General features: G+C 28.7%; 59 protein-coding genes and 2 tRNA genes (2 of these 61 running past the window's edge). 33 read left to right on the plus strand and 28 right to left on the minus strand.

Going from position 1 to position 57,671, the window contains the following annotated elements:
- The 3 genes from CHB63_RS03830 to glyA form a co-directional block, all read right to left on the minus strand.
- Positions 1-681: the 5' portion of a peroxiredoxin gene (locus CHB63_RS03830; RefSeq protein WP_089377087.1), read on the minus strand. It extends 30 nt beyond the left edge of the window; only the first 681 of its 711 coding nucleotides appear in the window; it begins with the start codon at positions 679-681; its stop codon lies beyond the left edge, outside the window.
- A 177-nt stretch (positions 682-858) separates the two neighbouring features.
- A complete protein-coding gene (locus CHB63_RS03835) occupies positions 859-1,263 on the minus strand; it encodes a DUF2059 domain-containing protein (RefSeq protein WP_089377088.1) in 405 nt (134 codons plus the stop codon).
- 18 nt (positions 1,264-1,281) lie between these two features.
- Entirely contained in the window at positions 1,282-2,556 is a 1,275-nt protein-coding gene (gene glyA, locus CHB63_RS03840; RefSeq protein WP_089377089.1) for a serine hydroxymethyltransferase, read from the minus strand.
- A gap of 121 nt (positions 2,557-2,677) precedes the next feature.
- On the opposite strand from glyA, the gene fahA reads away from it, so the two are divergent.
- Complete coding sequence (gene fahA / locus CHB63_RS03845; protein ID WP_089377090.1) at positions 2,678-3,967, plus strand: fumarylacetoacetase; 1,290 nt, start codon at positions 2,678-2,680, stop codon at positions 3,965-3,967.
- Here fahA and ytxJ read toward each other — a convergent pair.
- Positions 3,948-4,340: a bacillithiol system redox-active protein YtxJ gene (gene ytxJ, locus CHB63_RS03850; RefSeq protein WP_089377091.1), complete on the minus strand. Its 393-nt coding sequence runs from the start codon at positions 4,338-4,340 to the stop codon at positions 3,948-3,950. The two genes, fahA and ytxJ, sit on opposite strands and share 20 nt — an antisense overlap.
- Before the next feature lie 155 nt (positions 4,341-4,495).
- On the opposite strand from ytxJ, the gene clpB reads away from it, so the two are divergent.
- The 12 genes from clpB (at position 4,496) to CHB63_RS03915 (ending at position 16,424) form a co-directional block, all read left to right on the plus strand.
- Positions 4,496-7,087 (plus strand): ATP-dependent chaperone ClpB, encoded by a 2,592-nt coding sequence (gene clpB / locus CHB63_RS03855; protein WP_089377092.1) that lies wholly within the window; start codon positions 4,496-4,498, stop codon positions 7,085-7,087.
- A 191-nt stretch (positions 7,088-7,278) separates the two neighbouring features.
- Positions 7,279-7,779: a SixA phosphatase family protein gene (locus CHB63_RS03860; protein WP_089377093.1), complete on the plus strand. Its 501-nt coding sequence runs from the start codon at positions 7,279-7,281 to the stop codon at positions 7,777-7,779.
- A 127-nt stretch (positions 7,780-7,906) separates the two neighbouring features.
- Positions 7,907-8,353, plus strand: coding sequence for a hypothetical protein (locus CHB63_RS03865; RefSeq protein WP_089377094.1), 447 nt, complete (start codon positions 7,907-7,909; stop codon positions 8,351-8,353).
- 225 nt (positions 8,354-8,578) lie between these two features.
- The gene (locus CHB63_RS03870) at positions 8,579-8,980 is read left to right on the plus strand and encodes a hypothetical protein (protein WP_089377095.1); all 402 of its coding nucleotides are present in this window, start codon (positions 8,579-8,581) and stop codon (positions 8,978-8,980) included.
- Positions 8,981-9,358: 378 nt separating this feature from the next.
- Positions 9,359-10,669, plus strand: a complete 1,311-nt coding sequence (locus CHB63_RS17105) for a hypothetical protein (RefSeq protein ID WP_176420160.1) — start codon at positions 9,359-9,361, stop codon at positions 10,667-10,669.
- Positions 10,670-10,953: 284 nt separating this feature from the next.
- Positions 10,954-11,661, plus strand: coding sequence for a DUF6799 domain-containing protein (locus CHB63_RS03885; protein ID WP_089377097.1), 708 nt, complete (start codon positions 10,954-10,956; stop codon positions 11,659-11,661).
- A 165-nt stretch (positions 11,662-11,826) separates the two neighbouring features.
- Positions 11,827-12,687: a hypothetical protein gene (locus CHB63_RS03890; RefSeq protein ID WP_089377098.1), complete on the plus strand. Its 861-nt coding sequence runs from the start codon at positions 11,827-11,829 to the stop codon at positions 12,685-12,687.
- A 106-nt stretch (positions 12,688-12,793) separates the two neighbouring features.
- A complete protein-coding gene (gene smpB, locus CHB63_RS03895) occupies positions 12,794-13,252 on the plus strand; it encodes an SsrA-binding protein SmpB (RefSeq protein WP_089377099.1) in 459 nt (152 codons plus the stop codon).
- 5 nt (positions 13,253-13,257) lie between these two features.
- Positions 13,258-14,166 (plus strand): geranylgeranylglycerol-phosphate geranylgeranyltransferase, encoded by a 909-nt coding sequence (locus CHB63_RS03900; protein WP_089377100.1) that lies wholly within the window; start codon positions 13,258-13,260, stop codon positions 14,164-14,166.
- 1 nt (position 14,167) lies between these two features.
- The gene (locus tag CHB63_RS03905; protein ID WP_089377101.1) at positions 14,168-14,749 is read left to right on the plus strand and encodes a Maf family nucleotide pyrophosphatase; all 582 of its coding nucleotides are present in this window, start codon (positions 14,168-14,170) and stop codon (positions 14,747-14,749) included.
- A 51-nt stretch (positions 14,750-14,800) separates the two neighbouring features.
- Positions 14,801-15,754 (plus strand): transketolase family protein, encoded by a 954-nt coding sequence (locus tag CHB63_RS03910; RefSeq protein ID WP_089377102.1) that lies wholly within the window; start codon positions 14,801-14,803, stop codon positions 15,752-15,754.
- Positions 15,755-15,806: 52 nt separating this feature from the next.
- Positions 15,807-16,424, plus strand: a complete 618-nt coding sequence (locus tag CHB63_RS03915; RefSeq protein WP_089377103.1) for an outer membrane beta-barrel protein — start codon at positions 15,807-15,809, stop codon at positions 16,422-16,424.
- 71 nt (positions 16,425-16,495) lie between these two features.
- Here the strand turns inward: CHB63_RS03915 and CHB63_RS03920 are convergent, their stop codons facing one another.
- Positions 16,496-17,215 (minus strand): FKBP-type peptidyl-prolyl cis-trans isomerase, encoded by a 720-nt coding sequence (locus tag CHB63_RS03920; RefSeq protein ID WP_089377104.1) that lies wholly within the window; start codon positions 17,213-17,215, stop codon positions 16,496-16,498.
- 88 nt (positions 17,216-17,303) lie between these two features.
- Between CHB63_RS03920 and CHB63_RS03925 the strand changes: the two genes are divergently transcribed.
- The 3 genes from CHB63_RS03925 to CHB63_RS03935 are packed head-to-tail and all read left to right on the plus strand — an operon-like array spanning position 17,304 to position 18,755.
- On the plus strand, positions 17,304-17,669 hold the full coding sequence (locus tag CHB63_RS03925; protein ID WP_089377105.1) for an RNA-binding S4 domain-containing protein: 366 nt from the start codon (positions 17,304-17,306) through the stop codon (positions 17,667-17,669).
- Positions 17,650-18,252, plus strand: coding sequence for a class I SAM-dependent methyltransferase (locus CHB63_RS03930; RefSeq protein ID WP_089377106.1), 603 nt, complete (start codon positions 17,650-17,652; stop codon positions 18,250-18,252). The genes CHB63_RS03925 and CHB63_RS03930 overlap by 20 nt, the downstream gene beginning before the upstream one ends.
- A gap of 5 nt (positions 18,253-18,257) precedes the next feature.
- The gene (locus CHB63_RS03935; RefSeq protein ID WP_089377107.1) at positions 18,258-18,755 is read left to right on the plus strand and encodes a phosphoribosyltransferase domain-containing protein; all 498 of its coding nucleotides are present in this window, start codon (positions 18,258-18,260) and stop codon (positions 18,753-18,755) included.
- On the opposite strand, the gene CHB63_RS03940 is transcribed toward CHB63_RS03935, so the two are convergent.
- Complete coding sequence (locus CHB63_RS03940; RefSeq protein WP_089377108.1) at positions 18,747-19,256, minus strand: shikimate kinase; 510 nt, start codon at positions 19,254-19,256, stop codon at positions 18,747-18,749. The two genes, CHB63_RS03935 and CHB63_RS03940, sit on opposite strands and share 9 nt — an antisense overlap.
- A gap of 119 nt (positions 19,257-19,375) precedes the next feature.
- Between CHB63_RS03940 and CHB63_RS03945 the strand changes: the two genes are divergently transcribed.
- The 4 genes from CHB63_RS03945 to CHB63_RS03960 all read left to right on the plus strand — a co-directional run bounded on the left by CHB63_RS03945 (position 19,376) and on the right by CHB63_RS03960 (position 21,371).
- A tRNA-Lys gene (locus CHB63_RS03945) sits at positions 19,376-19,448 on the plus strand.
- A 48-nt stretch (positions 19,449-19,496) separates the two neighbouring features.
- A tRNA-Leu gene (locus CHB63_RS03950) sits at positions 19,497-19,581 on the plus strand.
- Between the two features lie 95 nt (positions 19,582-19,676).
- Entirely contained in the window at positions 19,677-20,375 is a 699-nt protein-coding gene (locus CHB63_RS03955) for a glycoside hydrolase family 78 protein (protein ID WP_089377109.1), read from the plus strand.
- A 162-nt stretch (positions 20,376-20,537) separates the two neighbouring features.
- Entirely contained in the window at positions 20,538-21,371 is an 834-nt protein-coding gene (locus tag CHB63_RS03960) for a carboxypeptidase-like regulatory domain-containing protein (RefSeq protein WP_089377110.1), read from the plus strand.
- Positions 21,372-21,417: 46 nt separating this feature from the next.
- Here CHB63_RS03960 and CHB63_RS03965 read toward each other — a convergent pair whose 3' ends face one another.
- The 3 genes from CHB63_RS03965 to CHB63_RS03975 form a co-directional block, all read right to left on the minus strand.
- Positions 21,418-22,620: an Nramp family divalent metal transporter gene (locus tag CHB63_RS03965; protein WP_089377111.1), complete on the minus strand. Its 1,203-nt coding sequence runs from the start codon at positions 22,618-22,620 to the stop codon at positions 21,418-21,420.
- Between the two features lie 146 nt (positions 22,621-22,766).
- Positions 22,767-23,885, minus strand: coding sequence for a DEAD/DEAH box helicase (locus CHB63_RS03970; RefSeq protein WP_089377112.1), 1,119 nt, complete (start codon positions 23,883-23,885; stop codon positions 22,767-22,769).
- A gap of 118 nt (positions 23,886-24,003) precedes the next feature.
- Positions 24,004-24,444, minus strand: coding sequence for a cold-shock protein (locus CHB63_RS03975; protein ID WP_089377113.1), 441 nt, complete (start codon positions 24,442-24,444; stop codon positions 24,004-24,006).
- Positions 24,445-24,962: 518 nt separating this feature from the next.
- Between CHB63_RS03975 and CHB63_RS03980 the strand changes: the two genes are divergently transcribed.
- A complete protein-coding gene (locus CHB63_RS03980) occupies positions 24,963-25,397 on the plus strand; it encodes a hypothetical protein (RefSeq protein ID WP_089377114.1) in 435 nt (144 codons plus the stop codon).
- A gap of 98 nt (positions 25,398-25,495) precedes the next feature.
- Complete coding sequence (locus CHB63_RS03985; protein ID WP_089377115.1) at positions 25,496-26,728, plus strand: glycosyltransferase; 1,233 nt, start codon at positions 25,496-25,498, stop codon at positions 26,726-26,728.
- Here CHB63_RS03985 and CHB63_RS03990 read toward each other — a convergent pair.
- From CHB63_RS03990 to CHB63_RS04005, 4 genes are all read right to left on the minus strand, one after another.
- Positions 26,725-27,126 carry an acyl-CoA thioesterase gene (locus tag CHB63_RS03990; RefSeq protein ID WP_089377116.1) on the minus strand — a complete coding sequence of 134 codons (402 nt, stop codon included), beginning with the start codon at positions 27,124-27,126 and terminating at the stop codon, positions 26,725-26,727. The genes CHB63_RS03985 and CHB63_RS03990 overlap by 4 nt on opposite strands.
- A gap of 560 nt (positions 27,127-27,686) precedes the next feature.
- Positions 27,687-28,181 carry a CAP domain-containing protein gene (locus CHB63_RS03995; protein ID WP_089377117.1) on the minus strand — a complete coding sequence of 165 codons (495 nt, stop codon included), beginning with the start codon at positions 28,179-28,181 and terminating at the stop codon, positions 27,687-27,689.
- Between the two features lie 71 nt (positions 28,182-28,252).
- Positions 28,253-28,480 (minus strand): hypothetical protein, encoded by a 228-nt coding sequence (locus CHB63_RS04000; protein WP_089377118.1) that lies wholly within the window; start codon positions 28,478-28,480, stop codon positions 28,253-28,255.
- 268 nt (positions 28,481-28,748) lie between these two features.
- The gene (locus tag CHB63_RS04005) at positions 28,749-29,195 is read right to left on the minus strand and encodes a MarR family winged helix-turn-helix transcriptional regulator (RefSeq protein WP_245856762.1); all 447 of its coding nucleotides are present in this window, start codon (positions 29,193-29,195) and stop codon (positions 28,749-28,751) included.
- Between the two features lie 429 nt (positions 29,196-29,624).
- Here CHB63_RS04005 and CHB63_RS04010 point away from each other — a divergent pair, with 429 nt between their 5' ends.
- Positions 29,625-30,020, plus strand: a complete 396-nt coding sequence (locus tag CHB63_RS04010) for a NifB/NifX family molybdenum-iron cluster-binding protein (RefSeq protein WP_176420234.1) — start codon at positions 29,625-29,627, stop codon at positions 30,018-30,020.
- Here the strand turns inward: CHB63_RS04010 and CHB63_RS04015 are convergent.
- The 4 genes from CHB63_RS04015 to CHB63_RS04030 form a co-directional block, all read right to left on the minus strand.
- Positions 30,017-30,532, minus strand: a complete 516-nt coding sequence (locus tag CHB63_RS04015; RefSeq protein ID WP_089377120.1) for a hypothetical protein — start codon at positions 30,530-30,532, stop codon at positions 30,017-30,019. The genes CHB63_RS04010 and CHB63_RS04015 overlap by 4 nt on opposite strands.
- Positions 30,533-30,623: 91 nt before the next feature.
- Positions 30,624-31,163, minus strand: a complete 540-nt coding sequence (locus CHB63_RS04020) for a DUF2202 domain-containing protein (protein ID WP_089377121.1) — start codon at positions 31,161-31,163, stop codon at positions 30,624-30,626.
- A gap of 232 nt (positions 31,164-31,395) precedes the next feature.
- Positions 31,396-33,165: a translational GTPase TypA gene (gene typA / locus CHB63_RS04025; protein WP_089377122.1), complete on the minus strand. Its 1,770-nt coding sequence runs from the start codon at positions 33,163-33,165 to the stop codon at positions 31,396-31,398.
- Positions 33,166-33,314: 149 nt separating this feature from the next.
- Positions 33,315-34,481: a proline dehydrogenase family protein gene (locus CHB63_RS04030; RefSeq protein WP_089377123.1), complete on the minus strand. Its 1,167-nt coding sequence runs from the start codon at positions 34,479-34,481 to the stop codon at positions 33,315-33,317.
- Between the two features lie 95 nt (positions 34,482-34,576).
- Here CHB63_RS04030 and aroB point away from each other — a divergent pair, with 95 nt between their 5' ends.
- Positions 34,577-35,644 (plus strand): 3-dehydroquinate synthase, encoded by a 1,068-nt coding sequence (gene aroB / locus CHB63_RS04035; RefSeq protein ID WP_089377579.1) that lies wholly within the window; start codon positions 34,577-34,579, stop codon positions 35,642-35,644.
- Between the two features lie 122 nt (positions 35,645-35,766).
- Here aroB and bshA read toward each other — a convergent pair whose 3' ends face one another.
- The 4 genes from bshA to dnaB all read right to left on the minus strand — a co-directional run bounded on the left by bshA (position 35,767) and on the right by dnaB (position 41,063).
- A complete protein-coding gene (gene bshA, locus CHB63_RS04040) occupies positions 35,767-36,900 on the minus strand; it encodes an N-acetyl-alpha-D-glucosaminyl L-malate synthase BshA (protein ID WP_089377124.1) in 1,134 nt (377 codons plus the stop codon).
- 214 nt (positions 36,901-37,114) lie between these two features.
- Positions 37,115-37,960 (minus strand): transketolase, encoded by an 846-nt coding sequence (locus CHB63_RS04045; RefSeq protein WP_089377125.1) that lies wholly within the window; start codon positions 37,958-37,960, stop codon positions 37,115-37,117.
- A 288-nt stretch (positions 37,961-38,248) separates the two neighbouring features.
- Positions 38,249-39,511, minus strand: a complete 1,263-nt coding sequence (locus CHB63_RS04050; protein WP_089377580.1) for an asparagine synthetase B — start codon at positions 39,509-39,511, stop codon at positions 38,249-38,251.
- A 34-nt stretch (positions 39,512-39,545) separates the two neighbouring features.
- Positions 39,546-41,063, minus strand: a complete 1,518-nt coding sequence (dnaB, locus tag CHB63_RS04055) for a replicative DNA helicase (protein WP_089377126.1) — start codon at positions 41,061-41,063, stop codon at positions 39,546-39,548.
- Positions 41,064-41,312: 249 nt separating this feature from the next.
- Here dnaB and CHB63_RS04060 point away from each other — a divergent pair, with 249 nt between their 5' ends.
- The 9 genes from CHB63_RS04060 to CHB63_RS17400 all read left to right on the plus strand — a co-directional run bounded on the left by CHB63_RS04060 (position 41,313) and on the right by CHB63_RS17400 (position 51,798).
- Entirely contained in the window at positions 41,313-42,386 is a 1,074-nt protein-coding gene (locus tag CHB63_RS04060; protein WP_089377127.1) for a DUF3810 domain-containing protein, read from the plus strand.
- Between the two features lie 24 nt (positions 42,387-42,410).
- Positions 42,411-43,214, plus strand: a complete 804-nt coding sequence (locus tag CHB63_RS04065; RefSeq protein ID WP_089377128.1) for a TrmH family RNA methyltransferase — start codon at positions 42,411-42,413, stop codon at positions 43,212-43,214.
- A gap of 57 nt (positions 43,215-43,271) precedes the next feature.
- Positions 43,272-44,504, plus strand: coding sequence for a M48 family metallopeptidase (locus CHB63_RS04070; RefSeq protein WP_089377129.1), 1,233 nt, complete (start codon positions 43,272-43,274; stop codon positions 44,502-44,504).
- A gap of 44 nt (positions 44,505-44,548) precedes the next feature.
- Complete coding sequence (locus CHB63_RS04075) at positions 44,549-46,768, plus strand: RelA/SpoT family protein (RefSeq protein WP_089377130.1); 2,220 nt, start codon at positions 44,549-44,551, stop codon at positions 46,766-46,768.
- A gap of 103 nt (positions 46,769-46,871) precedes the next feature.
- Entirely contained in the window at positions 46,872-47,315 is a 444-nt protein-coding gene (locus tag CHB63_RS04080; protein WP_089377131.1) for a Fur family transcriptional regulator, read from the plus strand.
- 19 nt (positions 47,316-47,334) lie between these two features.
- Positions 47,335-48,606 (plus strand): adenylosuccinate synthase, encoded by a 1,272-nt coding sequence (locus CHB63_RS04085; RefSeq protein WP_089377132.1) that lies wholly within the window; start codon positions 47,335-47,337, stop codon positions 48,604-48,606.
- 99 nt (positions 48,607-48,705) lie between these two features.
- Positions 48,706-50,343 carry an OstA-like protein gene (locus tag CHB63_RS04090; protein WP_089377133.1) on the plus strand — a complete coding sequence of 546 codons (1,638 nt, stop codon included), beginning with the start codon at positions 48,706-48,708 and terminating at the stop codon, positions 50,341-50,343.
- Positions 50,340-51,527, plus strand: a complete 1,188-nt coding sequence (locus CHB63_RS04095) for an aspartate aminotransferase family protein (RefSeq protein ID WP_089377134.1) — start codon at positions 50,340-50,342, stop codon at positions 51,525-51,527. Before CHB63_RS04090 ends, CHB63_RS04095 begins: the two co-directional genes overlap by 4 nt.
- Positions 51,528-51,675: 148 nt before the next feature.
- Positions 51,676-51,798, plus strand: coding sequence for a hypothetical protein (locus CHB63_RS17400; protein ID WP_262494202.1), 123 nt, complete (start codon positions 51,676-51,678; stop codon positions 51,796-51,798).
- A 263-nt stretch (positions 51,799-52,061) separates the two neighbouring features.
- On the opposite strand, the gene CHB63_RS04100 is transcribed toward CHB63_RS17400, so the two are convergent.
- The 7 genes from CHB63_RS04100 to CHB63_RS04130 all read right to left on the minus strand — a co-directional run.
- Positions 52,062-53,462 carry an outer membrane beta-barrel protein gene (locus tag CHB63_RS04100; RefSeq protein WP_089377135.1) on the minus strand — a complete coding sequence of 467 codons (1,401 nt, stop codon included), beginning with the start codon at positions 53,460-53,462 and terminating at the stop codon, positions 52,062-52,064.
- 5 nt (positions 53,463-53,467) lie between these two features.
- On the minus strand, positions 53,468-54,022 hold the full coding sequence (locus tag CHB63_RS04105; protein ID WP_217898396.1) for an RNA polymerase sigma factor: 555 nt from the start codon (positions 54,020-54,022) through the stop codon (positions 53,468-53,470).
- A gap of 51 nt (positions 54,023-54,073) precedes the next feature.
- Complete coding sequence (locus tag CHB63_RS04110; protein WP_089377136.1) at positions 54,074-54,607, minus strand: hypothetical protein; 534 nt, start codon at positions 54,605-54,607, stop codon at positions 54,074-54,076.
- A 5-nt stretch (positions 54,608-54,612) separates the two neighbouring features.
- Positions 54,613-55,053 carry a hypothetical protein gene (locus CHB63_RS04115; protein WP_089377137.1) on the minus strand — a complete coding sequence of 147 codons (441 nt, stop codon included), beginning with the start codon at positions 55,051-55,053 and terminating at the stop codon, positions 54,613-54,615.
- Positions 55,054-55,170: 117 nt separating this feature from the next.
- The gene (locus tag CHB63_RS04120) at positions 55,171-55,728 is read right to left on the minus strand and encodes a TlpA family protein disulfide reductase (protein WP_089377138.1); all 558 of its coding nucleotides are present in this window, start codon (positions 55,726-55,728) and stop codon (positions 55,171-55,173) included.
- Between the two features lie 116 nt (positions 55,729-55,844).
- Positions 55,845-56,717, minus strand: a complete 873-nt coding sequence (gene sucD / locus CHB63_RS04125; protein ID WP_089377139.1) for a succinate--CoA ligase subunit alpha — start codon at positions 56,715-56,717, stop codon at positions 55,845-55,847.
- Positions 56,718-56,794: 77 nt separating this feature from the next.
- Positions 56,795-57,671: the 3' portion of a UDP-3-O-(3-hydroxymyristoyl)glucosamine N-acyltransferase gene (locus CHB63_RS04130; protein ID WP_089377140.1), read on the minus strand. Its footprint extends 44 nt past the window's final position; the window shows 877 of its 921 coding nt (coding positions 45-921); its start codon lies beyond the right edge, outside the window — the gene reads right to left on this strand; it ends in the stop codon at positions 56,795-56,797.

Genomic DNA, 57,671 nt, shown 5'->3' on the forward strand with positions numbered 1-57,671 from the left:
GTCTTTATCTAATTTTCTAGTACAGAAATACCAATCTTTACATTCCATATCTTCTTTCCCAGCCATTCTATTTTCCGCAGCACCACAAGAACCTGCAGGACCAATTATTACGTCATCTCCAGGATTCCAATCAGCAGGTGTAGCTACTCCAAAAGCATCTGCAGCTTGTAATGCTACAACAACTCTATATAATTCATCAAAATTTCTACCTAAACTTAGCGGATAATAAATAATTGCTCTAATTATTCCTTTAGGATCAACAAAAAATACAGCACGAACTGCCTTAGTTGAGTCTTCATTTGGTTGAATCATTCCATATTTTTTAGCCACTTCCATGGTAATATCTTCAATTAAAGGAAATTTAACTTCTACATTTTTCATTCCTCTGTATTCAATTTTATCTTTAATTGAGCGTAACCAAGCTATGTGACTATATAAACCATCAATAGACAAACCAACTAATTTACAATTGGCTTTTAAAAATTTTTCTTCCATGGTTGCAAACGTCATAAATTCAGAGGTGCAAACTGGTGTGAAATCGGCTGGATGGCTAAATAAAATAACCCAATCACCTTTATAGTCCTTTGGAAAATGAATATTTCCTTGTGTAGTTACTGCTTTAAATTCGGGTGCTTTATCCCCTATTCTAGGCATAGATGTAATTTCTTGTTCTGTTTCCATTATTGCTATTTTATAAAATTATTAATTCACTTAAATTTAATCAATCGATTTGATTAACATATAAAGTTATAAAATTGTACTCCAAAAGATTGTAACTAAAATCACTTATTTTAGTTAAAACTAGGTTAAAAAAAATCCTGCAAATTGCAGGATTTTTATAAAAATAAAAACTATATCTTATTGATATTTTTGAAGAATCCCTTGAAGTTTCATTCCCCAAGATTGACCCGCAACCATACCTTTTTGGCTTAAACTACCAGTTTTAGCTGCTAATTTTATTCCAATGGGTGTTTCATAGAATGCTAATATTTCTTTTATTTCAACGTGTGAAAATTCTTCCATATAAATTACTGCAATAGCAGCATATAATTCAGGAAATGTAGCTTTAATATCAGCAACTAAAGCTTCTTTTTTATCTTCAGCAACCATTGAAGAAAACTGATCTAATACTGGTGTAAAAGCTGATTCTGAAACAATTCTAACTAATTTTTGTGTATCTGAAGTATAGGCGTCAACTTCTTCCTGAGCATTAATTGTAATTGAAAAACATACAAAAGCTACTAATAACAATACTTTTTTCATACTTATTTTATTTATTGATTAAAACTGAAATAATGGCTTATTTGACATCATTTCATTTACTTTTTTGGAGATATTTTCCAACACTTCTAAATTTTCATGATTTAAAATAACTTCATCAACTAAATCAACAATAGCTTTCATGTCTTTTTCTTTTAAACCACGTGTTGTAATCGCTGCAGTACCAATTCTAATACCAGAAGTTACAAATGGTGATTTATCATCAAAAGGAACCATATTTTTATTCACCGTAATATCAGATTTAACTAACGCATTTTCAGCATCTTTACCACTAATATTTTTATTTCTTAAGTCAATTAACATACAGTGATTATCTGTACCTCCAGAAATAATTTTATATCCTTTATCCACAAAAGCATCGGCCATTGCAGAAGCGTTTTTCTTAACTTGTATTTGATAATGTAAAAATTCATCTGTTAATGCTTCACCAAAAGCAATAGCTTTAGCTGCAATTACGTGTTCTAAAGGTCCACCTTGATTACCAGGAAAAACAGAAGAATTTATTAAAGTTGACATCATTTTTAAATTTCCATTTTTTAGTTTTTGACCAAACGGATTTTCAAAATCTTTCCCAATCATAATAATTCCACCACGAGGGCCACGCAAAGTTTTATGTGTAGTTGTAGTAACAAAATGACAATGTGGAATTGGATCGTTTAAAATACCTTTTGCAATTAAACCAGCTGGGTGAGAAATATCGGCCATTAATAAAGCTCCAACTTCATCAGCAATTGTTCTAAATTTTTCAAAATCTATATCTCTTGAATATGCAGAAGCACCAGCTATAATTAATTTTGGTTGTTCTTTTTTAGCTGTTTCTAATATTTTGTCATAATTTAAAACTCCTGTTTCTTCTTCTACTCCATAAAAAGAAGTTTTATATAATTTACCTGAAAAATTTACTGGAGATCCGTGCGTTAAATGCCCCCCATGAGATAAATCAAACCCCAATATTTTATCCCCAGGATTTAAAACTGCCTGATATACTGCCGCATTTGCTTGAGATCCTGAATGTGGTTGTACATTTACATATTCAGCTCCAAATAATTCCTTTGCTCTATCAATAGCAATTTGTTCTACAACATCTACAATTTCACAACCGCCATAATAACGTTTGTTTGGATATCCTTCAGCATATTTATTTGTTAAAACTGAACCAGTTGCTTCCATAACTTGTTCACTTACAAAGTTTTCTGAAGCAATTAATTCTAAACCATTTGTTTGTCTTTCTTTCTCTTCTTGAATTAAATCAAAGATAATTTGGTCACGTTGCATTAGTAGTTACTATTTTAAAAGTTAAATTAATCGCAAAAATAGTAATTTCATTTTTCTTTTACAGATAAACTTATATATTTGATTAGAAAATCAAAATGAAAAAAATAAAGAAATTATAGATATGGAAATAACAGCAAATAATCCGAACAGAAAATCTTGGCTACAAGTTGCACAAGGTTGTGATTTCCCAATACAAAATATTCCTTTTGGGGTTTTTATTACAAAAGATGATATTATAACTATTGGAACTAGAATTGGTGAATATGCAATTGATTTAGGGGCTTTTCATCAATTAGGTTATTTTAATGGAATACCATTAACAGATGATATTTTTATGCAAGATTCTTTAAATGATTTTATTGATGATGGAAGAATGACATGGCGATTGGTTAGAAATAGAATTGCTGAAATTTTTGATATTAACAATACTACATTAAAAGACAATAAATCACATAGGGATGTTATTATTTTTGATGTGAATGAAGTTGAAATGTTAAGCCCGGTAGATGTTGGTGATTTTACAGACTTTTTCTCAAGTAAAGCGCACGCAAAAAACATTTCCAAAATGTTTAATCTACAAAATAATTCTAAAGAACAAAATTGGCTACACATGCCTTTAGGTTATAACGAAAGAGCATCATCTGTTGTTGTTTCTGGAACTTCAATTAGAAGACCTTATGGACAAACATTGCCAGCCGATGGATTAAATCCTGTGTTTGGCCCTTCAAATAAGCTTGATATGGAAGTTGAAATGGCCTTTATAACAACTTCGGCTAATAATTTTGGAGATCGAATATTGGTAAATGAAGCTGAAGAATTCATTTTTGGAATGGTCTTACTAAATGATTGGAGTACTCGTGATGTTCAAAAATGGGAATCTAAACCATTAGGGCCATTTTTAAGTAAAAGTTTTGCTTCAACAATTTCCCCTTGGATTGTTACTTTAGATGCCTTAGAACCTTATCGATGCAAAAGCGCTAAACAAGAAAATTTACTACCTTATCTTCAATTAAATACACCTAAAAATACATTTGATATTAAATTAAATACGTTTTTGGAAACTGAAAATGGGGATTTAAATTTATTAAGTGATTCAAACTTTAATAATTTGTATTGGTCTATAGCTCAGCAATTAGCGCATCAAACTGTGAATGGCTGCAATGTGCGTTCTGGTGATTTATTTGGTAGTGGAACTATTTCTGGAAAAGAAGAAAAATCCTTTGGATCTTTATTAGAACTGTGTTGGAATGAAGAAAAACCAATTACATTAAAAGATGGAACTAAAAGAACCTATTTGGAAGATGGTGATAACGTAATTATTAGAGGTTATTGTGAAAACGAACATGGAAGAATTGGTTTTGGAAAATGTACCGGAAAAATTTTACCTGCTATTAAATATAATCTTCAATAGTTAAAGAAGAAATTATGTCATAATGAGAATTATGAGTCACAACTTCACCATTTTTAATTAAAATTGCTTGTGGAGATTGATGGTAAACATTAAATGCAGAAGCTAATTCATTTGAAATTGATCTGTATTTCAATAAATCTAAATAATAAAAGGCAACATTTTCTATTTTAGAATCTGTTGCTTTTTCAAATTGAGAAAGTACTCCCCTGCTAATTCCGCATCGCGTACTATGCTTAAAAACAACTACTAATTTAGTCTTTGACTCTTCAATAATTTCGTTCAATTGTTTTTCTTCAGTTAACAAAGCCCAATTAAAAGTATCACTACTCTTTTCACTTTCATTTGATTGAAAAAGACTATTAAATATACCCATTTCTTAACTATTTTAAAATTTGATTTAAAAATATAACACTTGCCAAATTGTCGCTAACTCCTTAAAAAACAAGACAAAATGGCTTAATTAAATTGTTTTATTTGAATTGGTCTCTAATTTGAAGCTGCAAATATAACAACAAAAAAGTATACGTTATGAACTTTAATAATTTTACAATAAAATCGCAGGAAGCTATCCAAAAAGGACAGCAAATTGCAGAAAGTTTCGGGCATCAACAAATAGAGAATTCTCATATTTTAAAAGGTATTTTTGAAGTAGATGAAAATGTAACTCCTTTTATTTTTAAAAAATTAGGGGTAAATATAGAATTGCTTAAAAGTTTAATTGATAAAACAATTGAAAGTTATTCTAAAGTAACTGGTGGTGGAGATACTACCCTGTCTAGAAATGCCTCAAAAATGTTAAATAATGCAGCAACAGAAGCAACAAATTTAAAAGATGAATATGTTTCCATTGAACATCTGTTATTAGCAATTTTAAATACAAAAGATACCACAGCTCAGATTCTAAAAGATCAGGGAGTTGATGATAAAGGCTTGCAGACTGCAATAACAGAATTGCGAAAAGGAAGTAAAGTAACTTCTCAAAGTGCTGAAGAAACCTATAATTCATTAAATAAATTTGCTAAAAATTTAAATCAGCTTGCAAAAGATGGTAAACTTGATCCTGTTATTGGTAGAGATGAAGAAATTAGAAGAATTCTTCAAATTTTATCGCGTAGAACCAAAAACAATCCAATGTTAGTTGGAGAACCAGGAACTGGTAAAACAGCAATTGCGGAAGGTTTAGCGCATAGAATTGTAAAAGGAGATATTCCAGAAAATTTAAAAGGAAAGCAAGTTTACTCATTAGATATGGGAGCTCTTATTGCAGGTGCAAAATATAAAGGTGAATTTGAAGAACGGTTAAAATCCGTTATAAAAGAAGTAACATCTGCTGAAGGTGAAATTGTCCTTTTTATTGATGAAATTCACACACTGGTTGGAGCTGGCGGCGGACAAGGAGCTATGGATGCAGCAAACATTTTAAAACCTGCATTGGCTCGTGGAGAACTAAGAGCAATTGGAGCAACCACTTTAGATGAGTATCAGAAATATTTTGAAAAAGACAAAGCTTTAGAACGAAGGTTTCAAAAAGTAATTGTAGATGAACCGGATACAGAAAGTGCAATTTCAATTTTACGTGGTATTAAAGAAAAGTATGAAAATCACCATAAAGTTCAAATAAAAGATGAAGCAATTATTGCTGCTGTTGAACTTTCGCAACGGTATATTACTAATCGTTTTTTACCAGACAAGGCAATTGATTTAATGGATGAGGCTGCTTCTAAATTACGTATGGAAATTAATTCTAAACCTGAAAATTTAGATGTTCTTGATCGTAAGATAATGCAGTTAGAGATTGAAATTGAAGCAATTAAACGTGAAAAAGATGAGAAAAAATTAGCTTCACTTAAAAAAGAAGTTGCCAATTTAAAAGAAGAAAGAAATGAAATAAATGCAAAATGGGTTAGTGAAAAAGAACTTGTAGATAATGTTCAGACTAGCAAAGAAGCTATTGAAAATTTCAAGTTAGAAGCCGAACGTGCTGAACGTGAAGGTGATTACGGAAAAGTTGCTGAAATTAGATATGGTAAAATAAAAGAAGCTCAGGAAAAACTTGATAAACTTCAAAAAGAAATGGCTGAAAATCAAGATTCAGCATTAATTAAAGAAGAAGTTACACGAGATGATATTGCCGAAGTTGTTGCAAAATGGACTGGAATTCCAGTTACAAAAATGCTTCAAAGTGATCGAGAAAAGTTATTGCATTTAGAAACTGAACTACATAATAGAGTTGTTGGACAGGAAGAAGCAATTATTGCAGTTGCAGATGCTGTTAGACGTTCCAGAGCTGGATTACAAGATTCAAAAAAACCAATTGGCTCCTTTTTATTTTTAGGTACAACTGGTGTCGGTAAAACAGAACTTGCTAAAGCATTGGCCGAATATTTGTTCGATGATGAAAACTCTATGACACGTATTGATATGAGTGAATACCAGGAACGACACGCTGTTAGCAGACTTATTGGTGCGCCTCCAGGTTATGTTGGTTATGATGAAGGTGGACAATTAACAGAAGCAGTGAGAAGAAAACCTTATTCAGTTATTTTATTAGATGAAATTGAAAAAGCGCATCCAGATACTTTTAATATATTATTACAAGTTTTAGATGAAGGAAGATTGACTGATAATAAAGGTCGGGTTGCCGATTTTAGAAATACAATAATTATTATGACCTCAAATATGGGTTCACATATAATTCAAGAACGATTTGAAAAAATGGATATGAATAAGCGTGCTCAGGTTACTGAAGACACAAAAGAGGAAGTTATCACTTTGCTTAGACAAACAATTAGACCAGAATTTTTAAATAGAATTGATGAAATAATAATGTTTACACCGCTAAATGAAGCTGAAATTAAACAAATTGTTAAATTGCAATTAAATGGCTTAACAAAAATGCTGAAAGAAAAAGACATTCAAATTGAATATACCGAAGATATGGTTGAAGCATTAGCTGAGAAAGGATTTGATCCTCAATTTGGTGCAAGACCTGTAAAAAGGGTCATTCAAAAAGAAGTGTTAAATGAGCTTTCAAAAGAAATTTTAGCAGGAAAAATAACGGCTACAAGTCATATTTTACTGGATGCTTTTGATGATAAAATAGTATTTAGAAATAAATAAAATAATAGATTGATTTTATAAGAGGCTGTCTAAAAAGTACTGAACGTCGTCATTCTGAATTTATTTCAGAATCTCATAATACTGGTTATCAATCAATATATGAACCTGAAACAAGTTCAGGTTGACGAAAATTTGGCTTTTAGGACATCCTCTTTTTATGTATATTCGTTTTATCAACAATTTATTAAATTATGAAAAAAATCCTATTCTTTTTATTTGTACTAATTTATTCTTTAAATATACAAGCGCAAGAAAATGAAGTAACTACTTATTACTTTATTCGACATGCTGAAAAAGTTAGAAAACATAAATCTGATAAGAACCCTAAATTAAAGAAAAAAGGAAATAAAAGAGCTAAAAACTGGAGTATTGTATTTGATAATATTCCATTCGATATTATTTATTCCACCAATTATAAAAGAACAATTCAAACTGCAACTCCAACTGCTGAAAGTAAAGATTTAGAAGTTCAATTTTACAATCCAAGAGAATTATACAATTCTAAATTTAAAGAAGATACAAAAGGAAAAACAGTACTAATTGTAGGACATAGTAATACAACTCCCCAATTTGTAAATAAAGTTTTAGGTTCCAAAAAATATGTAGATATTGAAGATAACAATAATTCTAACCTATATGTACTTACTATTTCAAATAACTCAATATCCGATATTCTTTTAAAGATAGATTGATAACATTGTTCCATTCACTAAAAAAATAGTATAACATTTTATAATTTACCAAAATATTGATTAATATCATTGCTTATAATTAATTTATAAAATAGCTTTAATAATTATTAACAATAAAAGTATGGTCATGAAAAAATTATTAATGTTAATATCAATATTTGCATTTTTATTAACAAGTTGCAATGGTCAAGTTAAAACAGAAAAACTAACATCTGTAAAAAAAGATACGATTAAGCCAATTAAAAAAATGAAGGTTATTAAAGAATATGATGATGAAGGGAATTTAATAAGTTTAGACTCTAGTTACTACTATTTTTATTCAAATATTAAAAAAGACACACTATTAGAAAGAGAGATCTTTAATCGATTTAAAAATGAATTTGATATTCAACTTAAATCTATAGATTCAATTTTTAAAAATGATTTTACAGTTAAATCACCATTTGATATAAATGATTTTTATACAGATGATTTTTACTTAAATCATTTCAAATTTCAAAATAAGGAAATTGAAAAAATCTTTAAAAAAATGGATTCAATTAAAAATAAATTTTATTCCAACCAAAAATTATAATCTAATTTTTTCTAAGCTAGCTCCATTAATTTAATTAATTCACTGTTATTGCGCAGGTTAAATTTATAACTTCCTATTAATGGAGTTATTTATTTTTTAATAAAATTTATTGTGTTTTAAATTTTCCCTTTTATTTTTTTTATGAAACCAAACTTTTTTATTTAAAAAAAGTCTAAATGATAGTACATTGAAAATTAGTGTATTTCATAATTTAAATTTTTTATAATGAAAAAGTTAATCGTTTTTTTAGTTTTTATGGTTCTAGGAACCGGAGGATTAATAGCTCAACAAAAAAAACAAGTTAAAAATCAAAATCATGTTCAAACACATGCCCAGGAGCAAATACAAGAGCAAAATCAGGAACAAATACAATTACAATTTCAAGATGGAGTTTTAACCGTTACTTTAGAAAATGGTACCTCAATTCAATTATTGATTGACCAAGATCAAACTATTGACCAAATTAGAGATCAGTTAAAATTAAAAGATGGTTCATGTAAAGATGATGCGACATTAGATTTGTTGGCAGATCAAACAAAACTTAAAATTCAGGCTCGCTTAAAAGATGGGTCTTGCGATGATTCTAGCAGTTTATTGCAGCAAATCTTAAATTTATTCAATTTTTAAACTGAATAAAATGAATTAACAATTAAGGAATCCAAGTTTGACTTAAATAAAGCCCTAATTAGCTTAGTTAAAACCTCAAAAAGCTTTTATCAACCTCAAAGTCAAATTTGGATTTTTTAATAAAAAAACTCTCAATAATAATAATAATAATAATAATAATAATATCTTTCTAAATTCTAATAAAATAATTACAAGTTTTATTGTAATTGATGTTACATAAATTTTATGATATTTCTCATTTACTGAATTGACTGCTATCATTTCAAATAAACAAACATTTTAGTTGCTTTACATAGTTAAATTTAAAAATTTATCAATCTGTTGAATATAATACCCCAGATGAATATAATTTTTATTAATAACTTAAAATGCAATATTATGAAATTAGAAAAATTAAGTTTAAAAATAAGCCTACTTGCGCTTATTTTTATTTTTGCTCAATGTAATGAAGATACATTTGTTGATGATGTATTAGTAGCAGATGAATCTGCAGTTGAAATGAGCTCTAAAGGAAAACCTGATTCTACAGGAGAAACATTTGGTAATAATTTATCCTTCCCAGTAATTTGGTCTGATGGAGCAACTAAACTTCTTAGAGGAGAGATGGGAACAGTAAACATAACCGGTACTTGGTGGGGTGTTTGGGGTGAAGATCCAATAGACCCGCAAGCACCACTTTACAGTTGTGGTCCTTATATTTTTGGGGAAACAGAGTATTGTTCAGAAGCTGAATACAAAGCTTATATCCAAAAAGATGAATTTAATAATTGGCAAGCTTCCAACTGGATTCCTGATGGAACAACTATTGTAGACAATATTGATTGGGGAGACAACTTAGAGTCTATAGACTGGAGTATTAGATCTCAAATACGAACAGAGGTGGTTCTCTATAAAAATGTTGATCCAACCGTTACAGAATACGCAATGCGTCATGCTGACAGCTGGGGTGTAGATGAAGTTCATGGGTTACAAACCACATTGTTAGATGAAATAGTTTATGGACCAGGTGATGTAGCGACTGTTTTTACAGATAATGCAAGATTAACTATTCAAAAATTATCTATTGAAAATATAGATGAGTTATACCAACTTAATGAACAAGGAGAAAGAATAGGTAGTAATTTAACATGGAGAAAAGGAGATGGTTGGACAGAAGCTAGCAGTTATGAAGGTGGCGATTTAGTTAATGATGACCCTTTATTTAACATGGCTGTGCATGAAGCAAGTGATGGCCCTGGTTATTACAATGCAGAAGTAAATGTAAAAGGAAAAGTAATTTTCGGTTATACGTGGAATGCCAAAAAATTGAATGATGGTGAAGGATATTATAGAGTTACTTTCAGTTTTGATGATGATAGTGGACGAGAATTAAAAACTTTCTTTGAAAGTGGTATTACTAACATATTGCTGCCTATTGAAGAAGAAGAAGAACTATCAGCAAAACGAATTGTACCAACTTCTGATGAAGGCGATGATTCAGGAGAAGGAACCAGAGGAGGAGATGCAGTAATTGATTTTGATAACAACTTAACCTACATGGATATTTTAATAATTGGAAAAACTACCGGTAGCGGTGGTGGCGGCGGAATTGGCGGCGGCGGCGGAACCGGCGGTGGTAATACTGGCGGCGGCGGCGGTGGTAATAATGGCGGAGGCACTGGCGGTGGAAGCGGAACAGGACATAATTAAAATAACTTAAAACCTTAGAATTAAGCCCGTATAACAAAATAGGAATTAAGTTATACGGGCTAATTTTTTTCTACAATTAAAACTTTCTTTTAAAAATAATGTCTAATGATATATAGACGTATTAGAACCAAGTAAAACGGAAAATAAATTAGTTGTTAAATCTGATAATTATCATGTCAATTCTTGATAACAATCATTGTTCTAAATTGAATTACATCTTAAATTTGGATGTCAAAAAAGTAATTAAACACTATTATAAATAATAAATTTTAATATAATAAATCATGAAGAAAGTAGTATTTTTTTTAATCTTTATAGTTCTAGGAACTATTGGATTAGTTGCGCAAATTAAAGATCAGGATAAAGATCAAGATAGAGTTAGAGATAGAGATCATGTTATGTTGGTTGATGGAGATCTTCTTCAAATTAGAGATCGGGATCAAATTCGATTACGTGATAAAATAACTTTAAACGATGGTACAGTTGTAAACTCAGATGGTACTTATGTAACAAAAGATCAAATTAGATTAAGATTACGTGATGGATCTTGTTTAGATAACGACGGAGTATTATACAGAGATGAATATCAATACAGATATAAAATTCAACAAGAAAACAAAGGATTGTCTGAAGCTCAGATTCAAACACGAAATCAAAATCGATATCAAATTATGATGATTGATGGAGAAGCATATCAAATTAGAAATCAAGAACAAAAACGTGTTAGAGAGCAATTAAAACTTGGTGATGGAGTAACTGTAAATCCTGATGGAACTTATCAAACTCGAGATAGAAAACAATTACGTCTTCAAGATGGTGAATGTTTAAATATGGATGGTAATATGTTTAAAAACACCTACATGCACAGAAAAATGGAAGTTAATAAAAACGCAAAAGGAATTAAAACCATGACAAAGAAAAAAGTGCAAAAAAAGGCAACTACTACTCCAAATAAGAAAAAAGTAATGAAGAAAAGTGGAAAAAACATTTAAATAATTAATTGAGAATAAATGATTTATTAAATGTTTTGAAATTGTCATTTTGAGTCAGGATTAAAAGTTAATAAATATTGCTGGAATTCGCTCAAAATGACAATTTTTAGTTCTTAAAAATCATTCCATTTTTAGTTTTATAAATTAACTCTTAAATCACTTAAAATGAAAAAATTAAATTTCACTATAGTTGTTTTGTTCATTCTTTTCTATTCTGAAGCAATTGGGCAGAATGAAGACAAATCATACATTAAAACGGGTTTAAATTATATAAGTGATGCTATTTTTATGGGTAGAAAAGATTCTATTGCAGCCCCCTATTTATATCCCACGATAACTTACCATCATAAATCTGGATTCTATGGTAACGGATCATTTTCATATCTTACAAAATCAAACCAAAGTAGAATCGATTTATTTTTACTTACTGCTGGCTTTGATTTTACAAAAAACAAACTGTCTGGAGATTTTTCAGCAACAAAATACTTTTTTAATGATGATAGTTATAACGTAATTTCAGAGGTAACTGCAGATATTTCTGCTAATTTAAGCTACGATTTTGACATTCTTAATTTATCAGTGGCTGCAAGTAATTATTTTAGTACTAACGAAAATTCTGATTTCTTTTTATCTTCAGAAATCAGTCATGATTTTCTAACAACAGACTATAAATTTCAAATTTCTCCAACAGTCGGAGTTTATTTTGGATCACAAAATTTTTATGAAGAATATTATATCACAAAACAAGTTAGAATAAATGCAGGCCAAGGGCCAGGTCAAGGCTCAGGAGGAACAACAGAAACAGTTACAGAAGTTGTTATAGAAGAAAGTGAAAATTTTAATTTAATGGCAATTGAACTAAGTTTACCAATGTGGTATACAAAAAACTCAATAACTGTTTCGTTTTTACCTGCTTTAGTTTTTCCACAAAATGCAGCAACCATTTTAAACGATGAAACTTTAACTAAAGAACAATTAGATGAAGTTTTTTATTGGATGGTCGGATTATCTTATAGATTTAAATAATATTCTTATTTATAAAAAAGTTCATGTGAAATCATGAACTTTTTTTATTTTAACTACTCTTAAAGCTGCACTAAATGAATAGAATTTATAGTACATTTGCACTAATATGCAGAAGAAAATAAATATTAAAAATAAAAAAGCTCGATTTGAATACGAGATCTTAGATAAATATGTAGCTGGAATTCAGTTAACTGGCACAGAAATTAAGTCAATTAGAGAAAGTAAAGCTCGAATTACTGAAAGTTTTTGTGAGTTTAATGAAAAAGGTGAATTGTTTGCTATTAATATGTTTATTGAAGAATATTTATATGGACATTCTTTTAATCATAGTCCAAAAAGTGAACGTAAACTATTGTTAAATAAAAATGAGCTTAAAAAGCTTGAAAAAGAAGTTCAAAACGTTGGGCTTACAATAATTCCGCTTAAATTATTTCTAACTGATAAAGGTTGGGCAAAATTAGAAATAGCACTTTGTAAAGGTAAAAAAACGTACGATAAACGTGAAGTAATAAAGGACCGCGACAACAAAATAGATTTAGCGCGTGTTAAAAAGAATTTCAACTAAATTTAATGAAATTAGAATTTTTTTTTAACCTTATTAGATGGAAAAATTTATTGCTGATTATTTATGTCTTTTTTCTATTAAAGTTTTTCTTTTTCCATTCGTTTTATGTTGAAACAACCCTTTCATCTCTTCAATTTATAATCTTATTATTTTCAGTATTGTTTATAACCGCAGCAGGTTATATTATAAATGATATTTTTGATATAAAGGCTGATGAAATAAACAAACCGAATAAAGTAATTGTTTCCAAAAATATTTCAATAGAACAGGCAAAACATTGGTATAAAATAACAAATACTATTGGAATTATCTTAGGAATTATGCTTTGTTTAAGCATTAGTAAACCTACACATTCATTCATTTTTATTGGAACAGCTCTCCTACTCTATTATTATTCAAAAATTTTAAAGGGAAAACCACTTATTGGAAATTTAATTGTTTCAATTTTAATTGCTTTTAGTGTAGTTATTTTACCTGTATTTGATATCAATTTTTCAATTAAAAACAATCCCCAAAATACTGCAATTACAGTTATAATTGTGTTGGCATTTTTTGCATTCATTTTAAATTTAATTAGAGAAATTATTAAAGATATAGAAGACATAAACGGAGATAAATCTTTAAATTTAAAAACATTACCTATAATTTCCGGAAGAAATAGAGCTCAAATTATTGCTTCGTATTTATGCTTAATACCAATTTGTTTATTGTTTTTTCTAGTTTATAATTATAGTCGTAACTATAAATTCCCAATGCTATATTTACTTTTATCTACGTTAATTCCATTATTAGTAGTTGCTATAAAATTACGAAGCGCGGAGAAAAAAAGTGAATTTCACAAATTAAGTTCATTGCTTAAAATCATCATGTTTTTAGGTATAACTATACTTTTAATAATTTCATTTAAAAAATAAAATGCTTTCAGAAAAATTTAAAAATAACCAAATTATTCTCGCTTCTGGTTCACCAAGACGACAAGAATTGTTCAAAGAACTAGGTATTGATTTTTCCATTAATGTTAAAGAAATTGATGAAATATACCCATCAACACTTGTAGAGGAGGAAATAACCAATTATTTAGCGAAGTTAAAAGCAAAAGCATTTGAAAATGAACTACAGGAAAAAGATATTGTAATAACTTCAGATACAATTGTTTGGCACGATAACAGACCATTAGAGAAACCAAAAAATAAAGGGCAAGCGATTGAAATGTTGCAAGAATTATCTGGTACCAGTCATAAGGTTATTACTTCCGTTTGTATTAAAACAACTAAATCTCAAAATGTATTTTTTGATGTTACAACCGTTTTCTTTAAAAAATTGACTTTTGATGAGATTCTTTTTTATGTTGAAAATTACCGTCCATTTGATAAAGCTGGAGGTTATGGAATACAAGAATGGATAGGTTTTATAGGGGTTACAAGGCTTGAAGGAAGCTATTTTAATGTAATGGGATTACCTGTTCATAAATTATATGAAGAATTGATGAAATTATAAGTCATAATGGTAAAATATCCTTATTTTTGAACGATTTTTAATAAAAACATAATGAAAAAATACACTTTTACAGAACAAAAAGATACCAGATCAGGGTTTGGAGCAGGATTAGCGGAATTAGGAAGAAAAAATCCAAATGTTGTTGCACTTTGTGCCGATTTAATTGGTTCATTAAAAATGGAGAAATTTATTGAAGAAAACCCGGAACGTTTTTTTCAAATTGGTATTGCTGAAGCTAATATGATTGGTATTGCTGCCGGATTAACAATTGGAGGAAAAATTCCTTTTACTGGTACATTTGCAAACTTTTCAACAGGAAGAGTTTATGACCAAATTCGTCAATCAGTTGCATATTCTGATAAAAATGTTAAAATATGCGCATCTCACGCTGGTTTAACGTTGGGTGAAGATGGAGCAACACACCAAATTTTAGAAGATATTGGTTTAATGAAAATGTTACCAGGTATGACAGTTATTAATACTTGTGACTATAACCAAACAAAAGCTGCCACTATTGCAATTGCGGACCATGAAGGACCTGTATATTTACGTTTTGGACGTCCTGTAGTTCCTGTTTTTATGCCTGAAGATCAAGAATTTATTGTTGGAAAGGCTATTCATTTAACTGAAGGAACAGATGTTACTATTGTAGCTACTGGTCATTTAGTTTGGGAAGCTTTACAAGCATCTGAACAATTAGAAGCAATGGGTATTAGTGCTGAAGTTATTAATATACACACTATTAAACCTTTGGACGATGAAGCTATTTTAAAATCTGTAGCTAAAACAGGATGTATTGTTACAGCTGAAGAGCATAATATAATTGGTGGTTTAGGAGAAAGTGTTTCTCGCTTATTAGTTCAAAACAATTTAGTACCGCAAGAATTTGTTGCTGTAAATGACAGTTTTGGTGAATCTGGTACTCCAGCGCAATTAATGGAGAAATATAATTTAAATGATAAAGCTATTGTTGCTGCAACTAAAAAAGTGATTGCTAGAAAATAATGTTTTAATATTTTCGTTTAAACTTATGTAATAACAAAAAAATATATTTTTTATGAAAAAACGGATTGTATTATTTTCAGTTGCATTTATAGCTGGTATTATGCTAATGAATGCTCAAAGCGATGTTGGTATTAAAGCAGGTTTAAGTTATAATTCAAATGGCGATTTAAAAGAATTTACATCTGAAGTTGACCAAATCTATAAAGATGAAGGAAAAGGAAAATCTGGATTTAATGTAGGTTTTTATGGTAAATTGGATTTGGGGCCTATTTTTGTGCGTCCGGAAATAGTTTATACACAAACTACTAGTGAATACGAGTTTAATTCTCTAATTGAAGATTATAAGCTTTCAAAAATTGATGTTCCCGTTTTAGTGGGTCTAAAATTAATTGGACCTTTAAATGTTTTTGCCGGACCTGCATTTCAATATATTTTAGACAATGATTTAAACGGAATTAATATTAGCGATGTTAAAAATGATTTTTCAGTTGGTGTTAATGTTGGAGCCTCTGTGGAATTTGGGAGAATTGGTATTGATGTAAGATATGAAAGAGGTTTAAGTGAAAACGAAGCTAATTGGAGCAATGCAGGTGAAACATTTACATTAGATTCTAGACCAGAACAGTTAATATTTAGCTTATCTTATAGTTTATCTAAAGATAAAAGTTAAAACAACAGTTATAATTATATAAAAAAAGCTTCTCAATTATGAGAAGCTTTTTTTATGACTTATATTTAAAATTAATTATCACTATCTAAATAATTTGGAATGCCATCACCATCTGTATCATCATTTGTAAAATCTCCATCTCCATTAGTATCTTCATCCTTCGATAATATTCCATCGTTGTCGTGATCAGAATAATTAACATCATGTAATTCAATATGAAATATTAATGGAGAATTTGCAGAAATACTTTGTTGATTAAGATTTCCATAAGCTAATCCTGAAGGAATAAATAAAATCCCCTTACCATAATTTTCATAATTAAACGATTCATCTGAATTTACGATTTTTGTTCCACCTTTAAAATTTGGAAATCCATAACTCCATCCAGCAATAACATCTGTTAATGAAAACCAAATTAAAGATGAAGAGCTAGTATCAAATACTGTACTATCCAATAACATTCCTGTATATTTTGATAAAACTGAATCTACCTTTGTTGGTGAAATGGACTCACCTTCTTGTTGAGTTAAGTAATATAATTTATATTCAATTTCATCTTTTACAACATCTTCATAACTCACTTGTCCCATTAATGGAGTTTCTCCATTTGTAATTGTCCAAATACCTCCGTCTTCTTCATTTAAATAATGAGATTGCAAATATTCGATTAACTTATTATCATCTTCAATTGCTTGCGCAGCAGCATCAAAATCGACAGTGTCATCATCTTTTTTACAAGAAAAAATTACTAAACCAATTATTAATAAACTTATTATATTTTTAATTTTCATTTTCCTTTATTTTAAGGTCCGCAAGATACTATTTTAATATCTTTGATGAAATATAAAAAGTAAATTTTAACTTTATTATAATAATAAAATGAGAATTGATAAATTTTTATGGTGTATCCGTTATTTTAAAACAAGAAGCATTGCAACTGAAGCTTGTAAAAAAGGACATGTGAAGATAAATAGTGATAGTGTAAAGGCTTCAAAATTAGTATTTAATGGAGAAATTATTTCTGTTAGAAAAAATCAAATAAATTATAAATTACAAGTTTTAGACATTCCAGCAAACAGGGTTGGTGCAAAATTAGTTGATTTATATATTAAGGATTTAACTCCAAAAGAAGAATTTGAGAAATTTGAACTTTTAAAATATTCTAAAGACTATTACCGCAAAAAAGGAACTGGAAGACCAACTAAAAAAGATAGACGAGATATAGATGACTTACAAGAAGAATAAAACAGATTTTGACAAGGCGTATTGGGAGCATAAATATGAAAACAATAAAACTGGTTGGGATATTGGTTATGTCTCCACTCCTATTAAAGAATACATAGATCAACTTAAAAATAAAGATTTAAAAATTTTAATCCCCGGCGGTGGCAATAGTCACGAAGCTGAATATTTATTAAATAAAGGCTTTAAAAATGTTTATGTTCTAGATATTGCGGAACAACCTTTAAAGAATATTGAATCCAGACTATCTCAGTTCCCTAAAAATCAATTAATTAATCAGGATTTTTTTGAACATACTAAAACCTATGATTTAATAATTGAACAAACTTTTTTTTGTGCATTGTCTCCTTCTCTACGCGAAAATTATGTATACAAAATGTATGACTTATTAAATAAAAAAGGGAAATTAGTAGGATTACTTTTTGATTTTGAATTAACAGAAGAAGGCCCTCCATTTGGAGGTGGTTTAGTAGAATACATTCAATTGTTCTATGCTAAATTTGAAATAAAAATAGTTGAAAAATGTTATAATTCTATAAAACCAAGAGAAGGTAGAGAATTGTTTTTTATCTTTGAAAAAAAATAACCAAAATGGAGCGTTCAATCATTTTAACAAACGAGCAAATTCAAAATAAAACAAGAAGAATTGCCTATCAAATTTATGAAACCAATAGCAATGAAAAAGAAATTGTAATTGCTGGTATAAATGGAAATGGATTTGTGTTTGCTAAAAAAATTGTTGAAATATTAAACGAAATTTCTGAAATTAAAGTTGTTTTATGTGAAGTAAAAATTGACAAGAAAAACCCAATAAAAGAAATTTCAACTAGTATCCCTTCAAGTGAATACAAAAATAAACCATTGGTTTTAGTTGATGATGTTTTAAGCTCTGGAACCACTTTAATTTATGGTATAAAACATTTTTTAGAAGTACCTCTTAAGCGCTTTAAAACAGCTGTTCTAATTAATAGAAACCATAAAAAATATCCTGTAAAAGCAGATTTTAAAGGGATTTCATTATCAACATCTATGCAAGAGCATATTAATGTTGTATTTGAGAAGAACAATTCTTATGCTGTTTTAGAATAAGGCTTGGATTTCATCCACAATTTGAATAATTGATTTCTCATTTACAGAAACTGTTTCATCAGCTTTATCATAAAAAGCAGATCGTTCAAACAAATGTTTAGCAATGTATTCTTTCAAATTTTCTATCCCTATTGTTGCAACTAAAGGTCTTTCTGAGGTTTCATTTTTTAACCTTTCAAAAATTGTATTTATGGATGCTTTTAAATAAAACGATTTTGAGCTATTTTTAATTAGATCCATATTATTACCATAACAAGGTGTTCCTCCTCCCAAAGAAATAATACAATCATTATTTAAATCTAATAATTCTTGCAAATACTCACTTTCTTTTTTTCTGAAATAAATTTCGCCTTTTGATGAAAAAATTTTAGAAATAGATTGTCCTTCACAAGTTTCTATGTAAAAATCTAAATCAATAAATTGTAGGTTTAATCTGGTCGCTAATAGTTTTCCAATGGCTGATTTCCCTGAGGCCATATAACCTAATAATACAATTTTCATCTTAAACTTATTTTGTGTTTATTTAACCACGCAAATATCGTTTAAAAAAGTACATAAAAAAACTTGGTTTTTAAACTTTTGATAGTATATTTGCACTCGCAATTGCGAAAGGGATAAAAGACCTGGTAGCTCAGTTGGTAGAGCACCTCCCTTTTAAGGAGGTGGTCCTGGGTTCGAGCCCCAGCCAGGTCACAAAAAGTTAAGTATTCTACTTAACTTTTTTTGTATAAATTAATTACTGCGCGTGTGGCGGAATTGGTAGACGCGCCAGCTTGAGGGGCTGGTGTTCGCTTAGAACGTGCTGGTTCGAGTCCAGTCACGCGCACTATCTAAATGTTTTTCAAAATTATATATCAATACTTTGTGGATATTTTAAAAAACACTAATTTTATAAATTATAAAACACCCTAAAATAAAATTATGAGAAAGTTTATATATACAATTGCAATAGGAACACTATTATTGTCTTGTGGAGGTTCAGGTACCGACAAACCTACTCCACCACCAGTAGCTGAAAATAAAGCACCACTAGTACCTACTTTAGTATATCCTTCTGCCAACTTGTTATGTATAGAAAATGCCATTAATTTTCAATGGAATGCTTCAACAGATCCAGATGGAGATTCCGTTTCTTATCAAATTCAGATAGCTAAAGACAATTCATTTACTCAAATTGTACAATCCATTTCAAATTCTAGTACATCTAGAGATATTTCCTTAGAAAAAGGTGTTGCTTATTATTGGAGAGTAAACGCAAAAGATAGTAAAAATTTAAGCAGCGATTATTCTTCAGTTTATTCATTTTATACCGAAGGAGAAGGTATTTCTAATTATTTACCCTTTTCACCCGAAATTGTTTCACCTACTTTAAATACTATTGTACAGGAAGCAAGTGCTACTTTAGAATGGTCTGCGTCTGATGTTGATAATGATCCATTAACGTATGACGTTTATTTTGGAACAGACAATCCGCCAACTGCTGCAGTTTCAACTAATCAAACAGCAAACACGGTTACTGTTGATGTAAATAGCGAATCAAATTATTATTGGAAGGTAGTTGTTAAAGATGATAAAGGTGGACAAACTATTGGACAAGTATGGAATTTTAAAACGGACTAGTTCGTTTTTCAAATTAAAATAATTTTCTAAAAGTCAATTTTTAATTATTTTAAAAATTGACTTTTTTTGGATACTTAACATATCTTTAGATTAATTTCTTAATTAAAGTTGTTTTTGTGTTTCTTTAACAAAATTTATCGTTAATAATTAGTATAATTGCATATGAGAAAAAGACTAATTTATATTACATTATTGTTTGTTTCATTTTATGGTTTTTCCCAAGAACCAATTGCTAACGACACCATTAAAAATAATTTCAATTTAGTTTCATTAAAAGGTCAAGTAATTGATTTTGCAGGTAAAACACCTTTAAAAGGAGCCCATTTATTCAATTTAAATTCTGTTTTTGGAACAATTACAAATGATAATGGAAATTTTGAAATAGCTACTACAGTTAACGATACTATTTATGTATCTTATTTAGGTTTTCAATCTATTAAACTTAAGATTACAAATGATTTGCTAAATGGAAATGAACTTGTAATTGAATTACACGAAAAAACAGAGGAGATTTCTGAAATTGTTGTAAAATCTCATAAGTTAATTGGAGTTTTAGAAATAGATGCTAAAAATGTTCCTAAAGACAAATATGCGCGTATTCACATCAACGGATTACCTCAAACCTATGAAGTTGGTGTAAAGCAAAGAAGAGAATTTAATTCTCCTATAGATGCCCTTTTTAGACCAATTGATTTTGTTTATAATATGTTTGGAAAAAGTCCAAAGCAACTGAAAAAACTTAAAAAAATGCGTGATAATGATCAATTACGTAGTCAATTAGAAGGAAGGTTTAATAGAGAATTAATGATGGAGTATTTGGATATGGACGCTGCTGAATTAAATGAATTATTAAATGAATGTAATTATTCAGATTACTTTATAAAACAAGCCAGTGATTTACAGCTAATTGAAGCTGTGTTACTTTGTTATGAAAATTATAAAGCAATAAAGAAAGGAAGTACCATAAAAGAAATTGACAAGCAAGAAAAACAGTAAATAAGTTTTTGTTTCAAATAAACGTTAAAATAGTCTCAAATCTATTTTATAATAATTGGAACACCTTTAAAATACTCTTAAATCCTAAAATTAAAGTAATTAGTAAAATTATTCCAGAAATCATGTTTTGATTTCGGGTGTTTTTAAATTCACCCATTACTGATATTCTATTTACAACCCATATTAGAAATAGTGCAACAATTGGTAATAATATTCCATTTGAAACTTGAGCAAATTTAATAATTTCAATAGGGTTTACTTGTAAAGAAGAAAATAATACACCAATTATTAATATAAATATCCAAACCACTCTAAATTTTATAGATTTTAAACTATCACTCCATCCAAAACAACTTTTCGCAACAAAAGAAGCTGCCAATGGTGCTGTAATTGCTGAAGTAATTCCAGCTGCAAACATTCCTATACCTAAAAAGTATTTTGCAAAACTACCATACAAAGGCTCTAATCCTTTAGCTAAATCTGCGCCATTTCTAATTGAAACCGCATTTATTGAAGTTGCAGCAATAATAATAGACATAGAAACAAAACCTCCTAAAATAATAGAAATTAAAGTATCCTTTTTTGCATATTTTAAATCAGATTTTAATTTCCACCTTTCTTTTACTAAAGATGCGTGTAAAAATAAATTATAGGGTACCACAGTAGTTCCAATTAATCCAATTATTGTTAACATACTGTTTTCAGGAAAAGAAGGAATGAACATTCCTTTAAATATTAACTCAAAATTTGGTTTTGTAATTATTGCTGTCACTATAAATGAAAAACTCATTAACAACACCAATGTTATTAGGCTACGTTCCAATATTTTATAATTACCTATAAAAAGTAAAACGAAAGCAATACCTCCAATTAAAATTGGAAAATAATTAAAAGTTGATTTATCAAATATAGCTGAAATACCTAAAGAAGCTCCACTAATATTACCTGCTTCATAAGCCGCATTACCAACAACAATTGCGGCTAAAATTAAAATAATTACAAATTTCCTTAGAAATACAGAGCTTATTTGTTCTTTTATAACTTCTGCCAAACCTTTTTGGGTAATTATACCAACTCTTACGGCCATCTCTTGCAGAACAACTGTTGCTACAATTGATAATGTCATAGCCCATAATAATGTATAACCAAAATTAACTCCAGCCAATGTACAAAGAGTAACTGTTCCAGGACCTATAAATGCTGCGGCAATTAATGCCCCTGGACCTATATTTTTAAACCATTTAAACATTTAATAAATACTTAGTATTAACAGTATCAAAAATACTTAAAATACTTCAGTAAAATATTGTGGAGTATTATCCTTTGATACATTTTAAATACAAAATATATCAGCATAACAAAATTCCGAAAGAAAATTGAAGTATCAGAAATATATTAAATTGAAATTTCAATAAATTTTATTCCTAATTCTTTTTGAATTTCTTGAATTCTCTGTAATTCATTTGGAAGAATTAAAGCAATCGAATATCCTGCTTTTCCTGCTCTTGCAGTCCTACCACTTCTATGCGTATAATATTCTAATTGTTCTGGTAATTGGTGATGAATTATAAAGCCTAAATTATTTACATCAATTCCACGAGCAGAAACATCAGTTGAAATTAAAACCTGAAGACTTCCATTTTTAAAAGCTCTCATCACTTTTTCACGCTCTTTTTGTTGCATATCACCTTCTAAAGCTGCAACTGAGAATCCTTCTTCTTTTAATTGATCTGCTAAATTTTGAGTACCCAATTTAGTTCTACAAAAAATAATTCCTCTATCACCTGATCTTCGTTCTAATATTTTTGTTAAAAGATTCGTTTTATCTTTAATTGTTGTCTTAATAAATTGATGCGTAATATTTGCATTCACCAACGAATTCTTATTTACCTCAATACGAGCAGCATTAGCCGCCATATAAGTTTTAATAATCTGCTTTATTTCATTAGGCATAGTAGCAGAAAACAACCACGTATTTTTATTGTTCCCGGTGAATTTTAATATTCTATTTAAATCCAACTTAAAACCCATACTAAGCATTTCATCCGCTTCGTCCAGCACTAAAGTTTTAACTTTACTTAGGTTTATTTCCCCTTTTTCAATCAAATCTATTAATCTACCTGGCGTAGCAACAACAATATGTGTTGTCCTTTTTAAATTACTTATTTGACGTTCAATTTTTTCACCACCATAAACTGCTTCAATAAATATTTTATCTTCTGAATATTTAGTGAATTTAAAAAGTTGTTTTTTTATTTGCTGAACCAATTCTCTAGTTGGCGCTAAAATCAACCCTTGAATATTAGGGGATTTTGTATCAATTGCCTGTAAAATAGGCAATCCGAACGCAGCTGTTTTACCTGTTCCTGTTTGCGCTAAACCAATAAAATCAGTTTTAGAGTTCAATAATATAGGAATTGCACCATTTTGAATTTCAGTTGGAACTTTAATCCCCAATTCTCTTAATGCTGTTACAAATTCTTTACGAACTCCTAATTGTGAAAATGTTGACATACTTTTATTTTTATAAGATTGTAAAGATACTTTTATTTAAAAGAGTTTCTTCGTATTTAACGGCAATAAAAAAAGCTACAATTAAGTAGCTTTTTTTTAATTTATATAAGTTAGAAATTTAAACTTTCTTAACTCTAACAGCGTTCATTCCTTTTAAACCTTTTTCAAGTTCAAAAGTTACTGAATCATTTTCTTTTATCTCTTCTAATAAACCACTAACGTGAACAAAAAACTTTTCTTGAGATGAACTATCAATAATAAATCCAAAACCTTTTGAAGTATCAAAAAATGAAACTTTTCCAACTCTGTTCACTGGAGCGGCTTCTTCTCTATCTTCCTTCTTAGGAATTCCAATTTCTATACTTTCGGCATCAACTTTTATTTTATTGGCTGGATCTGGCGGAGTATCTGTTAGTTGACCAAATTCATCAACATAAACAAACATATTATCTTGTCCACTAGCTTTACGCTCCTCTTTTCTAAGAAGTTTATCTTTCTTTTTCTTTAATCTTTTCTTCTCTCTTTCTTTTTTACCAAATGTTTCTTGTGATCCTGCCATTAATTATTTTACGTTAAGTTTTATTATTTAATACTCTGTTTCCTAAACAGTTACTCTTGTCATTTAAATACTCAATAATAATTAAAAAAATTAAATCAAAAACTTGACTTATACAATAATTAATGAAGTTTATAAAACGACTGGTATATAAATTTTGTAATAATGTCATTTACATACTTTTGCAAATATAGCGTTTCAAATTTAATTTTTATATAACAAGCTAAAATAAATATTTAAATATCATAAAAAAGTAACATGAACCCAAAAGGCAGGTCCCACTTTTTCAATGTTTTTAATTTTAAATACTTCGTTATTGCTGTTTGTATGATTTGCAATATGATCCCTTATTAAGAAAACAATCATTAAATACAGTTTTTTGACCTTTATCTCTAATTAATAATTTATTTCAATATTTTATTTATATTTAACAATATATTGATTTGAAATTCATTTTAAATAATGAAAAGTATCAATTGAGAATGTTTTTATAAATTTAATTACTAACAAAACTTTAAATTATGACAAATTCAACAAGCAAACCAACAACAGTTTTCTGGATTATTGGTGTAATTGCTCTTTTATGGAATATTATGGGGGTAGTTGCATATTTAGCACAAGCTTATATATCAGATGAGGATTTAGCTATTTTACCAGAGGCGGAACAAGCTTATTATAATGGAATTCCGGCTTGGGTTACAGCTGCATTTGCAATTTCTGTTTTTGCAGGTTTACTAGGTTGCATAACCCTTTTAATGAAAAAGAAAATAGCTGTTATTTTATTTTTCATTTCTTTTATTGCTATAATAGTGCAGTTTGTATATAATTTCTTTATTCAGGATTTTATGGAAATTTCTGGCGCTGCAAGAATGGCAATGCCAATTGTAGTAATAATTATAGCCTTATTTTTAATTTGGTTTTCTAAAGATTCTGAAAAGAAAGGAATTCTTTCTTAATTAGCCATAATAAATATCTAAAACCTGAGTTTAATAAATTCAGGCTTTTTTTGACAAATTTTAAAATAACAAAAGGATCTTTTATACTTTTGAACTACATGAAAAATCTTTTGATAATTGGTTTTATTTGGCCTGAACCTAGTTCGACTGCAGCAGGAACAAGAATGCTGCAACTTATTGAATTATTTCAAAAAAATAATTATAACATAACTTTTGTTAGTACTTCTTTAAAAACTGATAAATCTTACCTTTTAGAAAAGTTAAACATTAATACATATGATATTCAATTAAATAATTCAAGTTTTGATAAACTCTTAACAGAAATAAACCCAGATGCAGTATTGTTTGACAGGTATTTAACTGAAGAACAGTTTGGATGGAGAGTTTTAGAAAATTGTCCAAATGCACTTAAAATTCTGGATACTGAAGATTTACATTTTTTAAGATTCGCAAGGCAACAAACATATAAAAACAATAGTAAATTAACTTTAGATTTATTAGTTAATGATGTTACCAAGCGTGAAATAGCAAGTATTTATAGATGCGATTTATCGTTAATAATATCAAAATTTGAAATGAACTTATTAACTAAGACATTCAAAATAAGTAAATCAATTTTAAAATATATTCCTTTCTTATTAGATAATATTAATCTAGAAAAGATAAAATCTTATCCTAATTTTAAAAACAGACAACATTTTATTTCCATAGGAAATTTTAAACATGAGCCAAATTGGAATGCAGTTTTGTATTTAAAAAATCATATTTGGCCAAAAATTCATAAAGACTTACCTAATTCACAATTACATATTTATGGAGCATATTGTACAGATAAAGTATTGCAATTGCATAATGTTAATGACGGTTTTTTAATAAAAGGATGGACTGATAATTTAGAAAAAGTATTTACAAATTCTAAAATATGCTTAGCACCTATTCAATTTGGAGCAGGTTTAAAAGGTAAACTTATAAATGCGATGGAATTTGGTACGCCTTCGGTTACAACTTCTATTGGTGCAGAATCTATGAGTGGAAATTTAAAATGGAACGGTTTTATTTGTGATGATCCAAATGAATTTGCTTTAAAAGCTGTTGAATTATATAAAAATGAAAAAATTTGGGAAAATTCTCAGGTAAAAGGAATTGAAATTATTAATAAATGCTACTCAAAATTAAAGTTTTCTAAAAAATTAATTAGAAAAATTGAGGAAATCACCAATAATTTGGAAGCTCATAGACAACATAATTTTATTGGCTCCATACTACAATATCACACATTAAAAAGCACAAAATATATGTCTAAATGGATAGAAGAAAAGAATAAAAACTAAACCATTTTATTTAATGTTAGTATTCCCATAATTTCTAATGGAATTCTAAAAGGTTTCATAGTAGCTTTATCTAACAAACACCAAATTGTTTTTGTACTACATAAAATTTCACCATTTCTCATAACATTTACATAACGATCAGATTTAACGCCGTAAGAACCTCCTATCCAAGTTTTTAAAGTGATTTCATCATTTAAAAAAGCCGCAGAAAAATAATCAATTTCGTGTCTTAATACAACCCAAACATATTTTTCATCAATTGATGAATTACTTAATTTAGTCCAATGTTTTTCAGCAATAAGTTGTGTCCATTTTAGGTAATTAACATTGTTAACATGTCCTAAGTTATCTATTGAAGATGCATCAACTTTAAAAGTAAATGTATAAGAGTGGTCCATTATAATATTGATATAAAAATTGTGTATTATTGAACAATAAATATATAAATTATTATGTTCTAATTAAGGAATTTTGAATAATAAAGAAAATTTAATTGGAATTATTAATGTTATATTATAAATTTACATAACCTATAAAGTTCAAGAATATTCAAATATTTTAACATTATTTTTTAAATAGGGTTAAAAATTTACAGTCGTAATACTTGTATAAAAGAAATTATCGTGGGGACGACAGTTTTTTCAAGATTTTTACGACTGTTTTGATTTTTAAATACTTGTGTTATTTTATAAAAAACAGTTGTAAATTTTAATATCTTACGATACTACCGTTGTGGGGACGACAATTTAACGTATTTACAACTGTTTTTAAAGAGGAACGACAAACTTCCACAAATTATAAGTATATACAATATCTATATTTAAATGCCACTTGTCCTTTTTCATTTATATATGTAAAGTTTGGGACTAATGTATTTATATAGATATGTTTAGGAGTATCTTTAATTATTTTTACTACTTGTTTTTTTACAGCTACTAACATAATTTAGATTTTTAGATTATTGTTTAATAAAAATATGTGTAAAATAATTATTACCCTGGCTATCATTATCGGTTGAAATTCCAAAATGAGTATATCCAGGATTTTCAATAATTTCCCTATGAGAATCACTTAACAACCAGGCATTTACAACGCTTTTCGCAGAACTATAGCCAAAAGCTACATTTTCACCTACTGATTTAGCATTTGCATTTTGGACCAATTTCTCGTGTCTTTCCGGAAAATAATCATGATTTAACTCTCCTAAATTCACCATATAATGTGTATGAGTTTCGGCAACAGAAGAAATAATATTTAATTTATTTAACGAAATAAGACCTTTTTCAACTCTATAATTGTTTACCAAATCCAATATTTCATTTTCTATAGGTGTATAAGAAATTTTAGATTCCAAAACTTCATCAAAATAAATATCATCTTCCTCTGGTGAGCAAGAAGTGAAAAGGCTAAAAAAGAACAAAAAGAGTGTTAACTTAACTATTAAAGTTTTCATGATTGAGGGGTTTTAAAGAATAGGGTTATTTTTTTATTTAAAAAGACAGTCGCAAATTTTATCTACACCTACTACCGTTGTGGGAACATTGAAGTGGCGATAAATAAATTACGACTGCTTTTTAAAAAGTACATTGAAAAATCTTGATTTTTAAAATAATCAAATTGACTTATTACAAAATTTGGGACATTATTAAGCTTCAATAAAAATTTAGAATTAGAAGTAATTTGAAGCATTTTTTTTGGTGGTACTAAGGTAGTTTCGGAAACTACCTTTAGTTTAGTTAATTTTGTAATCATCTTTCGGGGTTTTGACTAGTTTGGGGTTAATTTGGGGTTAATTTATTCTTTCATTTTTTTAAAAAAGAGGTAGAAACAAAGTTCTTACTAACCATCTAACATTTGTAAAGCATTTTCGGACTGCTTTATAAAGTATGTGACTACAGTGTAACTACCTCTAAGGGTTGATTTAACAATTCATATTCTCTCTTCTTTAATTTCAATTATTTATTTATAAACACTTATGGGGTGATAAATGTAAACTCCTAAATAATTAAGGTTGGGGTCATTATTTAATCCTAATTTTAATCAATAACTTATTAAGCACTGAAATTTCATCTTTTGATAAATTACCTACAACTTCATTTTCAAAATTCTTATGAATTAATTCTATTTCTGTTAATAGCGTTAATCCTTCATCAGTAATTCTAATTTCAACCTTCCTCCTATTTTCTTCATTTTGAAATCTGGTAATTAATCCTTTTAAACGTAATTTTTCAACTAAACGAGTTGTATTACTATTTTTACTTACCATTTCTGCCTGTAATGTTTGAAGGTCGGCTGGTGCTCCTTTCAATTCTTTTAAAGAACGTAAAACTTGATATTGTTGAATTGATAAAGCAAATTGTTTTAAATGATCTGAAAATTTTTCATTCATCCAGTTACCTGTCTGCAAAATATTTGCAATTGTAAATTCAGGTACGTTTAACGATTCCTTTTTAACATCTTTATTCAACTTCGGGGGGACAACTATTTTCTATACTACTATTGTATAGACAACAAATGTATATACAAATATTAAAACAAACAAACTTTTTTGTTGAAAACTTTCAAAATATGTACCCAAATTAGCTCTACACATCTATTATTTCAATAATCTTATTTAAATTTGTTCCAATGAATACCGTATTCAATCCTCTCACCTTCAATATTTTAATCTTATTTAAATATATTCACAAGTGCTCTTTATATTCCTTAATTTTAAGAATATAAAATATTTGAATTAATTATTATTTAGTTCTAAATTGTTAATAACTATGGAATTTTGTTCATTAAACCAGCTTTAATTTGGTTAAAATGAGCTTGCTTTCATTATTTTTTTAGTAACCTAAGTTGCAATTATGTCTCTTATTTTATGCTAAATTTGACTAAATACTTATTGATTATGAAAACAATAGTAGCAGTAACTTTCCAAAATAAAAAATCAATTTTTGACCACGCAGGCAAATGTAGAAATTTTTTAATGTATACAATTAATGAAGATATTATAGAAAAGAAACAATTAATTGAGCTTTCTAGGGAGGAAACATTACACGCTTTTTTTCATGGTGAAAACAATTCAAAAAGAAATATTCTACTGGAAGTTGATATTCTTTTAACAAGAGGTATTGGAGATGGAGCAATCCAAAATTTAGCAAGATATGATATTGCTTGTTATAAAATTGAAGAAACAGATCCCGACATCGCTATTAATAAATTGATTAATGGAACCTTAGAAGCAATGGGGCCTGTTTCACATTCGATATCAGGATGTAACTGTAATTGTGGAAATCACCATTAGAATTGTCTATTTCTATTACCCGCTCCCCTTCTAAGACCATTTCCTTTTCCTTTTGAATGCTCTTTATTAAAATGTTTTTGAAACCATTCAGGCTTTTCTATATCGTTATTATATATATATTGTGAAATTATATGTATTTCTTCCTTAATAAAAGGTTGCTTTAGCATAACATTAAATTGTGATACGGCACCGCGCATTAAAGCCTCCTCCTCTTTTGGATCCATTACCCAATTTGTAAAAGCCAAAATGAATTCTTCTTCATTTGGATATGACATTTTATACCTTCTTTTTACAGCAACCATTGGGGGTGCAATTATTTCATCATGTGATTTTGTTACAACAGAATGACAGGCATAACAGTTTTGTTTGATTAATTTAAGCCCCTCGTCCTTTTGTTTCTTTGAAACATCAAAATTGGAAATGGTTGAATTTCCTGAATTTGATGTTTTGTTAGAACAATTAGATAGAAGAACTATGGATAAAAAGGATAGGAATATAATTTTTTTAATCATTTCGTGTCAATATTCTTATTATATATTGTCAATTTCAAACTTTTAAAATTATAAAAAGTAACTAAAGTTACTACCTTACTCAATTTCCACCTCATTTTTCGTACGGACTCGTTACAATTAAATCAAATTCTTCCTGGCTTATGTATTCGGGTATATAAATACTATCATATAATAAAGTTTGATTGTAAAAGCTTCTTAAATGATTTCTTGATCCGCATTTTAATGAACCATAAACATTTAATAAATCATATTTAGTTGTTCTCGATTCTTTTATTATTAAATCAAGAGTATCGTAATCTTCAATTATATCTCCGGCAATAATTGCATTTAAAAGAGAAATTTTTGATAACTCTATTAAATGGTTATATTTTTCTTGTATTAATTGATTTTTAAATTCCCCAATAATTTCTGATGCAGGATCTTCTATGTTGTATTTTTCTAATAAATTAAGGACACTATTCATATGTTTCTCTTCACTTAAAATAATATTATTAAAAATTTGAGAATAGTATTTATCATAAGAATAGATATATACATCTTTAGCTAATTTTTCTAATTCTCTTAAATATAATAAATCTTCTATTTCATCTGAAGTTAATACTAATACTTTTTTTGAATCAGTATTTTTCATATTTTACTCTTTTGAATCAAATAATTCTAAAGAGTTTGTTTCAATATTACAGCCAAAAAGTATAAATAATGAAATTACCAAAGTTATTGTTTTCATCTTAAATAATGTAATTATACTTTATTTAGACTTACCTTTTATAAAAAAGCTTGAAACTAATTATCTTTTTATATTCTTTAAAATAAAAAATGCCTTCATAATTTGAAGGCATTTTTTAATAAATTTTATTATGAAATTATCTAAAGTTAATTTTACGCATACGTAAACTTAACGGAGTTACTTCTAAATATTCATCATCTTTAATGTATTCCATACATTCTTCTAATGAATAATCAATTTTTGGTGCAATTTTTACACTATCATCAGTACCAGATTTACGTACGTTTGTTAATTTTTTTCCTTTGATTAGATTAACAGCCATATCTTCCTGCTTATTGTTTTCTCCAACAACCTGACCTTTATAAATATCCTGATTAGGATCAATAAAGAATTTACCTCTATCTTGTAATTTATCAATAGAATACGCAGTTGCTTTTCCTGTTTCAGCTGAAACAATTGCTCCATTATTTGAAGTTGCTATTTCTCCTTTATGAGCATCAAAACCACGTAATCTATGATTTATAATTGCCTCACCTGCTGTTGCAGTTAATATTTTATTACGTAAACCTATTAAACCACGTGAAGGAATATCAAATTCCAAATGTTGTAAATCACCTTTTGGCTCCATTACTAATAAATCTCCTTTTCTTAGAGAAACCAGATTTATTGCTTTACTTGCAGATTCTTCAGGAACATTAATAACTAATGTTTCATAAGGTTCACATTTAACGCCATCAATTTCTTTAATTATAACTTGTGGACGTCCAACTTGTAACTCATAACCTTCTCTACGCATTGTTTCTATTAGAACAGATAAATGCAAAATTCCGCGACCAAATACATTAAATTTATCTTCAGTATCCGTATCCTCAACTCTAAGTGCTAAATTCTTTTCTGTTTCTTTGTACAATCTGTCTCTTAAATGACGAGATGTTACATATTTACCTTCTTTTCCATAAAATGGAGAGTTATTAATTGTAAACAACATACTCATTGTAGGTTCATCTACTTTTAATCTTGGCAATGGTTCAGGGTTTTCTATATCTGCAATTGTATCTCCAATATCAAAACCTTCAATTCCTGTTATTGCACAAATATCACCACTTCTTACTTTGTCCGTTCTATCTTTTCCTAATCCTTCAAATGTATGTAACTCTTTAATACGTACTTTTTTGGTACTACCATCAGCTTTACATAACATATAATCTTTTCCTTCTTCTAAATCCCCTCTAAAAACACGCCCAATAGCAATACGACCAACAAAAGATGTAAAATCTAAAGAGGTAATTTGCATTTGTACAGTTCCTTCTTTATATGGAGCCTCTGGTATATTTTTAATAATGGAATCTAAAAGTGGAATAATATTATCTGTTTCTTCTCTCCAGTCTCTATTCATCCAACCATTTTTAGCAGAACCATAAATAGTATCAAACTCTAATTGATCTTCCGTTGCGTCTAATGCAAACATTAAATCAAATACTTTTTCGTGAACTATATCTGGAGTACAGTTAGGTTTATCAACCTTATTTACAACAACAATAGGAGTTAATCCTAACTCTAAAGCCTTTCCTAAAACAAAACGTGTTTGTGGCATTGGTCCTTCAAAAGCATCAACTAACAATAAAACACCATCAGCCATTTTTAATACACGTTCTACTTCCCCACCAAAATCGGCGTGACCAGGAGTATCAATAATATTAATTTTAACACCTTTATATATAATAGAAACATTTTTAGATAGAATTGTAATTCCACGTTCACGTTCCAAATCATTATTATCTAATAATAGATCGGTACGAACTTTACGCTCATCTAAAATGTGAGCTTGATCAATAATTTTATCAACCAAAGTAGTTTTACCGTGATCAACGTGGGCAATAATTGCTATATTTCTGATAGATTGCATATTCTGAATTTTTAGAAGCTGCAAAAGTAGTTGTTTTATTTTGTTTTACGTAACAAATTTTAAAGAATGATTAATATATAATTTGTTGATTTATAAAGACATAAAAAAAGAGCTGTTAAAACAGCTCTTTAAAAGATAACTATATTTCTTTAAACTTTACGTCTTTCTCTTTCTTCTTTTAACAATCGTAACTCTCTATTTGTTTGTCCGGACACCGAGGTGTTTTCTTCTGCTCGCCTTATTAAATAGGGCATTACATCACGAACTGGCCCAAATGGGAGGTATTTAGCAACATTATATCCATCTTTAGCTAAATTATAGCTTATATGATCACTCATTCCATATAATTGACCAAACCATAATCTCAAATCATCTTTATCTAAACCAGATTTAGCTATTAAATCCATTAATAAATAGGAGCTCTCTTCATTATGTGTTCCTGAAAATATAGCCATATCATCTATATTTTTGAACATATATTCCAATACATCATTAAACATTTTATCGGTGGCGTCCTTATTTACACATATTGGATCTTTATAACCTTTCTTTTCTGCGCGTTCACGTTCTTTTTCCATATAAGCTCCACGAACTAACTTCATTCCAACCTTAAATCCTTGTTCTTTTGATCTTTTATGCAACTTCTTAAGATAATCTAACCTATCCCATCTATATAATTGTAAAGTTCCAAATACAATCACTTTTTCTTGATTGTATTTTACCATCATTTCTTCAATTAAATCATCTGCCGCATCTTGCATCCAAGATTCTTCGGCATCGATTAACAATGGTACATCTCTATCATATGCAGCTTTACTTACAATGTCATATCTTTCCTTAATTCGTTTCCATTCTACTTCTTCATGAGGATCTAATGGCGTTCCTTCTGTTATTTTTTGATAAATAGAAAATTTTCCAAAACCAGTTGGTTTAAAAACGGCGAAAGGTATACTTTTCTTCTCTTTACCAAACTTAATAGTATTCAACGTTTTTTCCATTGCCAAATCAAACTGTTCTTCTACTTCTTTTCCTTCAACAGAATAATCTAAAACAGAATGTACTCTCTTAGAATACATTTTATCAATTATAGGCATACAATCTTTCTCTGTAACTCCACCGCAAAAATGATCGAAAACAGTTGCTCTAATAATTCCTTCAACTGGTAAATGCGTTTTAAGGGCAAATCTCGTTACAGCTGTACCAATTTTTACAAGTGGTTCTCGCTTAATCATTTCAAATAAATAAAAAGCTCTATCTAATTCTGAATTAGATTTTATTGCAAATGCAACTTCAGTATTATCAAATAAATTTTCCATTCTAAAATATATTTGAACAAAGATAATTACAAACAGTTTAATTTTTCATTTTTTTACCCTTAATTTGCACTAAAATATTATCCAAAATGCAGCCTATATTACCAATATTATCCAATAATTACTTTGTAAACTTTCAAGAAGATGCATATGCTAAATTAAATAGTTATATCGTTACAAATTTACCTTCAAAAATTTTCATATTAGTTGATGAAAATACCAACGAAAATTGCTTACCAATATTAATGCAAGAACTTGAAACTACAATAGGTATTGAAATTATTGAAATTGAAGCTGGTGAAGAAAATAAAAATTTAGATACTTGTTCTGGAGTTTGGCTTGCACTTACAGAACTTGGCGCAGATAGAAAAAGTTTATTGATAAATTTAGGAGGTGGGGTAATCACTGATTTAGGCGGTTTTGTCGCTTCTTGTTTTAAAAGAGGAATTTCTTTTATTAACATTCCCACAACCTTATTAAGTATGGTTGACGCCTCTGTAGGCGGAAAAACTGGTGTGGATTTAGGCGTTTTAAAAAATCAAATTGGATTATTTTCTGATCCGGAGATGGTATTGATTGATACAACTTATTTAGATACAGTAACGGAAAGAGAAATACGTTCTGGACTGGCAGAAATCATTAAATATGGATTAACTTATGATGTGAATCTTTGGAATAAAATTAATGATTTTAAAGAACTTAATCTTAACAATATTACTACTCTAATTCATCGTTCAATTGAAATTAAAAACGAAGTGGTTACTGAAGACCCTAAAGAAGCTGGAATAAGAAAAGTTTTAAATTATGGCCATACTTTAGGACATGCAATTGAATCATATTTTCTGGAATCTAATGACAAAGAAAATTTAACACATGGAGAAGCAATTGCAATTGGGATGATTACTGAAGCTTATTTATCAGAAAAATTGCTAAATTTTTCATCAGATAAGTTGAACCATATTAAACAAAAACTAATTAAAATTTATGGTAAGGTTATAATTGAGCCTCAAGATTATAACGCTATTATGGAACTTTTAATTCACGACAAGAAAAATGTTAGCGGACAAGTTAATTTTGTATTGTTAACTGATTATGAGCATTTTAAATTTGATTGCGTTGTTAAAAAAGACTTGTTAATACACGCATTAGATTACTATAATAGTTAATTATTAATTACGAATAATTAATTAAAAATTATAAGTTAATAAATTCTTTCTATATTTTTTATTCTATTCTTTTTTTTATAAAGAACTAATGTCTAATCGCCAAAAGCGAATAACTTTAAAGCCTAACAACAGCCTACAATAACTTCTCTATATACTTCTTTATAAGCAGGCAATACATTTTGTAAGCTAAAACGTTTGGCTTGTTCTAATGCATTCTCTTTAAACTGTTGTAATCTATCCGAATCTTCTAAAATAAATATACCATTTTTAGCCATATCATCGGTATCTCCTACATTACTCATAAATCCTGTAACTCCATTTATATTTACTTCTGGTAAACCTCCGGCATTGGTAGAAATCACAGGTGTTCTTGCTGCCATTGCTTCTAAAGCTGCTAAACCAAAACTTTCAGTTTGTGATGGTAATAAAAACAAATCAGAATAGCATAATAATTTATTAACTTCATTACTATTTCCTAAAAACAGCACTTTGTCTAGAATCCCTAAATCTTTAGCCTGGCATTCAATATTCTCTCTATCAGGTCCTTCACCTACTAACAATAATTTTGAAGGAATTACTTTTTGAATTTTATAAAAGATTTCCATTACATCAGATGCCCTTTTAACAGGTCGTAAATTGCTAATATGTGTTATAATTCGCTCGTTTTCATTAGCAATTGTATTTCTTTGGCACTCTGGAGCTTCAATTTCAGGATATTTTTCAAAATCAATAAAATTATGAATCACATGAATTTCCTTAGTTATATTAAATAAACGCAAGGTATCACTCTTTAAACTTTCTGAAACCGTTGTAACAACATCAGAATTATTAATGCTAAATTCAACTGCAGTTTTATAATTTGGATGACTTCCTACTAAAGTAATATCTGTACCATGAAGTGTTGTAACCACTTTTATATCAATACCCTTTTCCTTTAACATTTGCTTTGCCATATAAGCTGCATATGCGTGTGGAATTGCATAATGAACGTGCAAAATCTCTAAATCATACATTTGAACAACTTCTACCATTTTGCTCGATAACGCTAATTCATAAGGTTGAAATTGAAATAATGGATATTCTTCAACAAATACTTCGTGAAAATGAATGTCATTTGAAATAAAATCCAAACGAACCGGTTGTTTATACGTTATAAAGTGAACGTGATGTCCTTTTTGGGCCAAAGCCATTCCTAATTCAGTTGCTACTACTCCACTTCCTCCAAATGTTGGATAACAAACAATACCTATTTTCATGAAATTATTTTAAAAATTAAAAGATTTAAAAATTGAAAAGAACATCAATCTTCAGCACTTCAATAATAGTTGTAAATATAATTGTAAACTTACAATTTTAAGGTTTGAATATTATAAAAATATCATAAAAAAAACCTCTTTCAAATTAATTTGAAAGAGGTTTTAAATATTTTATAAAATATCCAGTTTAAACTTTAACGCCTAATCCTGTAAATTAATAATCTCCTAATGTTTCAGGATTTTGTCTTAGCGCTTCTTCTAGTTGCTCATCACTTGGAGCTTTACCATGCCAAGCGTGCGTATGCATCATAAAATCAATTCCATTCCCCATTTCAGAATGTAATAATATACATACAGGTTTTCCATTTCCTGTTAATGTCTTAGCTTCAGCCAATCCCTTTTTAATACTGTCAATATCATTTCCTTTTTCAATATCTAAAACAATCCATCCAAAAGCTTCAAATTTAGCTCTTAAATCACCCATAGGCATTACTTGGTCTGTAGAACCATCTATTTGTTGCCCGTTATAATCTATTGTTGCAATTAAATTATCAACTTTTTTACCTGCAGCATACATAATTGCTTCCCAATTTTGTCCTTCTTGTAATTCTCCATCACCATGCAATGTGTAAACCAATTTAGAATCTCCATTTAATTTTTTAGCTTGAGCAGCACCTAAAGCAACACTCATACCCTGACCTAAAGATCCAGAAGCAATTCTAACACCTGGTAAACCTTCGTGGGTTGTTGGGTGACCTTGCAACCTTGTATTTAAAAGTCTAAAAGTACCTAATTCTTTTACAGGAAAATAACCACTTCTTGCCAAAACACTATAATAAACTGGAGAAATATGACCATTTGATAAAAAGAATAAATCTTCATTTACACCATCCATAGTAAAATCAGTAGAATACTCCATTACTTCTTGATATAAAACTGTTAAAAATTCATTACAACCTAATGAGCCTCCGGGATGTCCAGATTTTACAGCATGTACCATTCTAACTATATCTCTTCTTACTTGTTGTGCAAAATCTTGCAATTGTTGTGTAGTTGACATTTCTTTGTTTTTTATTTTAAAAGCACAAAAATACTATTTTAGAATTATGAGACAATAACTTTTATCAATAAAGTTTTAATTGTGTTATTAACAGTTTTACCTCTTGGCTTTAAGCAATTAGCTTTTGGTATTTGGTTATCTATCATACTATACAACATTAAAGCATACGATTGTCTAAATTTTATTTCAAAAACTTCCTATCAAAGAAGTTTATTCTTATTTAATCCAATAATTAAATAACATTCAAACTTTGAGGATTTGAAACTTTTAACTTTCAGACTTTAGGTATTAGGTTTTCTGCTTTTTCTTTTTTGCTGCTGGAAAAAGGACATTATTTAAAATAAGTCGATATCCCGGAGAATTTGGGTGTAAATCTAATTCTGTTTTTGGGTCTCCTACTCTATGTTGGTAATCTTCAGGATCGTGACCTCCATAAAAAGTAAACATTCCTTTTCCTTTTACCCCATGAATATAACGGGCTTCTCTATTTGATTTTATTTCACCCATAACCAAAACACTAGATTTAACAGCATCTCTGTCAAAACTAGTCGTTTGTCCCATAAACCCTTTAACTAATTGTGTATGATTTTGACATAGCATAGTTGGAATTGGATCCCATTTTGCTGAATATTCTTTCAATGAAAAATAATCTGATGTTCGTTGAATACTCCTACGTTTACGAGTCATGTCTATAGAAGAAAATTCATATTCAACTGGACTTCTAACCAAAGTAAAATCTTTAAACGCAAATGTTTTATTGTAATCTATTTTATTTTGATAGTCCACTTCTGATGGATCTCCATCAAACATAGTTTCACATATATCAACACCATCTGCGGCTAATGCAATGTCAAAACTATCTGTTGCTGAGCACATTGCAAACATAAAACCACCACCGTAAACAAAATCTCTAATTTTTTTTGATACTGCTAATTTTTCTTCAGAAACTTTTGAAAATCCTAATTTGGTTGCTAATTCTTCTGCAGCCTTTTTTTGCTCTAAATACCAAGGGGCAGCTCTATAAGAACCATAAAATTTACCAAACTGCCCTGTAAAATCTTCATGATGTAAGTGCAACCATTCGTATAATAATAACTTATCATTTAAAACTTCTTCATCATAAACAACATCAAAAGGGATTTCGGCATAGGTTAAAACCATGGTAACTGCATCGTCCCAAGGCAATTTATCTTTGGGAGAATATACAGCTATTTTTGGTGCTTTTTCCAAAACAACTGCTTCCATATTTTTTGAAGGACTACTTATTTCTTCTAGAATATGCGCTGCTTGTGTATCTGAAATAACTCGAAATGTAACTCCTCTGATTTTACATTCATTTCTTGTAGCTTCATTATCTTCTAATAAAAAGGATCCACCTTCGTAATTTAATAACCACTGTGCTGTATTTCCTTTTTCTAAAGACCAAAATGTAATTCCATAAGCTTTTAAATGATTCGTCTGTGTAATAGCATCCATTGGAATTAAAATGAATGAGGCATAAATTGTAGATGTGCATAAAAACACAAAAACAATAAAAAGTTGTTTAAAAATTGATTGAATTCTATTTTTTAGCAAATTGTTTTATTTAAAATGGAACGTCTCCATCATCTAAATTATCTACAGATCCAAATGCATCTTCAGGACTTACCTGATTTCCTGCAGCAATTGCAGTATTCATTTTAGACTGAAACTCATTTCCAAAATCTTCATCTAAGTTACTAAATTGAGCTAAATGCCCTGTAAATTTTAACCTAATGTTTTCTAAACCACCATTTCTGTGTTTTGCAACTATAAATTCTGCCTGACCTTCACAAGGTGTTCTCTCTTCATCATCCCATTCTGTTAGGCCGTAATATTCTGGTCTAAAAATAAATGATACAATATCTGCATCTTGTTCAATTGCACCAGATTCACGTAAATCTGATAATAAAGGTCGTTTACTTCCTCCACGCGTTTCAACTGCCCTTGATAATTGCGAAAGTGCAATTACAGGAATTGCAAGTTCTTTTGCTAATGCCTTTAAATTACGAGAAATTGTTGAAATTTCTTGTTCACGATTTCCTCCAGATGAATTACCAGCAGTCATTAATTGCAAGTAATCAATAACTATAATTTTTATACCATGTTGAGATGCTAAACGACGTGCTTTTGCACGTAAATCAAAAATAGATAATGATGGAGTATCATCAATAAAAATTGGAGCTTTTGATAGGTTTTTAACTTTTACATTTAACTGTTCCCATTCATGTGGTTCTAAATTTCCTTTTCTTAATTTCCCTGAAGAAATTCCAGTTTCACTAGAAATCATACGAGTTATTAACTGTACAGAAGACATCTCTAATGAAAAAATAGCAACTGGTGTATCAAAATCTATTGCCATATTTTTAGCCATAGACATTACAAATGCCGTTTTACCCATACCAGGACGCGCAGCTAAAATAACTAAATCTGAAGGTTGCCATCCAGATGTTAATTCATCTAATCGATTAAAACCAGTGGCCACACCACTCATTCCACTTTTATTAGAAATCTCCTGAATCTTTTTTATCGCCTGTGTTACAAGCCCTTGAGCATCTTCGGAACCTTTTTTAAGATTTCCCTGAGTTACTTCAAATAGTTTTGTTTCTGCATCATCTAACAAATCAAAAACGTCTACAGTTTCATCATATGCTTCTTCAATTATTTCGGCAGAAATTGAGATTAATTTACGTTGTATATATTTTTGAAGAATAATACGTGCGTGAAATTCGATATGCGCAGATGAAGATACCTTTTGAGTTAAACCAACCAAATAAAAATCACCACCTACTAAATCTAAATTACCTGTTTTACGTAATTGATTTGCAACGGTTAATAAATCTGTTGGTTCAGAATTTTGAAACAAAGTATAAATCGCTTCATAAATATGTTGATGTGTTTCTTTATAAAAAACTTCAGGGTGTAAAATATCAATTACATCATCAACACCTTTTTTGTCAATCATCATTGCACCTAACACAGCCTCCTCTAAATCAAGAGCTTGAGGAGGAAGCTTTCCTTTTTCAAGACTAATTACTGAACTCTTTCTTAATGTTTTAGCTGGAATAGGTTTTAAATTTTTCACTCTATAATTCGTAATTTATTTTTTGAAATATTTTATATTTATAAATTAATGGGACTATAAAAATAGTTATTAATTTAGGAAATAAGGCTTCTTATTTTTGAACAAAGCAAATGTAATTTTTATTACACTAAATCACTTCCAATTTCTAATTTTATTTTTTGAACAAAATATTGTTAAAAATTTCCCAATCCTTGTTAACAACTTTTTTTTAACGGAATCATTTGATAATTTATTTCATATTTTTGAAAAATGAATTCCAAAAAAACATATAAAATTCTAACATTATTATTGTTAATGCAATGGGCTTTTATTCAAATCATAGCTAACTATCCAAACTACATAGAAAAATATTATTCGAATGGATTATATATTTATGTGTCCCGCTTTTTTCGTATTCTTTTTGGTTGGTTACCCTTTTCAATTGGTGATTTGTTGTATTTGAGCTTAATTATATTAATTATTAGGGCAATTATCTCAGTTATTAAAACTAAAAAAATAAACTTTAAAAGAACAGTATATAAAGTTTTAGGAATTAGTTCAATTATTTTTTTTGTATTTCATTTTAACTGGGGATTAAATTACTTTAGAGTTCCTTTAAATGAAACATTAAATATTGAAAAAGAAAACTATTCAAATACAGAATTAATTAATTTCACTAAAAAATTAATTTTGAAAACAAATGAAATTCATGTTTCAATTACAAAAAACGATACCATATTAATTGAGAATCCAGCTTCAAAAAAGGAAATAAAAGAAAGTGCACAATTAGCATATAATGAGTTAGAATCTAATTTTCCTCAATTTTCATATAAAAATCCAAAAGTAAAACACTCACTTTTTAGTGTACCTTTAACTTATATGGGATTTGCAGGTTATTTAAATCCAATTACCAATGAGGCTCAGGTAAATTCATTAATTCCAAAAAATAATTATGCCGCTACTGTCTGCCATGAAATAGCACACCAAGTTGGTATTGCTTCAGAAAGCGAAGCAAATTTTGTTGGGTATTTGGCTGCAACACATTCTAAAGATAAATATTTTAATTATTCGGGATATTCATTGGCATTGCGATATTCTTTATTTGAAGTATATAGAAAAGATTCCGTGCAATTTGAAAATTTAAAACCTTTAATAAATAAGGGTATTTTAAAAGACTTCAAACAAAGTCAAGATTTTTGGGAATCATATCATAATTGGACTGAAAAATATTTTAAGACTTTTTATGATAATTATCTTAAAGCAAACAAGCAAAAAGATGGTATTAAAGGCTATAATAAATTAGTTACACTATTAATAAATTATTATAAAACTAAAGATATCTAATTAATTAACTGTTATTTTTGCACAATGCACAAACAGATTTCAAGTATACATAATCCTTTTATTAAAGACCTTTCTCAATTAAAAGAAAAGTCACGAATTAGAAAAAAAACTCAAACTTTTTTAATTGAAGGTTTGCGTGAAATATCTTTAGCAATTGCTGGTGGATATACTATTAAAACAATTTTAGTAGATTTTTCAAAAATAAATCAAACTGAAATAGATAGCCTCTTAACAACCTCAATATCAGAATTTGAAGTAATAGAAATTTCTAATAATGTATATGAAAAACTGGCAATTAGAGAAACCACAGAAGGTATTTTAGCAGTTGCCAATTCTAAAAATTTAGCATTGAAATCAATTGAATTTAAAACAGAAAATCCTTTAATTTTAGTTGCTGAAGCTCCTGAGAAACCAGGAAATATTGGTGCTTTGTTGAGAACTGCCGATGCGGCTGGAATTGATGCTGTTTTTATTGCAAATCCAAAAACAGACCTTTACAATCCTAATATTATTAGATCAAGTGTTGGTTGTTTATTTACAACAACAATTGCAACAGGAACCACTTCAGAAATTATTTCTTTTTTAAAAGAGAAAAACATTAATATATACAGTGCAGCTCTAACGGCTTCTGTTGAATATCAAACAATTGACTTTAAAAAACCTTCTGCAATTATAGTTGGCACAGAGGCAACAGGACTCACTGATGAATGGTTAGAAAATACAACTTCAAATATTATCATTCCTATGCGAGGTGCAATAGATTCTATGAATGTTTCAGTAAGTGCTGCTATTATTTTATTTGAAGCCGTGAGACAGCGGAATTCATAATTTATAATATAAATTATGAATAATAAATTTTACAATTAAACCTTTAAACATTAATAAATGACTCCACAAACACTATTTTATATTTTAATAGGTATTATTATTGCCAAATATTTATTTGACACGTTTTTAAATGCTTTAAATTCAAAACATTTTAATGATGCTATTCCAAAAGAATTAGAAGGCATTTATAATGAAGAAGAATACTTAAAATCACAGAATTATAAAAAGGAAAAATATAAATTTTCAATCTTAACAAGTACTTTTTCTGTGTTACTTACGGTGTTGTTTTTTGTATTTGATGGTTTTGCATATGTAGATGCTATTGCAAGAAATATTTCAGATAATTCAATTATAATAACACTAATTTTCTTCGGAATCATACTGTTTGCAAGTGATTTTATTACTTTACCCTTTTCATATTATAATACTTTTGTAATTGAAGAAAAATTTGGTTTTAATAAATCGACCGTTAAAACTTTTATTTTTGATAAAATTAAAGGTTGGTTAATGCTTTTAATAATTGGAGGTGGAATTTTAGCTTTAATAACTTGGTTTTATAAGTTAACTACAACTAATTTTTGGCTATACGCCTGGGCACTAATTGCTGTTTTTACAATTTTAATGAACCTTTTTTATTCAAAATTAATTGTTCCTTTATTTAATAAACAAACAGCTTTAGAAGACGGTGAATTAAAAACAGCTATTAATACTTTTGCAAATAATGTTGGTTTTAAACTTGATAATATTTATGTAATTGATGGCTCTAAAAGATCAACAAAAGCAAATGCCTATTTCTCGGGATTTGGTTCTCAAAAAAGAATCACTTTATTTGACACACTTATAAATGATTTAGAAATTGATGAAATTGTTGCCGTTCTGGCTCATGAAGTTGGTCATTACAAAAAAAAGCACATTATATATAATTTAATAATGTCTCTTGTTTTAGCTGGCTTCACATTTTATATATTGTCGTTACTTGTAGGTAATAATTTATTATCCCAAGCGTTAGGTGTAGAAATAACAAGTTTTCATATAGGATTAATTGCTTTTGGAATATTATACAGCCCAATTTCAGAAATTACAGGATTTTTTATGAATGTTGTATCGAGAAAATTTGAATATGAAGCAGATGATTATGCTAAAACTTATTCCAATGCTGATGCTTTAATTTCCTCATTAAAAAAATTATCTAAAAACAGTTTGAGTAATTTAACACCTAACAATTTGTACGTTAAAATGCATTACTCCCATCCTACTTTATTACAACGAATTTTAAACTTAAAAAAATAATAATTATAAATTGTTTAGTCAATATAAAATACTATTTTTAAGCAATGACATATAATTTAAGCATAGAAGAAGAAAATAAAGAAATAGCAAAACGATATAAAGATTTGCTAAAAGGTGCTTACCAGTCATTTACTGATTCTGATAAAAAAGAAATTAGGAAAGCGTTTGATATTGCATTAGAAGCGCATAGATCTCAGCGCAGAAAAACAGGTGAACCATATATTTTTCATCCAATTGCAGTAGCAAAAATAGTTGCCTATGAAATTGGATTGGATACAACATCTATTGTTGCTGCATTATTGCATGATGTTGTTGAAGACACAGATTATACTTTAGAAGATATAGAACGTTTATTCGGTGAAAATGTAGCGAGAATTGTTAATGGTTTAACAAAAATTTCTCATTTAAATAAAGAACAAAACGCCTCCATACAAGCAGAAAATTTTAGGAAAATGTTGTTGACATTGCACGACGATGTGCGTGTAATATTAATTAAAATTGCTGATAGATTGCACAATATGCAAACTATGGATGCAATGCCTGCCGACAAACAATTAAAAATTTCATCGGAAACTATTTATATATATGCCCCATTAGCACATAGATTAGGGCTATATAATATTAAAACAGAACTTGAAAATTTAGGCTTGAAATATACCGAGCCCGAAGTTTATAATGATATTTCTGAAAAAATTACTCAAAGTAAAGAAGAACAAAATATTTATATTGAAACTTTTTCAAATATTATAAAAGAATCATTGGATAAAGAAGGTTTTAAATACTTAATAAAAGGTCGTAGAAAATCAATTTATTCTATTCGCAAAAAAATGCTTTCTCAAGGTGTAACTTATGATGAGATTTATGACAAATTTGCAATTAGAATTATCTATAACTCTACTTTAAAAGATGAAAAGTTTGATGCTTGGAAAATATATTCAATTGTTACTGACCATTTTAGGCCAAATCCAAGCAGATTAAGAGATTGGATTAGCCAACCCAAATCTACAGGATACGAATCTTTACATATTACGGTAATGGGCCCATTGGGAAAATGGGTTGAAGTTCAAATCCGTTCAGCAAGGATGGATGAGATTGCCGAAAAAGGATATGCCGCACATTATAAATATAAAAACAATTCTGATAAGGAAAGTGGATTAGATGATTGGTTAAATAAAATTCAAGAATCACTTGAAAATTCTGACAGTAGCGCCATAGATTTTGTAGAAGATTTTAAGTTAAATTTATATTCCAAAGAAGTATTTATATTTACTCCTACCGGAGAATTAAAAGCGCTTCCAAAACATGCAACAGCGCTTGATTTTGCATTTTCCATTCATACTCAAGTTGGTATGAATTGTAGAGGAGCTAAAATCAATGGAAAATTAAAGCCTATAAGTCAAGAATTATTTAGCGGTGATCAGGTTGAAATTATTACTGCTAAAAATCAAAAACCAAATGTTGGATGGTTAGATTTTGTTGTTACTGCAAGAGCTAGATCCAGAATTAAAAATATCCTTAAAGAAGATCAAAAGAAAATTGCGGAAGAAGGAAAAGAAGTTTTAACTAGAAAATTAAAACATCTTAAAATAACTTTAAATGAAAAAGTTGTTAATGAACTTGTTGTGTTTTTTAAACTTAAAACAAGTTTAGATTTGTTTTATAGAATGGGAAGCGGATCTATTGACAATAGCCAGCTTAAGGAATTTATAGCACAACGTAATAATGCTTTTGTAAGTTTCTTTAAAAATAGAATGAAAAGAAGCCCTTCTAAGTTAGAAAATATTGAAAAAGATGAAATTAACTCAAATTATGATTCTTTAGTTTTTGGAAAAGAAGAAGAACGACTGGAATACAAAATTTCGCAATGTTGTAATGCAATTCCAGGTGATAAAGTTTTTGGTTTTGTAACAATAAATGATGGAATTAAAGTTCATAAAAAAGATTGTCCAAATGCAATAAGTCTGCAAGCGAACTACGCTTATAGGATAATGAGTGCTAAATGGATTGATTCCACAAATCAAGAATTTAAGGCAATTCTTAAAATTCATGGTGTTGATCACGTTGGTCTTGTAAATGAAATTACCAAAGTTATTTCAAGAGATATGGATGTAAATATTCATAACCTAAATATATCTGGTCATGACGGAATTTTTGAGGGAAAAATAACAGTAAGTGTTAGAAATAAAACCCAACTTCAAAGATTAAGTGATAATATTAAAAAATTAGAAGGAATTGACAAAGTTGATCGAATTTATAAGCACTAGTTTATTCACAATTAAAGTTAATAAATATAAATAACACGCTTAATTTTTAAAAAAAATAGAGTTAACTTTGTTGTTTAATTTTATAATTAAAATAGCAGTTTTTATGAGTAATGATAATCAAAAAATTGTAAAAAACGTTTTTGTTAATTTTCTGGAAGCAAATAGCCATAGAAAAACTCCAGAACGATTTGCAATTCTTCAAGAAATTTATGATTTAAACGACCATTTTGATATAGAATCACTTTATATTCAAATGAAAAATAAAAATTATAGAGTTAGTAGAGCTACTCTCTATAATACTATAGAGTTACTTTTGGAATCTGGCTTAGTAAGAAAACATCAATTCGGTCAAAATCAAGCACATTACGAAAAATCTTATTTTGATAAACAACACGATCACGTAATACTCACAGATACAGGTGAAGTTATTGAATTTTGTGATCCAAGAATACAAATAATAAAAAAAACGATTGAAGAAACTTTAAACATAGAGATTCACAATCATTCATTATACTTCTACGGAACAAAAAAACAAAAAGACAACTAACATATTATTAAGCAAAAAAATGGCTGTAAATTTATTACTAGGATTGCAATGGGGAGATGAAGGTAAAGGAAAAATTGTAGATGTACTTACATCTAATTATGATATAATTGCACGTTTTCAAGGTGGTCCAAATGCTGGGCATACTTTAATTTTCGACGGACACAAACATGTGCTTCATACAATTCCATCTGGGATTTTTCATAAAGAAGCAATTAATGTAGTTGGAAATGGTGTTGTTATAGACCCTGTAATTTTCAAAAAAGAATTGGATAATTTATCTCAATTTAATTTAGATTTTAAAACTAAATTATTAATCTCAAGAAAAGCACATTTGATTTTACCAACCCACAGATTATTAGATGCTGCAAGTGAAACTTCAAAAGGTAAGGCCAAAATTGGTTCTACTTTAAAAGGTATTGGTCCAACTTATATGGATAAAACTGGTAGAAATGGAATGCGCGTTGGTGATTTAGAACTTGAGGATTGGAAAGATCGCTATGCTGCATTAACAGCAAAGCATATTAAAATGATTGACTTTTTTGATGTTCAACTTGAGTATGATTTAAAAGAATTAGAAGCTGAATTTTTCGTAGCAGTTGAAAGATTAAAGGAACTAACTTTTATTGATAGTGAAGAATATTTAAATAATGCCATGAAAAATGGTAAAACAGTTTTAGCAGAAGGTGCTCAAGGATCTATGTTAGATATTGATTTTGGAACCTATCCTTTTGTTACATCTTCTACCACAACTGCCGCTGGTGCTTGTACTGGTTTGGGAGTAGCACCAAACAAAATTGGAGATGTTTTTGGAATTTTTAAAGCATATACAACTCGTGTAGGTTCTGGACCGTTCCCTACTGAATTATTTGATGAAGATGGAGCTACAATGTCGAAAATTGGTCAAGAATTTGGAGCAACAACTGGACGTCCACGTAGATGTGGTTGGTTAGATTTAGTTGCACTAAAGTATGCGATTGATATAAATGGTGTAACTCAGTTGATGATGATGAAAGGTGATGTGCTATCAGGATTTAAAACTTTAAAAGTTTGTACTTCTTATAATTATAAAGGAACAGAAGTAAAACATTTGCCTTATAATATTGAAGAACATAACGTAACTCCAATTTATACAGAAGTTAAAGGTTGGGCTCAGGATTTAACTGGTATGACCACTAAAGATACACTTCCAAAAGAATTAATAGATTATATTAAATTTATTGAAGATTTTGTTGAAGTTCCTGTGAAAATTGTATCTGTTGGTCCAGATAGGAAACAAACAATAATGAGATAATATTAAAAAAGCTTCAAACACATTGAAGCTTTTTTTTTAACACACTATTATAATTTACAAACTACTTTTTCGTTAGTTTTGTGTTTAAATTAATTTGTCTTGAAAAAAATTATAATTATAATTATTGCTTTAATAACAATTCAAGGGTTTTCTCAATCTAAAAGAATTAAAATATTAAAAGCCGATAATACATTTATTGATGAGAGATTTCCAGGAGCAACAATTTCAACTGGAAATGTTTTTGTTGAACATGAAGGAGCTACTCTCCGTTGTGATAAAGCCTATATATATCAAGAAGAAAAATTGATTAAAGCGATGGGAAATGTAATCATCAATCAAGGAGATACTATTATACAATATAGTAAATATGTTGATTATGATTCCAATAAAAAAGTAGCAACTTCTTGGGGAGATGTAATTCTTAAGGACGAATTTATGACTTTAAAAACAGATACTTTATACTTTGATAGAGTTGAGCAACATTTGTTTTATAAAAGTGGAGGAACTATAAAAGACACTACAAATCTTTTAAAAAGTAGAGAAGGAAATTATTATTTAAGAACCAATAAATTTCAGGCTTTTAAAAAAGTTGATGTTACTAATAAAGACAGTAAATTAATTTCAGATCATTTAGATTATTTTACAAGTACCGGAATTGCCGAATTGTTTGGTCCATCAACAATTACAAGTGCAGAAAATTCTATTTATACAGAAAAAGGGCATCATAATTCTAAAACTAATATTTCTCATTTTTTAAAGAATTCTAAAATATTATATGGAGACAGAACTATTAAAGGTGATAGCTTATACTATAATAAAAACATAGAATATGCGTCCGCAACAGGAAATATCTCAGTTTTAGATACAACAAATAGTACTATTATTAGAGGTGGATATGCTGAATTTTTCAAGTTAAAAGATTCCGTTTATATAACCGATAAAGCTGTTGCAGTATCAGCTATGGAAAATGATTCTATTTATATTCATGGAGATAAATTAATGGTAACTGGGGAGGTTGAAAATCGAGTAATCAAGGCTTTTAGAAGAGTTAAAATTTTTAAATCCGATATTCAAGGAAAATGTGATTCACTAGTATCAGACGAAAAAACTGGACTAACTAAATTATATACAAATCCAGTATTATGGGCAGAAGGAAGTCAAATTACAGGTGATACAATTCACTTCCTGTCAAATCAAAAAACAGAACAATTAGACTCGTTAAAGGTGTTAAACAACGCCTTAATGGTACAAAAGGATTCTTCAGGCTACAGTCAGCTTAAAGGGAAAAATATGTATGGTAAGTTTAAAAATAATAACTTAGAATCTTTAGATGCTGTTGGAAATAGCGAAACAATATTTTTTTTAAGAAATGAAGAGCAGGTACTTTTTGGAATAGATAAAAAACAGTGCAGCAATAATATTTTGATTCTTTTTGAAAATAATGATGTTAAAAGCATTGATTATAACAATATGGTGACTGGTAAAACGTACCCTCCATCAGAATTTGAAAAGTTAAAAGAAAATGATAAACTTCTCAAAGGATTTGTTTGGCGAGCGGATGAAAGACCTCTTACTAAAGATGATATTTTTATAAAAGATGAAGAATTAATTGTGCCTGAAGGAAAAAAAGAAATTAGTGAGAAGATCGAAACAGCCGATTTGCCTGTAACTAAACCAGTAAAAGAAAAACCAATTCCAAAAGGAAAACCATTACCAAAAGTAATTCCTGAAAATTGAAAAAAGATTTTTTTATATACCAAGCGCAAACTAGCTCTAAGCCTTTAGCTTTAGAAATTTCAAAAGCAAGTGGTTGTTATGTGTATGACAAGCATGGAAAAGAATATCTCGATTTTATAGCAGGAGTTTCTGCAAACACACTTGGACATAATCATCCTATAATTTCACAAGCAATTAAAAATCAGGTTGATAAATATACTCATGTAATGGTTTACGGGGAATTTATTCAACAGCCTCAAGTAGATCTTACCAAATTACTTGCAACCAATTTACCAAATTCTTTAGAAACAGTTTATTTAACAAATTCTGGAACAGAAGCAACAGAAGGGGCTTTAAAATTAGCTAAAAGATTTACAGGAAGACACGAAATTATCGCTGCAAAAAACGGTTATCACGGTAATACACAAGGCGCAATGAGCGTTTGTGGAGCAGAAGAAAAAAATAGTGCTTTTAGACCTTTAATACCTGGTATTAAGTTTATTGAATTTAATAATTTAGTTGATTTAGAAAAAATAACTACCAAAACAGCTGGTGTCATATTAGAAACCATTCAAGGTGGTGCTGGTTTTATTGAACCTGCAAATGATTATTTAAAAAAGGTTTTGGCTAAATGTAATAAAGTTGGTGCCTTACTTATATTGGATGAAATTCAATCTGGAATAGGAAGAACCGGTAAATTATTTGGTTTTGAAAATTATAATGTGATTCCACATATTATTGTAACGGGAAAAGGATTGGGTGGTGGAATGCCCATTGGGGCATTTATTTCATCTAATGAAATAATGAGTTGCTTAAAGGAACATCCTAAACTTGGCCATATTACTACTTTTGGAGGGCATCCGGTTATTGCTGCAGCTGCACATGCAAATTTAAAAGAATTGCTACATTCAGATTTAATATCTGAAACATTAAATAAAGAGCTATTATTTAAAAAACTTTTAATTCACCCTTTAATTACTGAAATTAGAGGAAAAGGATTGATGTTAGCCGCAATGGTTGAATCCAGTGAAATAGCTTCAAAAGTAATTTTGAATTGTTTAGATAATGGTTTACTGTTGTTTTGGCTTCTATTTGAAGGCAAAGCTATTAGAATTACTCCTCCCCTTACCATTACAGAAGATGAAATTTATAAAGGATGCAATATTATTATTGAATCTTTAAATAAGATTCTTTCTGATTATTAAACCCTTAACTTTTAATTAACAATTAACCTAAAAGTCACTTTTAATCCGTTAAATATTTGTTAATACAGTACTATGCTATACATTATAGCGTAACATTTAGTGGCCTTCAACGTCATTTAAGTGTATAACAACTATAAAAGACGATATTATGAAAACTTTAAATTTAACCACACAGGAAAACAAAAAGAAAAAAGTAATAATGGTAAATTACACAAACACTAAAAGAATTCAATGGGATAGATTTAGAAGATATGGACTTTATGCTTCTTAAAGAATTCTAAAATAATTTTATATGAGAACTAAAAAATAAACCTATAGTATTTAATTTACTATAGGTTTTTTGTTATCTACTATTAACTCTTATTTTATGAAATAAAAATTTTAGAATTATCAACTTAAATTTATAAAATCCCAGCTTAACCCAAAGGATAAGCAATGAGATTTTATAACTTGTAACTAAATTGTAAAAATTTAAATTATTAACCTATTATCTTCTATACGTTCTAAATAAACAAAACGCTACAAGATTTTTTATTATTTTCTTTGAAAACTAAAATTATAACGTAAATGGATTCCTAAGCTTGAAAAGTCAACTTTTTGTTGAGTAACTGGAGTTAACGAATATTTAAAATAAGGTTCTATAATTACAGATTGAAGTTGATTATTAATTGGAAGTTCAATACCAAATGAAAGGTTCAAAATATTAGCGAAATTGAAGCTGTTTGAATTAGATGGAGTCACAACCTTACTATCAGTTTGCACCAACTCATATTTTACTATATTGTTTCCAAAAGTATCTTGAGTAGCAATTTCAGTTCTATTGTTTACTAAATAACTAGCCTCTACATCCTCTTTAAAATATGAAGTAGATGAAAATCCTGCAGAAATAAATAAGTTATTTTCATTAAATGAAAAATTATATTTTAAATTAACTGGAATTTCAATTCCCTTAATAACTGCCTCTTTATTTACTAATTGGCTTGCACTTTTTGAACTTACAACATCCGATAAATAGCTAGTTTGTTCGTTTAAATTAAGCTTTTGATCTGCATAAATTATTCCTGTACCTATGTTAAACTTTTTTGAAATTGGGATCTCTACAGTAACCCCTCCTGCAAAACCAACATTTGAATTTTCACCTTCTTGATTGTAGTCTAAAATTGGTGAAATATCTACACCATATTTAATTGGTTTTCTAATCTTCTCATCTTCAGATTTTTCTTCTTTAACCAAAGCCATAACTTCTTTTTTAATTGTTAAAGAATCATTTTTAATTTTTTGATCAATTTCAGCAAGGTTTTTTTTACTAATTATAGAATCTATATTTTTTTCTTTATCAATAGAAAAGGCTAAATTTTCATTCTTAGATTTAATGTCCTTATGAGCGATAGTAGTATTACCTTTTAAAGAATCAGTCAAAATTTCAATTTTATCTATAGCTGGAGGAATAACATTCTTATTTTTAATAGGTTGTTTTTTGTTATTAATTTCAGTAGAAGCAACTGCCTCTTTTACATTAAAATCGTTAGAGTTATTAAATTTACTCTTATTATTTATTGTTGTAGAATCAATTAAACTAACATTAGAATCCGATTGATTTAGACTATCAATATAATCTGGTCCTGATGTAATAAAAATTTTCTCATTTAATTTTAAGCTATCAATTCTCAATGAATCATTTTTGTTGTCTAAAATAATTTGAGGATTAATAACATCATTTGAATCTGAAGTGCTAAAGAAATATTTACCCAAACCTCCAGCTATTATAGAGAGCATAAAAAATGCTGCAATACGCCAATAAAAAAAGATTCTTCTCTTGTCTTTTTTCTTTTTAGCCACCAACATTTTCCAATGTTCTGGATTGTAGGGGATGTCTCTGTTTTCAGCTACTTCCTTAATTTTATCACTTAATATTTTATCAAATTTATCTTTCATTTATTCTAAAAGTTTTTATTAAACAAAACTCTTAACTTCTTTTTAGCTCTTGTTAAAAATACTCTTGAAGTACTTTCGCTAATTACAAGTTTTACAGATATTTCCAAATGACTAAACCCTTGTATTTCATATAAGTTAAAAACAAGTCGGTGCATTTCTGGTAATTGATCTAATAATTTTAAAATATCTTCAACATTTAAATTATCTATACTATTTTCATCAGGTATTAAATCTTCAACTTCTTCTATTTCTAATTGATAATAATGCTTTGAATTTTTTCGAATATTATCAATTGCAGTGTTAATTAGAATCCTTCTTAACCAGTTCTTAAATGGAACAGTGTCATTGTATCCTTTTTTTTGTATTGAAGAAAAAACCTTTAAAAAACTATCATTTAAAATACTAACAGCATCATCATTAGAATATGTATATAGCCTGCAAATACTTAAAGAATAGCCATAAAAATGCTTGTACAACAATTCTTGTTGTATTACATTACCTTTCTTACAACCGGTGATAAGCTTTTCTAAAAATATGTGTTTATCTATTTCCTGTTCCAAATTGAATTTGGTTAACCTTTTACAAACTTAATACCTTAATTATCAATCGATTTAGTTAATTACAACATCAGCTTCTTCACCTGAATTATAAGTGCTATAAATATGATATGCACAGCTATCTTTATAAACAACATCACCAACTAATTCTTTTAAATTTATACTAATAGTTTCAGTTATTAAAGCTTCACAATCATCATTATTGCTATCATGAATAAGTAATAAATTCATATGGCAAGGTTCATCTGTATACACAATTCCATCCCAAATAATTTCGAAGCCATGTTGTTTGCAACCCCCACTGTATGACAAATTTATTTGAATCGAATCTTTTTCTCTTTTCGCACTATTTATAACATAAGATTCACCTGAACTTAAATTGTTCAATCTATTACTATTTAATGTATAAAAAACCTCACTATTTATGCGTAATACAGCAGACACTTGTGAAAATTCTGATTGAGATGTATAAATGGCATCATTAAATGCATCAGAAACTTCACTATCTTCTAAACTATCTGAACAAGAAGTGCTGCTCAGTGCAATTATAAAAACTATTGATAAAAGTTGAAAAAATATATTTTTCATTTTAATTAAATTTTAACCTGAATAATTCCAGTAATATTTGATTCTGTATACTCATAAGTTTGAAGATTAAAATTTTCTACAACAAAATAAGAACAACACTCTTCACTTATATGATCCATATCAAGTTCAAAAATTACCGAAACTTCATCACTTAATTTAACAGTATATACTTTTGGGTCTAATTCCCAACCTATTTCACTGAGTGTTAATATATATCTTTCATTGTAAAATATTATTTGAAAATTTACGTCATCATCATTTTCATCAATAACAATTACTGCATCTTTGTCAAAAGTATCATTTACAAATAAATTTTCTTCGGTATCTTTGTCAACAAATTCAAAATTAAATTGTCTTGGCGGTGTAAAACAACTGCCACAATCATCCTTAAGGTCACATGAAACTACTGTTAAAAATATAACAAACAACACTAAAATTCTTTTCATTTCTTTAACTTTTTAAATTTTACAAAATATAATTAATTGAAATCATCTAAAATTGAAATCTTATATTCTCAATACGTTTAAAAAGTTAAAAACGCTACATTAAATTCTATTTTGTTGTTATTCCAGTATCAATTTATCTAACAAGTTTCTTACTTTGGTACTATTCCAATTTGCAGAACCCGTTTTAGAAATTAAAATATTCCCCTCTTTATCAATTAAATAAGTAGCTGGTATACTGTTAGTCTCTGTTAATTTTTTTGGCGGTAGACTTTGGGAATTATAACTCGGTAAATTATATTCATTTTTAATATAGAATTTCTCAACTGTTTCCCAACTTTCATTTGTTACAAACACAAAAGAAACTTTGTCCTTATAATCATTATATAATTCTTGAATCATAGGCATTTCCGCTCTACAAGGTGGACACCAAGTTGCCCAAAAATTTACAAAAACTACTTTATCTTCTAATTCACTAAAATTTATGCTTTCTGCATTCAACCCTTTCAGTTGCCAGTTATAAGTATCTATTTTTTCTGAACTCTCTACATTTTCAACACTTGGAGCAAATGCAATTTGACGCATAACCCATTCTCTAGAGGGTGGATATAATAGAACTGCAATAGCTATTACAAAAATTATATTTGAAATAGACTTACGATTTATTTTAAAATTCATAAAATTTAATTTTTAAAATTAGTAGTAATTAATCTTATTACTTACAAGTAAAACGAAAAAAACCTTTGAAAATCAAAGGTTTTTAAAATTATATAAAACAACTAATTTTTAGTTAACTATCCTAAAATTTCTGCTACCTTATCTCCTATTTTTGCAGGTGATTCTACAACATGAATTCCGTTTGCTCTTAATATTTCCATTTTTGCCTGAGCAGTGTCGTCTTTACCTCCAACAATGGCACCTGCGTGTCCCATAGTCCTACCTTTTGGTGCAGTTTGACCAGCAATAAAGCCAATAACAGGTTTTTTATTTCCCGTAGCTTTTACCCATTGCGCAGCTTCTGCCTCTAATTGACCTCCAATTTCACCAATCATTACAATACATTCTGTATCATCATCATTCATCAAAAGCTCAACAGCATCTTTAGTTGTTGTTCCAATTATTGGATCTCCACCAATTCCAATTGCTGTAGTTATTCCATATCCTTTTTTCACAACTTGATCAGCAGCCTCATAAGTTAATGTACCCGATTTTGAAACAATTCCAACATTACCTTTTCTAAAAATAAAACCTGGCATAATACCAACTTTTGCTTCTTCTGGAGTAATAACACCTGGGCAATTTGGACCAACTAATCTACAATCTTTAGTATCTATATATGCTTTCACTTTTACCATATCGGCAACAGGAATTCCTTCTGTAATACAAATAATTACTTTAATACCTGCTGCTGCAGCTTCCATTATAGCATCAGCCGCAAATGCAGGTGGAACAAAAATAATTGAAGTATCTGCATCAACTTTATCAACTGCATCCTGAACCGTATTAAATACAGGTTTATCAAGATGTAATTGACCTCCTTTTCCTGGAGTTACACCACCAACAACATTTGTACCATATTCAATCATTTGAGTAGCATGAAAAGTTCCTTCACTACCTGTAAATCCTTGAACAATAATTTTTGAATCTTTATTTACTAAAACGCTCATTTATGTATGTTTTAAATTAAATACTTATGCAAATACAAAAGTAATTTTTTTAGTTGTTTCCGTTAAAATAATAGTAATTATTTTTTATCTTTTATTAATCTTTTTATTTCAACCATTTCTTTCAATTTTTTTCTTGATTCTTCTATTGGGGTTCCAAAATAAGTTCGTTTTCCTTTTACAGATTTTGTTACACCTGTTTGACCCAAGATAACTGCTCCTTCTCCAATTGTAATTCCACTGTTTGTACCAACCTGCCCCCATATAGTTACATTATCTTCAACAATAACACAACCTGCAATACCAGTTTGAGAAGCAATTAAACAATTATTTCCAATAACTGTATCATGTCCTATTTGAACCTGATTATCAATTTTTGAACCTTTTTTTATAATTGTATTTCCAGAAACACCTCTATCAATTGTACACAAAGCGCCAATATCCACATTATCTTCAATAATTACAGATCCACCACTTAATAGTTTATCATAACCACTTTTACGTTTTTTATAATAAAAGGCGTCAGCTCCCAAAATTGTTCCTGAATGAATAGTAACATTATTTCCTATTATAATATTATCATATATAGTCACATTTGGATGAATAGTACAATTATTTCCAATGCGTACATTATTACCAATAAAAACATTTGGCTGAATAATACAATCAATTCCTATTTTTGCGGAATCTGAAATTAATAAATTTGATGGTTTAAATGGCTTAAAATGTTGAGTAAGTTTATTAAAATCTGAAAATGGATCTTTCGATATTAACAATCCTTTTCCCTCAGGACAATCAACCCTTTTATTTATTAATACGACAGAAGCCTTTGATTTTAACGCTTTATCATAATATTTCGGATGATCAACAAAAACAATATCTCCTTCTTCAACAACATGAATCTCATTACAACCAAGGACAGGAAAATTTGGAGACCCTACAAATTCTACTTTTAAT

Origin of the sequence: Lutibacter flavus (assembly GCF_900188355.1) — a bacterium.
Taxonomy (GTDB): domain Bacteria; phylum Bacteroidota; class Bacteroidia; order Flavobacteriales; family Flavobacteriaceae; genus Lutibacter; species Lutibacter flavus.

What these genes read in the sequence shown, in the direction of transcription:
- CHB63_RS03835 (WP_089377088.1), bottom strand. Translation starts at nt 1,263, where the DNA reads ATGAAAAAAGTATTGTTATTAGTAGCTTTTGTATGTTTTTCAATTACA.
- glyA (WP_089377089.1), bottom strand. Translation starts at nt 2,556, where the DNA reads ATGCAACGTGACCAAATTATCTTTGATTTAATTCAAGAAGAGAAAGAA.
- fahA (WP_089377090.1), top strand. Translation starts at nt 2,678, where the DNA reads ATGGAAATAACAGCAAATAATCCGAACAGAAAATCTTGGCTACAAGTT.
- ytxJ (WP_089377091.1), bottom strand. Translation starts at nt 4,340, where the DNA reads ATGGGTATATTTAATAGTCTTTTTCAATCAAATGAAAGTGAAAAGAGT.
- clpB (WP_089377092.1), top strand. Translation starts at nt 4,496, where the DNA reads ATGAACTTTAATAATTTTACAATAAAATCGCAGGAAGCTATCCAAAAA.
- CHB63_RS03860 (WP_089377093.1), top strand. Translation starts at nt 7,279, where the DNA reads ATGAAAAAAATCCTATTCTTTTTATTTGTACTAATTTATTCTTTAAAT.
- CHB63_RS03865 (WP_089377094.1), top strand. Translation starts at nt 7,907, where the DNA reads ATGAAAAAATTATTAATGTTAATATCAATATTTGCATTTTTATTAACA.
- CHB63_RS03870 (WP_089377095.1), top strand. Translation starts at nt 8,579, where the DNA reads ATGAAAAAGTTAATCGTTTTTTTAGTTTTTATGGTTCTAGGAACCGGA.
- CHB63_RS17105 (WP_176420160.1), top strand. Translation starts at nt 9,359, where the DNA reads ATGAAATTAGAAAAATTAAGTTTAAAAATAAGCCTACTTGCGCTTATT.
- CHB63_RS03885 (WP_089377097.1), top strand. Translation starts at nt 10,954, where the DNA reads ATGAAGAAAGTAGTATTTTTTTTAATCTTTATAGTTCTAGGAACTATT.
- CHB63_RS03890 (WP_089377098.1), top strand. Translation starts at nt 11,827, where the DNA reads ATGAAAAAATTAAATTTCACTATAGTTGTTTTGTTCATTCTTTTCTAT.
- smpB (WP_089377099.1), top strand. Translation starts at nt 12,794, where the DNA reads ATGCAGAAGAAAATAAATATTAAAAATAAAAAAGCTCGATTTGAATAC.
- CHB63_RS03900 (WP_089377100.1), top strand. Translation starts at nt 13,258, where the DNA reads ATGAAATTAGAATTTTTTTTTAACCTTATTAGATGGAAAAATTTATTG.
- CHB63_RS03905 (WP_089377101.1), top strand. Translation starts at nt 14,168, where the DNA reads ATGCTTTCAGAAAAATTTAAAAATAACCAAATTATTCTCGCTTCTGGT.
- CHB63_RS03910 (WP_089377102.1), top strand. Translation starts at nt 14,801, where the DNA reads ATGAAAAAATACACTTTTACAGAACAAAAAGATACCAGATCAGGGTTT.
- CHB63_RS03915 (WP_089377103.1), top strand. Translation starts at nt 15,807, where the DNA reads ATGAAAAAACGGATTGTATTATTTTCAGTTGCATTTATAGCTGGTATT.
- CHB63_RS03920 (WP_089377104.1), bottom strand. Translation starts at nt 17,215, where the DNA reads ATGAAAATTAAAAATATAATAAGTTTATTAATAATTGGTTTAGTAATT.
- CHB63_RS03925 (WP_089377105.1), top strand. Translation starts at nt 17,304, where the DNA reads ATGAGAATTGATAAATTTTTATGGTGTATCCGTTATTTTAAAACAAGA.
- CHB63_RS03930 (WP_089377106.1), top strand. Translation starts at nt 17,650, where the DNA reads ATGACTTACAAGAAGAATAAAACAGATTTTGACAAGGCGTATTGGGAG.
- CHB63_RS03935 (WP_089377107.1), top strand. Translation starts at nt 18,258, where the DNA reads ATGGAGCGTTCAATCATTTTAACAAACGAGCAAATTCAAAATAAAACA.
- CHB63_RS03940 (WP_089377108.1), bottom strand. Translation starts at nt 19,256, where the DNA reads ATGAAAATTGTATTATTAGGTTATATGGCCTCAGGGAAATCAGCCATT.
- CHB63_RS03955 (WP_089377109.1), top strand. Translation starts at nt 19,677, where the DNA reads ATGAGAAAGTTTATATATACAATTGCAATAGGAACACTATTATTGTCT.
- CHB63_RS03960 (WP_089377110.1), top strand. Translation starts at nt 20,538, where the DNA reads ATGAGAAAAAGACTAATTTATATTACATTATTGTTTGTTTCATTTTAT.
- CHB63_RS03965 (WP_089377111.1), bottom strand. Translation starts at nt 22,620, where the DNA reads ATGTTTAAATGGTTTAAAAATATAGGTCCAGGGGCATTAATTGCCGCA.
- CHB63_RS03970 (WP_089377112.1), bottom strand. Translation starts at nt 23,885, where the DNA reads ATGTCAACATTTTCACAATTAGGAGTTCGTAAAGAATTTGTAACAGCA.
- CHB63_RS03975 (WP_089377113.1), bottom strand. Translation starts at nt 24,444, where the DNA reads ATGGCAGGATCACAAGAAACATTTGGTAAAAAAGAAAGAGAGAAGAAA.
- CHB63_RS03980 (WP_089377114.1), top strand. Translation starts at nt 24,963, where the DNA reads ATGACAAATTCAACAAGCAAACCAACAACAGTTTTCTGGATTATTGGT.
- CHB63_RS03985 (WP_089377115.1), top strand. Translation starts at nt 25,496, where the DNA reads ATGAAAAATCTTTTGATAATTGGTTTTATTTGGCCTGAACCTAGTTCG.
- CHB63_RS03990 (WP_089377116.1), bottom strand. Translation starts at nt 27,126, where the DNA reads ATGGACCACTCTTATACATTTACTTTTAAAGTTGATGCATCTTCAATA.
- CHB63_RS03995 (WP_089377117.1), bottom strand. Translation starts at nt 28,181, where the DNA reads ATGAAAACTTTAATAGTTAAGTTAACACTCTTTTTGTTCTTTTTTAGC.
- CHB63_RS04000 (WP_089377118.1), bottom strand. Translation starts at nt 28,480, where the DNA reads ATGATTACAAAATTAACTAAACTAAAGGTAGTTTCCGAAACTACCTTA.
- CHB63_RS04010 (WP_176420234.1), top strand. Translation starts at nt 29,625, where the DNA reads ATGAAAACAATAGTAGCAGTAACTTTCCAAAATAAAAAATCAATTTTT.
- CHB63_RS04015 (WP_089377120.1), bottom strand. Translation starts at nt 30,532, where the DNA reads ATGATTAAAAAAATTATATTCCTATCCTTTTTATCCATAGTTCTTCTA.
- CHB63_RS04020 (WP_089377121.1), bottom strand. Translation starts at nt 31,163, where the DNA reads ATGAAAAATACTGATTCAAAAAAAGTATTAGTATTAACTTCAGATGAA.
- typA (WP_089377122.1), bottom strand. Translation starts at nt 33,165, where the DNA reads ATGCAATCTATCAGAAATATAGCAATTATTGCCCACGTTGATCACGGT.
- CHB63_RS04030 (WP_089377123.1), bottom strand. Translation starts at nt 34,481, where the DNA reads ATGGAAAATTTATTTGATAATACTGAAGTTGCATTTGCAATAAAATCT.
- bshA (WP_089377124.1), bottom strand. Translation starts at nt 36,900, where the DNA reads ATGAAAATAGGTATTGTTTGTTATCCAACATTTGGAGGAAGTGGAGTA.
- CHB63_RS04045 (WP_089377125.1), bottom strand. Translation starts at nt 37,960, where the DNA reads ATGTCAACTACACAACAATTGCAAGATTTTGCACAACAAGTAAGAAGA.
- CHB63_RS04060 (WP_089377127.1), top strand. Translation starts at nt 41,313, where the DNA reads ATGAATTCCAAAAAAACATATAAAATTCTAACATTATTATTGTTAATG.
- CHB63_RS04065 (WP_089377128.1), top strand. Translation starts at nt 42,411, where the DNA reads ATGCACAAACAGATTTCAAGTATACATAATCCTTTTATTAAAGACCTT.
- CHB63_RS04070 (WP_089377129.1), top strand. Translation starts at nt 43,272, where the DNA reads ATGACTCCACAAACACTATTTTATATTTTAATAGGTATTATTATTGCC.
- CHB63_RS04075 (WP_089377130.1), top strand. Translation starts at nt 44,549, where the DNA reads ATGACATATAATTTAAGCATAGAAGAAGAAAATAAAGAAATAGCAAAA.
- CHB63_RS04080 (WP_089377131.1), top strand. Translation starts at nt 46,872, where the DNA reads ATGAGTAATGATAATCAAAAAATTGTAAAAAACGTTTTTGTTAATTTT.
- CHB63_RS04085 (WP_089377132.1), top strand. Translation starts at nt 47,335, where the DNA reads ATGGCTGTAAATTTATTACTAGGATTGCAATGGGGAGATGAAGGTAAA.
- CHB63_RS17400 (WP_262494202.1), top strand. Translation starts at nt 51,676, where the DNA reads ATGAAAACTTTAAATTTAACCACACAGGAAAACAAAAAGAAAAAAGTA.
- CHB63_RS04100 (WP_089377135.1), bottom strand. Translation starts at nt 53,462, where the DNA reads ATGAAAGATAAATTTGATAAAATATTAAGTGATAAAATTAAGGAAGTA.
- CHB63_RS04110 (WP_089377136.1), bottom strand. Translation starts at nt 54,607, where the DNA reads ATGAAAAATATATTTTTTCAACTTTTATCAATAGTTTTTATAATTGCA.
- CHB63_RS04115 (WP_089377137.1), bottom strand. Translation starts at nt 55,053, where the DNA reads ATGAAAAGAATTTTAGTGTTGTTTGTTATATTTTTAACAGTAGTTTCA.
- CHB63_RS04120 (WP_089377138.1), bottom strand. Translation starts at nt 55,728, where the DNA reads ATGAATTTTAAAATAAATCGTAAGTCTATTTCAAATATAATTTTTGTA.
- sucD (WP_089377139.1), bottom strand. Translation starts at nt 56,717, where the DNA reads ATGAGCGTTTTAGTAAATAAAGATTCAAAAATTATTGTTCAAGGATTT.